This is a genomic window from Streptomyces sp. NPDC059816, from assembly GCF_042732055.1.
Classification (GTDB): domain Bacteria; phylum Actinomycetota; class Actinomycetes; order Streptomycetales; family Streptomycetaceae; genus Streptomyces.
In genome coordinates, this window is the sequence record NZ_JBHWIQ010000001.1 from 1 (window position 1) to 56,446 (window position 56,446).

At 72.9% G+C, this 56,446-nt stretch carries 48 protein-coding genes and 2 pseudogenes (1 of these 50 cut by a window edge); 18 read left to right on the top strand and 32 right to left on the bottom strand.

The features are described 5' to 3' along the window. A partial coding sequence (locus tag ACFV88_RS00005) for a hypothetical protein (RefSeq protein WP_385484009.1) occupies nt 1-329 on the top strand: 329 nt, incomplete at its 5' end. A 207-nt stretch (nt 330-536) separates the two neighbouring features. Here ACFV88_RS00005 and ACFV88_RS00010 read toward each other — a convergent pair. Beyond that, a complete protein-coding gene (locus ACFV88_RS00010) occupies nt 537-1,562 on the bottom strand; it encodes a transcriptional regulator (RefSeq protein ID WP_385484011.1) in 1,026 nt (341 codons plus the stop codon). A gap of 102 nt (nt 1,563-1,664) precedes the next feature. On the opposite strand from ACFV88_RS00010, the gene ACFV88_RS00015 reads away from it, so the two are divergent. Beyond that, nucleotides 1,665-2,909, top strand: coding sequence for an MFS transporter (locus ACFV88_RS00015; RefSeq protein ID WP_385484013.1), 1,245 nt, complete (start codon nt 1,665-1,667; stop codon nt 2,907-2,909). A 144-nt stretch (nt 2,910-3,053) separates the two neighbouring features. Here ACFV88_RS00015 and proC read toward each other — a convergent pair whose 3' ends face one another. The 4 genes from proC to ACFV88_RS00035 all read right to left on the bottom strand — a co-directional run bounded on the left by proC (nt 3,054) and on the right by ACFV88_RS00035 (nt 6,042). Further along, nucleotides 3,054-3,866, bottom strand: coding sequence for a pyrroline-5-carboxylate reductase (gene proC / locus ACFV88_RS00020; RefSeq protein WP_385484016.1), 813 nt, complete (start codon nt 3,864-3,866; stop codon nt 3,054-3,056). Between the two features lie 89 nt (nt 3,867-3,955). Next, the gene (locus tag ACFV88_RS00025) at nt 3,956-4,693 is read right to left on the bottom strand and encodes an ABC transporter permease (RefSeq protein ID WP_385484019.1); all 738 of its coding nucleotides are present in this window, start codon (nt 4,691-4,693) and stop codon (nt 3,956-3,958) included. A 32-nt stretch (nt 4,694-4,725) separates the two neighbouring features. After that, on the bottom strand, nt 4,726-5,496 hold the full coding sequence (locus tag ACFV88_RS00030; RefSeq protein WP_385484022.1) for an ABC transporter ATP-binding protein: 771 nt from the start codon (nt 5,494-5,496) through the stop codon (nt 4,726-4,728). Nucleotides 5,497-5,556: 60 nt separating this feature from the next. Then, nucleotides 5,557-6,042, bottom strand: coding sequence for an EamA/RhaT family transporter (locus ACFV88_RS00035; protein ID WP_385484025.1), 486 nt, complete (start codon nt 6,040-6,042; stop codon nt 5,557-5,559). A 514-nt stretch (nt 6,043-6,556) separates the two neighbouring features. Here ACFV88_RS00035 and ACFV88_RS00040 point away from each other — a divergent pair. Further along, the gene (locus ACFV88_RS00040; RefSeq protein WP_385484028.1) at nt 6,557-8,878 is read left to right on the top strand and encodes a PQQ-binding-like beta-propeller repeat protein; all 2,322 of its coding nucleotides are present in this window, start codon (nt 6,557-6,559) and stop codon (nt 8,876-8,878) included. 76 nt (nt 8,879-8,954) lie between these two features. Here the strand turns inward: ACFV88_RS00040 and ACFV88_RS00045 are convergent, their stop codons facing one another. The 5 genes from ACFV88_RS00045 to ACFV88_RS00065 all read right to left on the bottom strand — a co-directional run bounded on the left by ACFV88_RS00045 (nt 8,955) and on the right by ACFV88_RS00065 (nt 14,341). After that, on the bottom strand, nt 8,955-9,275 hold the full coding sequence (locus tag ACFV88_RS00045) for an SH3 domain-containing protein (RefSeq protein WP_385484030.1): 321 nt from the start codon (nt 9,273-9,275) through the stop codon (nt 8,955-8,957). Between the two features lie 229 nt (nt 9,276-9,504). Then, entirely contained in the window at nt 9,505-11,355 is a 1,851-nt protein-coding gene (ilvD, locus tag ACFV88_RS00050) for a dihydroxy-acid dehydratase (RefSeq protein ID WP_385484032.1), read from the bottom strand. A 363-nt stretch (nt 11,356-11,718) separates the two neighbouring features. Continuing rightward, entirely contained in the window at nt 11,719-12,435 is a 717-nt protein-coding gene (locus ACFV88_RS00055; protein WP_385484034.1) for a TetR family transcriptional regulator, read from the bottom strand. Further along, a complete protein-coding gene (locus tag ACFV88_RS00060; RefSeq protein WP_385484036.1) occupies nt 12,432-13,298 on the bottom strand; it encodes a sugar phosphate isomerase/epimerase family protein in 867 nt (288 codons plus the stop codon). The genes ACFV88_RS00055 and ACFV88_RS00060 overlap by 4 nt, the downstream gene beginning before the upstream one ends. 77 nt (nt 13,299-13,375) lie before the next feature. Beyond that, nucleotides 13,376-14,341: a Ppx/GppA family phosphatase gene (locus ACFV88_RS00065; RefSeq protein ID WP_385484038.1), complete on the bottom strand. Its 966-nt coding sequence runs from the start codon at nt 14,339-14,341 to the stop codon at nt 13,376-13,378. A gap of 72 nt (nt 14,342-14,413) precedes the next feature. Between ACFV88_RS00065 and ACFV88_RS00070 the strand changes: the two genes are divergently transcribed. Beyond that, entirely contained in the window at nt 14,414-15,382 is a 969-nt protein-coding gene (locus tag ACFV88_RS00070; protein WP_385484040.1) for a hypothetical protein, read from the top strand. 11 nt (nt 15,383-15,393) lie between these two features. On the opposite strand, the gene ACFV88_RS00075 is transcribed toward ACFV88_RS00070, so the two are convergent. Beyond that, nucleotides 15,394-17,334: a hypothetical protein gene (locus tag ACFV88_RS00075; RefSeq protein WP_385484043.1), complete on the bottom strand. Its 1,941-nt coding sequence runs from the start codon at nt 17,332-17,334 to the stop codon at nt 15,394-15,396. 119 nt (nt 17,335-17,453) lie between these two features. Here ACFV88_RS00075 and radA point away from each other — a divergent pair, with 119 nt between their 5' ends. Further along, nucleotides 17,454-18,863, top strand: coding sequence for a DNA repair protein RadA (gene radA, locus ACFV88_RS00080; RefSeq protein ID WP_385484046.1), 1,410 nt, complete (start codon nt 17,454-17,456; stop codon nt 18,861-18,863). A gap of 127 nt (nt 18,864-18,990) precedes the next feature. Continuing rightward, nucleotides 18,991-20,049 (top strand): DNA integrity scanning diadenylate cyclase DisA, encoded by a 1,059-nt coding sequence (gene disA / locus ACFV88_RS00085; RefSeq protein ID WP_385485142.1) that lies wholly within the window; start codon nt 18,991-18,993, stop codon nt 20,047-20,049. Nucleotides 20,050-20,311: 262 nt separating this feature from the next. Here the strand turns inward: disA and ACFV88_RS00090 are convergent, their stop codons facing one another. After that, nucleotides 20,312-21,172 (bottom strand): hypothetical protein, encoded by an 861-nt coding sequence (locus ACFV88_RS00090; RefSeq protein ID WP_385484049.1) that lies wholly within the window; start codon nt 21,170-21,172, stop codon nt 20,312-20,314. 185 nt (nt 21,173-21,357) lie between these two features. Between ACFV88_RS00090 and ACFV88_RS00095 the strand changes: the two genes are divergently transcribed. Continuing rightward, nucleotides 21,358-21,507: a hypothetical protein gene (locus ACFV88_RS00095; protein WP_385484052.1), complete on the top strand. Its 150-nt coding sequence runs from the start codon at nt 21,358-21,360 to the stop codon at nt 21,505-21,507. 62 nt (nt 21,508-21,569) lie between these two features. On the opposite strand, the pseudogene ACFV88_RS00100 reads toward ACFV88_RS00095, so the two are convergent. Further along, a pseudogene (locus tag ACFV88_RS00100) lies at nt 21,570-22,044 on the bottom strand (hypothetical protein). A 267-nt stretch (nt 22,045-22,311) separates the two neighbouring features. Here ACFV88_RS00100 and ACFV88_RS00105 point away from each other — a divergent pair. The 5 genes from ACFV88_RS00105 (at nt 22,312) to cseC (ending at nt 26,994) form a co-directional block, all read left to right on the top strand. Beyond that, entirely contained in the window at nt 22,312-23,259 is a 948-nt protein-coding gene (locus ACFV88_RS00105) for an A/G-specific adenine glycosylase (protein WP_385484055.1), read from the top strand. Nucleotides 23,260-23,652: 393 nt separating this feature from the next. Further along, nucleotides 23,653-24,192 carry a SigE family RNA polymerase sigma factor gene (locus tag ACFV88_RS00110; RefSeq protein WP_385484057.1) on the top strand — a complete coding sequence of 180 codons (540 nt, stop codon included), beginning with the start codon at nt 23,653-23,655 and terminating at the stop codon, nt 24,190-24,192. A 104-nt stretch (nt 24,193-24,296) separates the two neighbouring features. Then, nucleotides 24,297-24,908, top strand: a complete 612-nt coding sequence (locus ACFV88_RS00115; RefSeq protein WP_385484060.1) for a hypothetical protein — start codon at nt 24,297-24,299, stop codon at nt 24,906-24,908. A gap of 21 nt (nt 24,909-24,929) precedes the next feature. Next, the gene (gene cseB, locus ACFV88_RS00120; RefSeq protein ID WP_385484063.1) at nt 24,930-25,655 is read left to right on the top strand and encodes a two-component system response regulator CseB; all 726 of its coding nucleotides are present in this window, start codon (nt 24,930-24,932) and stop codon (nt 25,653-25,655) included. A 1-nt stretch (nt 25,656) separates the two neighbouring features. Further along, the gene (gene cseC / locus ACFV88_RS00125) at nt 25,657-26,994 is read left to right on the top strand and encodes a two-component system sensor histidine kinase CseC (protein ID WP_385485144.1); all 1,338 of its coding nucleotides are present in this window, start codon (nt 25,657-25,659) and stop codon (nt 26,992-26,994) included. A 105-nt stretch (nt 26,995-27,099) separates the two neighbouring features. Here the strand turns inward: cseC and ACFV88_RS00130 are convergent, their stop codons facing one another. Beyond that, a complete protein-coding gene (locus tag ACFV88_RS00130; protein ID WP_385484066.1) occupies nt 27,100-27,813 on the bottom strand; it encodes a M23 family metallopeptidase in 714 nt (237 codons plus the stop codon). Between the two features lie 650 nt (nt 27,814-28,463). On the opposite strand from ACFV88_RS00130, the gene ACFV88_RS00135 reads away from it, so the two are divergent. Continuing rightward, nucleotides 28,464-31,415, top strand: a complete 2,952-nt coding sequence (locus tag ACFV88_RS00135; protein WP_385484069.1) for an NACHT domain-containing protein — start codon at nt 28,464-28,466, stop codon at nt 31,413-31,415. Nucleotides 31,416-31,460: 45 nt separating this feature from the next. Here the strand turns inward: ACFV88_RS00135 and ACFV88_RS00140 are convergent, their stop codons facing one another. Further along, the gene (locus tag ACFV88_RS00140) at nt 31,461-33,989 is read right to left on the bottom strand and encodes an ATP-dependent Clp protease ATP-binding subunit (protein ID WP_385484071.1); all 2,529 of its coding nucleotides are present in this window, start codon (nt 33,987-33,989) and stop codon (nt 31,461-31,463) included. Nucleotides 33,990-34,421: 432 nt separating this feature from the next. Here ACFV88_RS00140 and ACFV88_RS00145 point away from each other — a divergent pair, with 432 nt between their 5' ends. Next, entirely contained in the window at nt 34,422-35,063 is a 642-nt protein-coding gene (locus tag ACFV88_RS00145; RefSeq protein ID WP_385484074.1) for an SCO3374 family protein, read from the top strand. On the opposite strand, the gene ACFV88_RS00150 is transcribed toward ACFV88_RS00145, so the two are convergent. The 10 genes and pseudogenes from ACFV88_RS00150 to ACFV88_RS00195 all read right to left on the bottom strand — a co-directional run bounded on the left by ACFV88_RS00150 (nt 35,036) and on the right by ACFV88_RS00195 (nt 43,974). Beyond that, entirely contained in the window at nt 35,036-35,377 is a 342-nt protein-coding gene (locus tag ACFV88_RS00150) for an Lsr2 family protein (protein WP_385484077.1), read from the bottom strand. The genes ACFV88_RS00145 and ACFV88_RS00150 overlap by 28 nt on opposite strands. 239 nt (nt 35,378-35,616) lie before the next feature. Further along, nucleotides 35,617-36,204: an amino-acid N-acetyltransferase gene (locus tag ACFV88_RS00155; RefSeq protein WP_385484080.1), complete on the bottom strand. Its 588-nt coding sequence runs from the start codon at nt 36,202-36,204 to the stop codon at nt 35,617-35,619. 9 nt (nt 36,205-36,213) lie between these two features. Then, nucleotides 36,214-36,705, bottom strand: coding sequence for a BlaI/MecI/CopY family transcriptional regulator (locus ACFV88_RS00160; protein ID WP_385484083.1), 492 nt, complete (start codon nt 36,703-36,705; stop codon nt 36,214-36,216). Between the two features lie 162 nt (nt 36,706-36,867). Further along, nucleotides 36,868-37,053 (bottom strand): hypothetical protein, encoded by a 186-nt coding sequence (locus ACFV88_RS00165; protein ID WP_385484086.1) that lies wholly within the window; start codon nt 37,051-37,053, stop codon nt 36,868-36,870. A gap of 19 nt (nt 37,054-37,072) precedes the next feature. Then, nucleotides 37,073-37,801: a hypothetical protein gene (locus tag ACFV88_RS00170; protein WP_385484089.1), complete on the bottom strand. Its 729-nt coding sequence runs from the start codon at nt 37,799-37,801 to the stop codon at nt 37,073-37,075. Between the two features lie 496 nt (nt 37,802-38,297). Beyond that, a complete protein-coding gene (locus ACFV88_RS00175; RefSeq protein WP_385484092.1) occupies nt 38,298-39,095 on the bottom strand; it encodes a type III pantothenate kinase in 798 nt (265 codons plus the stop codon). 4 nt (nt 39,096-39,099) lie between these two features. Continuing rightward, entirely contained in the window at nt 39,100-40,119 is a 1,020-nt protein-coding gene (gene nadC / locus ACFV88_RS00180) for a carboxylating nicotinate-nucleotide diphosphorylase (RefSeq protein WP_385484095.1), read from the bottom strand. 167 nt (nt 40,120-40,286) lie between these two features. Beyond that, nucleotides 40,287-42,005, bottom strand: a pseudogene (locus ACFV88_RS00185) (L-aspartate oxidase); the annotation flags it as partial. Further along, entirely contained in the window at nt 42,002-43,048 is a 1,047-nt protein-coding gene (panC, locus tag ACFV88_RS00190) for a pantoate--beta-alanine ligase (protein ID WP_385484098.1), read from the bottom strand. The pseudogene ACFV88_RS00185 and the gene panC, both read right to left, overlap by 4 nt. After that, nucleotides 43,045-43,974, bottom strand: coding sequence for a Rossmann-like and DUF2520 domain-containing protein (locus ACFV88_RS00195; protein WP_385484101.1), 930 nt, complete (start codon nt 43,972-43,974; stop codon nt 43,045-43,047). Before ACFV88_RS00195 ends, panC begins: the two co-directional genes overlap by 4 nt. 818 nt (nt 43,975-44,792) lie before the next feature. On the opposite strand from ACFV88_RS00195, the gene ACFV88_RS00200 reads away from it, so the two are divergent. Next, on the top strand, nt 44,793-45,911 hold the full coding sequence (locus tag ACFV88_RS00200; protein ID WP_385484104.1) for a DUF5937 family protein: 1,119 nt from the start codon (nt 44,793-44,795) through the stop codon (nt 45,909-45,911). A 35-nt stretch (nt 45,912-45,946) separates the two neighbouring features. On the opposite strand, the gene ACFV88_RS00205 is transcribed toward ACFV88_RS00200, so the two are convergent. After that, on the bottom strand, nt 45,947-46,624 hold the full coding sequence (locus tag ACFV88_RS00205) for a response regulator (protein WP_385484107.1): 678 nt from the start codon (nt 46,622-46,624) through the stop codon (nt 45,947-45,949). Between the two features lie 107 nt (nt 46,625-46,731). Beyond that, nucleotides 46,732-47,955, bottom strand: a complete 1,224-nt coding sequence (locus tag ACFV88_RS00210) for a sensor histidine kinase (RefSeq protein WP_385484110.1) — start codon at nt 47,953-47,955, stop codon at nt 46,732-46,734. Between the two features lie 292 nt (nt 47,956-48,247). Here ACFV88_RS00210 and ACFV88_RS00215 point away from each other — a divergent pair, with 292 nt between their 5' ends. Further along, complete coding sequence (locus ACFV88_RS00215; protein WP_385484113.1) at nt 48,248-49,327, top strand: SAM-dependent methyltransferase; 1,080 nt, start codon at nt 48,248-48,250, stop codon at nt 49,325-49,327. A gap of 10 nt (nt 49,328-49,337) precedes the next feature. Here the strand turns inward: ACFV88_RS00215 and ACFV88_RS00220 are convergent, their stop codons facing one another. Next, on the bottom strand, nt 49,338-50,519 hold the full coding sequence (locus tag ACFV88_RS00220) for an NADH-quinone oxidoreductase subunit D (RefSeq protein WP_385485146.1): 1,182 nt from the start codon (nt 50,517-50,519) through the stop codon (nt 49,338-49,340). A gap of 40 nt (nt 50,520-50,559) precedes the next feature. Between ACFV88_RS00220 and ACFV88_RS00225 the strand changes: the two genes are divergently transcribed. Together ACFV88_RS00225 and ACFV88_RS00230 are read left to right on the top strand one after the other, a co-directional pair. After that, nucleotides 50,560-51,081 (top strand): PH domain-containing protein, encoded by a 522-nt coding sequence (locus ACFV88_RS00225; RefSeq protein ID WP_385484116.1) that lies wholly within the window; start codon nt 50,560-50,562, stop codon nt 51,079-51,081. Between the two features lie 104 nt (nt 51,082-51,185). Then, the gene (locus ACFV88_RS00230; protein ID WP_385485148.1) at nt 51,186-52,481 is read left to right on the top strand and encodes a PH domain-containing protein; all 1,296 of its coding nucleotides are present in this window, start codon (nt 51,186-51,188) and stop codon (nt 52,479-52,481) included. A 453-nt stretch (nt 52,482-52,934) separates the two neighbouring features. Here ACFV88_RS00230 and ACFV88_RS00235 read toward each other — a convergent pair whose 3' ends face one another. The 4 genes from ACFV88_RS00235 to ACFV88_RS00250 all read right to left on the bottom strand — a co-directional run. Then, nucleotides 52,935-54,020 carry a hypothetical protein gene (locus ACFV88_RS00235; RefSeq protein WP_385484119.1) on the bottom strand — a complete coding sequence of 362 codons (1,086 nt, stop codon included), beginning with the start codon at nt 54,018-54,020 and terminating at the stop codon, nt 52,935-52,937. A gap of 71 nt (nt 54,021-54,091) precedes the next feature. Beyond that, on the bottom strand, nt 54,092-55,156 hold the full coding sequence (locus ACFV88_RS00240; protein ID WP_385484121.1) for an ABC transporter substrate-binding protein: 1,065 nt from the start codon (nt 55,154-55,156) through the stop codon (nt 54,092-54,094). Nucleotides 55,157-55,240: 84 nt separating this feature from the next. Continuing rightward, the gene (locus ACFV88_RS00245; protein ID WP_385484124.1) at nt 55,241-55,921 is read right to left on the bottom strand and encodes an ABC transporter permease; all 681 of its coding nucleotides are present in this window, start codon (nt 55,919-55,921) and stop codon (nt 55,241-55,243) included. Next, nucleotides 55,918-56,446: the 3' portion of an ABC transporter permease gene (locus tag ACFV88_RS00250; RefSeq protein ID WP_385484127.1), read on the bottom strand. It continues 206 nt past the right edge of the window; 529 of the gene's 735 nt are visible here — the last part of the coding sequence; its start codon lies beyond the right edge, outside the window; the stop codon is at nt 55,918-55,920. Before ACFV88_RS00250 ends, ACFV88_RS00245 begins: the two co-directional genes overlap by 4 nt.

Consider the following 56,446-nt stretch of genomic DNA (forward strand, 5'->3'; position numbering starts at 1 on the left):
CAAAGGAACCTCATCACCAAACCGTACGGTCCAGTGACGGGGTATCAACATATCTGGCGTTGACTTTTGGCACGCTGTTGAGTTCTCAAGGAACGGACGCTTCCTTTGTACTCACTCCAGCCATTCGGCTGAGGCTTTCCTCCGGGCGCTTCCCTTCGGTGTTTCCGACTCTATCAGATCTTTCCGATCCGATTTCCTCGGTGCTTTCCGGGAGAACGCTTTTCGGCGTTTTCCTTTCCGGCGATTCTGACTCTATCAGACTCTTTCAGGGCCTGACCCCCAGTCAGCGGGGTTTGTCTTTGCGGCTGTTGGGCCGTTCCGACGAGTGAGACTTTAGCGGACTCCTTGCCGTCCCGCTAATCGGGACTGCGCTCTTATCGAACGCGGATTCCTCATTCCGAAAAACACATGCGAAGAGACCGATGACGGATCATCGCTACTTGATGGGTTGAGACGGAATGGCTGTCCGGGGACCGACCGGAGTCGACGCTCACGTCGGACAGCTCGGAGAACATTACGTACGGGGTCGAGGAGTGTCAAATCCGGGGAGGGGAGCTGCTGCCGTCGGTCTGGACGTCGACCAGGGCGTCGGCGAGGGGGGTCCGGTAGTAGAGGACCGAGCGGCCCGCCCGGCGGCGTTCCAGGAGGCGGGCGTCGAGGAGCACCTTGAGGTGGCGACCCACGGTGCCGAGGGCCTGGCCGGTCAGGGCGACCAGGTGCGTGGTGCTCTTGGGGGTGTCGAGCAGGGTGAGGACGTGGGCACGTACCGGGCCCAGGAGGCGGACCAGGGCGGCGGGTACGGGAGCGGTTCCGTCGCCGCCGGGGTGGGACGGCGTGAGGAGCGAGCCGGTGCAGGGATAGGTGACGGCGTGGGTGCGGTCGCTCCAGGAGACCCAGCCGTGGTCGGTGGTGACGGGGACGAAGAGGAGCTGGGTCCCGGTGAGGTCGCGGGGCGGGTACTCGTACACGTTGATCTGGAGGCGGCCGGCGCCGAGCCAGCGCATTCCGGGACGCAGACCGTTCAGCGCGGTGGCCCAGCCGCCCCGGGTGAGCTGTTGGAGGCGGGCGATGACGTCGGCTTCGAGGACGCCGCGGCGATGCGGCCAGGTGGGGAGGACGGTTCGGGTCCAGACCCAGTGCAGCAGGTCGGCGGTGCGTTCGGGCAGGTCGGGGCGGTCGAGGGTGGGGGGCAGGGGGCCGGGGATGGAGCGGGTGAGGTGGGCGCGGGCCGCTACGGGGTTTGCGCTGCGGACGTCGTCCAGTTCGGTCTCGAAGGTGCTCGTCGCCTCGTCGGTCGGGGTGTGTTCGCCGGTCGGGGCGGGGGTGAGGAAGTCGGCGAGCCAGTAGCGGCCGAGGGCGGCCCGGACCAGATGGGCGGTGACGGGGTCGGCGGCGAGGCGGGACCGGTAGGCGGGGCGGTGGGCGGCGAGCCAGGCGCGGTCGCCGGGGTGCGTGGCGGTGCCGCGTTCCAGGCTCATCAGCGCGGCGGTGGTCTCGCTGAGCGGGGAGACCACGAAACGGCTCGCGGCCAGGGTGTCCGTGGTGACGTGCCACCAGCCCATGGGTGCTTGCTCCTCGGTCGCGCGGTGCTCGGTTCGAGGGTGTCGTTTCGCCCGGGTGCGAAAGAGTAAGGGTTGCGGGGAGGGGCTGCCCAGACTCCGGGGATGCGGACCTATCGGGAGTTGTTCGGGGCGCCGGAGTTCGCGCCCTTGTTCTGGAGCACCACCTTGAACACGGCGGCGGCGACGGTGAGCGGGCTGGCGTTGGGGGTGCTGGTCTACGGGGCGACGGGCTCCCCGTTGCTGGCGGCGCTGAGCATGTTCGGGGCGTCGTTGGCGCAGGTGGTGGGGGCCGTGTTCCTGATGTCGGCGGCGGACCGGGTGCCGCCGCGGGGCGCGTTGGTGGGGGTGGCCGCGCTGTTCGGGGTGGGGACGGCGGTGCAGGCCGTGCCGGGGATGCCGGTGTGGGCGGTGTTCGTGGTGCTGTCGGGGTTGGGGACGGCTGCGGCGCTGGGCGGCGGGGTGCGGTACGGGTTGTTGAACGAGATCCTCGCGCGGGACGGGTTCCTGCTGGGGCGGTCGGTGCTGAACATGGTCACCGGGCTGGCGCAGGTCGTCGGTTTCGCGGCGGGCGGGGTGTTGGTGACGGTGCTGTCGCCGCGCGGGACGTTGCTGTTGGGGGCGGTGCTGTACCTGGGGTCGGCGGTGGTGGCGCGGTGCGGGTTGCGGGCGCGGGCGCCGCGGGTGGCGGGGCGGGCTTCGGTGGCCGAGACGTGGCGGACGAACCGGTTCCTGTGGTCGTCGCGGGCCCGCCGGTGCACGTACCTCGCGCTGTGGCTGCCGAACGGGTTGGTCGTGGGGTGCGAGGCGTTGTTCGTCCCGTACGACCCGGGCCGTGCGGGGTGGCTGTTCGCGTGCGCGGCGCTGGGGATGTTCGTGGGGGACGCGGTGACCGGGCGGTGGGTGCCGCCCCGGTGGCGGACGCGGATCGACCTGCCGTTGCGGTTGTTGCTGGCGGTGCCGTACGCGGTGTTCCTGTTCGGGCCGCCGTTCGCGGTGGCCTTGGTGGCGGTGCTGGTGGCGTCCGTGGGCTTCGCGGCGACGCTGTTGTTGCAGGAGCGGCTGATGGCGCTGACCCCGGAGACGATGAGCGGGCAGGCTCTGGGACTGCACGGGGCGGGGATGATGACGGCGCAGGGTGTGTGCGCGGGGCTCGCGGGGGCCCTGGCCGAGTGGACTTCGCCGGCCGTCGCGATGGGGGTGTTGGCCTCGGCGTCGGTGGTGGTGACGGTGGCCCTGGTGCCGGGTCTGCGCGGGAGCCCGGGCGGGGCCGGGGCTCCGGGTGACACGCAGGGTGCGGGTGGTGCCGCGGGGGCCGGGGCGCGGGTGGCCGGTGACGGGGTCGGCTGACGGGGTGGTGGTCGGCCGCCGTCGCGGCGCCGACTCGTGGGGGCGCCGGGGTGGTGGGCCGTCTCGTGGGGGCCCGGGGGCGACGGTCGGCCGGTCGGGGGGGGTGACCCGGGGCGGGACCTGCTGTTCAGGGGTGCTCGGTGATCAGGTGCTGGTGCCGGAGGCGAGTTCGCGGCTGCGGTCGCGGGCCGCTTCGAGGGCGGCGATCAGGGCGGCGCGCACTCCGTGGTTCTCCAGCTCGCGGATGGCGTTGATCGTCGTACCGGCGGGTGAGGTGACGTTCTCGCGGAGCTTGACGGGGTGTTCGCCGCTGTCGCGGAGCATCACGGCGGCGCCGATCGCGGCCTGCACGATCAGGTCGTGGGCCTTGTCGCGGGGCAGCCCGAGGAGGATGCCCGCATCGGTCATCGCCTCGACCAGGTAGTAGAAGTACGCGGGTCCGGAGCCGGAGAGGGCCGTGGCCGCGTCCTGCTGGCTCTCGGGGACGCGGAGCGTCTTGCCCACCGCGCCGAAGATCTCCTCGGTGTGCGCGAGGTGCTGCGCGGTGGCGTGGGTGCCGGCAGAGATCACGGACATCGCCTCGTCCACCAGGGCGGGGGTGTTCGTCATGACGCGGACCACGGGGGTGCCCTCGGGGAGGCGCTCCTCGAAGAAGGTGGTCGGGATGCCCGCGGCGCCGCTGATCACCAGCCGGTCCGCGGGCAGGTGGGGGGCGAGTTCTTCGAGGAGGGCGCCCATGTCCTGGGGCTTCACCGTCAGGATCAGGGTGTCGGCGCTCTTGGCGGCCTCCTGGTTGCTGACGGGGGTGACTCCGTAACGGGTCCGGAGTTCTTCGGCGCGTTCCGGGCGGCGGGCCGTGACGAGGAGGTCGGCGGGCGGCCAGCCGGACCGGATGACGCCGCTGAGCAGGGCCTCGCCGATCTTTCCGGTGCCGAGGACTGCGACTTTCTGGGGCATGACGGGGCCTTCCGCAGGGTCGTTCGTTGCCGGTCATCCTCGCAGAGGGGGTGCGGCGGGCCGTGTCGAGGAGGTCGGCGGGTGGTCCGTCAGTCGGTGCGGCGGCGGAGGGTCGCCGCGCCGAGGGCGAGGACGAGGAGGGCGCATCCGGCGACGACGCCGACGTCCCGGACGAAGGCGTCGGTGACCTCAGGGTGCCTCAGGACCTCGTTCATGCCGTCGACCGCGTAGGACATGGGGAGCACCTGGGAGACGGCCTCCAGGACGGGTTGCATCTCCGTGCGGGGGGCGAACAGTCCGCACAGCAGGAGCTGGGGGAAGATCACGGCCGGCATGAACTGGACGGCCTGGAACTCGGACGCCGCGAACGCCGAGACGAACAGGCCGAGCGCGGTGCCGAGCAGGGCGTCGAGGAGCGCGACGAGCAGCAACAGCCAGGCGGAGCCGACCACGTCGAGCCCCAGGACCCACAGGGCGAGACCGGTGGCGAGGGCGGACTGCACGACGGCGACGGCGCCGAAGGCGAGGGCGTAACCCGCGATGAGGTCGGCCTTGGCCATGGGCATCGCGAGGAGCCGTTCGAGGGTGCCGGAGGTGCGCTCGCGCAGGGTCGCGATGGAGGTCACCAGGAACATGGTGATCAGCGGGAAGATGCCCAGGAGTGCGGCTCCGATGGAGTCGAAGGTGCGGGGGCTGGCGTCGAAGACGTAGCGGAGCAGGAACAGCATCAGGCAGGGCACCAGCAGCATCAGGGCGATCGACCGGCGGTCGTGGCGGAGTTGGCGCAGGACGCGGGCTGCGGTGGCGCGCGTGCGGTGGATGTTCACGGGGCTCACTCTCCGTGGGTGGCGGGGCCGGGTCAGGGGGCGGGGGCCGGGACGGCGGGGTCGACCAGGGCGAGGAAGGCGGCTTCGGCGGAGTCAGTGCCGGTCTGCTGGCGCAGGGCCGCGGGGGTGTCGTCGGCGAGGAGGTGGCCGTCGCGCATGAGGAGGAGGCGGTGGCAGCGTTCGGCCTCGTCCATCACGTGGGAGGAGACCAGGATCGTGACGCGGCGTTCGGTGGCGAGTCGGTGGAAGAGGTCCCACAGGTCGCGGCGGAGCACGGGGTCGAGGCCGACGGTCGGTTCGTCGAGGACGAGCAGCTCCGGGGTGCCGAGGAGGGCCACGGCGAGCGAGACCCGGCTGCGTTGGCCGCCGGAGAGCCGGCCTGCGAGGTCGTCGGCGTGCGAGGTGAGGGCGACGTCGGCGAGGGCGCGGGCGACGTGTTGGCGGCGGCGTTCGGCCGAGGAGGGGGCGGGGTCGAGGACGGCTGCGAAGTAGTCGAGGTTCTGGCGGACGCTCAGGTCGTCGTAGACGGACGGGGCCTGGGTGACGTAGCCGACGCGGGGGCGCAGTGGTGGGGCGCCGGCGGGGTGGCCCAGGACGTCGAGGGTGCCGGTGACCTTGGCCTGGGTGCCGACGACGGCCCGCATCAGGGTGGACTTGCCGCAGCCCGAGGGGCCGAGGAGGCCGGTGATCTGGCCGCGGGGGACGGTGAAGGTGAGGTCGTGCAGAACGGTGCGGGTGCCCCGGACGACCCGGAGGGATTCTGCGCGGACGGCGGGGAGCTCCTTCCCGCTTTTATTCATCATGTGATGAATAGTGCTCCTGGCGGTGGCGCCCGTCAAGCGCTACGGCCGGCTTGGAGGTGCTCAGGTGCGCCGGCGCTTGGCCGGATGGCCCGCCCGGCGTGCGGTGCGGCGTTCGTACTGGGCGCGCTGCGCCTCGTACTGCGCGCGCAGTCGCCTTTCGCCGGGGGCCTCGGTGAGGGAGCGCAGGAAGTACGCCAGCAGGCCGCCGAGGAATCCGATGGTCCGCACGCCGCGTCCCGCGGAGGGGTCGGCGGCCCGGGGCGGGGCCTGGGTGAAGCCGTCCCAGGTGCGGCGGAAGGCGAGCGCCGAGCAGACCGTGAACATCAGGATGACCGTCACGTTCACGAAGGGGCCCACTCGTGCGGCGGCCATTCCTTCGTAGGCGAAGCGCAGGACGAGGGCGCCGGCTGCTGTGGCGGCGAGGGCGGCGGTGGTCGCGGTGATGCGGCGGGCCGCGTAGTGCTGGTCGTGGTGCAGCCAGGCGGTGCCGAAGAAGGGGAGGGTGGCGGGCTGGGGGCCCGCGGGTGGTGTCGGGGGCTCGCTCACGGGGTGAGTATCCCGTGCGGTGCGCTGCGCGTGCGGTGTCCCGTGCGGTGCGTTGTGGTTTTGCGCAGTTCCCCGCGCCCCCTATCGGGTGCGACCCGCTGCGCGTGCGGTGTCCCGTGCCGTGCGCTGCGGCTTTGCGCAGTTCCCCGCGCCCCCTATCGGGTGCGACCCGCTGCGCGTGTGCTGTTTCGTGCCGTCGGCAGGGTGGGCCCCGATAGGGGCGCGGGGAACTGCGCGACACCGGGTCGGACGCCGACCGAACAGCGCACCCCGGGCTGGACGCACCAAGGGGCGCGGGGAACTGCGCACCCCCAGCGCACCGCGCAGAACCACGCAGGTCGAGGGGAACGTACCGAAGGGGCGCGGGGAACTGCGCGGAGGGGGAGGCTACTGGTGGGTATGGGTGGGGAAATGCTGCGTGGCCACCGTGCCGTCACCCGTACGGACCCGGCGACCCGCTACTTTGTTCACTGGTGGTGGGATCTGTTGGCCGTGGACGGATGAGGTGGGAGTCGTGCAGCTCCGGGGCGGGGACCCTGAGGAGATCGGCGGCTACCCGGTGGAGGCGCGCCTCGGTTCCGGAGGCATGGGCACCGTCTTCCTGGCCCGTACCGCATCGGGCCGTCCGGTCGCGATCAAACTCATTCACCAACACTTCGCAGGTGACGAGGAGTTCCGCATCCGCTTCCGCCAGGAGGTGTCCGCGGCCCGTCGGGTGAGCGGAGTGTTCACGGCGGCCGTCGTGGACGCCGACCCGGAGGCGCTGCGGCCCTGGATGGCGACCGCGTACATCTCCGGTCCCACGCTCGCCCAGCGGATCGCCGACGAGGGGACGCTGTTCGGCCCCGAACTGCGCACGCTCGCCATCGGGCTGGCCGAGGCGCTGCGCGAGATCCACCGGGCGGGAGTGATCCACCGGGACCTGAAGCCGTCGAACGTGGTCCTCTCCCCCGACGGGCCGCGGGTCATCGACTTCGGCATCTCCCGCGCGTCGGGCAACCAGACCCTCACGATGACCGGGCGGGTGATAGGGACCCCGCCCTTCATGTCGCCGGAACAGTTGCAGACGCCGCGGGCGGTCGGGCCCGAGTCCGACGTGTTCTCGCTGGCGACGCTCCTGGTGTTCGCCGCGACCGGGCAGGGCCCCTTCGACGCGGACAGCCCGTACATGACCGCGTACCAGGTGGTGCACGAGCCGCCCGATCTGAGTGCGGTGCCCGCGGTGCTGCGGGAGGTGGTGGAGCCGTGCCTGACCAAGGTGGCGAAGGGGCGGCCGTCCGCCCACGAGTTGTTGGTGGCGTTGCGCGGGCTCCCCGAGGACCTGGGGTCGTCGTCCGCGCCGATGGCGGAGTTGAAGACCTTGCCGGGGACCCGGCGGGCGGACGTTCCCGGTCCGCCGGACGGATGGGACCTCGGGTCCGTCGCCGACGGCGCCCCGGGTGCGGCACCGGGTTCGGGCCCGGGCGATGACGTTTCCGGTCCCGGTGCCGCCTCCGGTTCCGGTCGGCGGCGGGCGCCCCGCAAGCGCCGCCGGTTCCTGGGCGCGGGCGTCGTCACCGCACTGGCCGCCGCGGTGGTCGTCGCCGGGGTGGCGGTGCTCGGATCGGGCGGCGGGGACCGACCGGAGGCGGGCGGGGGGCGCGAGGCGCCGGCCCGGGGTCAGGGGTTCAGCGGGAGTGCGGCGCCGCTGCCCGCCGGGTTCGCACCGTGGCGCAAGACCGTGCGCGGAGGACAGCAGCTCGGTGACGAACTGCGCTGTGCGACGGCCGACGGGGACGACCTGTTCTGCGGGGGCGGCGGCGTGGTGGCCGCCCGGCTGCGCGCCTCCGACGGCAGGGTGCTGTGGCGCAAGACGTATCCGGGCGTCCCCATGCAGGGACTGCACCTGATCGGGGTGACCGGGGGCTCCGGCAAGGGCCTCGCGGGCCGTACCGTCCTCGGTTACCACCTGCCCAAGGCGGGCTCCGAACGCACCGAGGTGGTCGCGCTCGACGCGGCGAGCGGCGAGGAGCTGTGGCGGACCCGGGTCGGCACCAAGGCCACGTACCTGCTGCGGGAGCCGCAGCACGCGGTGCTGACCGGGTCCACCGTGCTGACGGTGGACCCGGGGTCCACCCGGTTCGAGGCGCGTTCGGCGCGCGACGGACGGCTGTCCTGGACGACTCCGCTGCCCAGCGGTTCGTGGTGCGCGCCCTTCCCGGCGGGCGGGAAGGCGTACGCGATGTGCGCCCCGTCGACGCAGGTCACGCTGGGCCGCCCGGCCGAGGTGGGGTTCCACACCCTGGACCCGAAGGGCGGCGCGCTGGGGCGGGCGGTCACCGCGGACGGCGCGTTGCGGCCGGTGGGCGCGCTCGGCGGCGGCAGGCTGCTGCTGGTGCGGGAGGCGGCGGGTGCTGCGGAGACGGGCTTCTCGCAGGTGGTCCGGCTGGACATGGCCACCGGTCGCCGGGAGGCCGATCGGCTCCGCGGGTACGGGGGTGCGGTGCCGGGCTTCGCGGACGGCACGCTCTACTTCACCTCGCCCACCGGGGAGGTGAGCGCGGTCGACCCGGGAACGGGACGGCGCAAGTGGCACACGCGGACCGCCGCGGAGTGGGCCTCGACCCCGCTCGCCGCGGACGGGGTGCTGTACGTGGGGTCGGCGACCGGCCGGGTCACCGCGCTGGACGCGCGGAAGGGTGCCGAGCTGTGGTCGACGGCCCCGCACGCCCAGAGCCCGGGCGGGTTCACCGGTTCGAGCCCCCGGCTCACCCTGGTGGGTCGGGTGCTGGTGGCGGCTGCCGCAGACAACACCCTGTCGGCCTTCGATCTGGCGCAGCCGCCCCGGATTCCGTGAGGCGGTGCGCAACGGGCGGTGCCCCTGCCGCGGAGCCACGCTCCGCGGCAGGGGCACCGTCAGTGGTCGGACCGGGTCAGGGGCATTCCGGACGGACGAAGCCGTCGTTGCCCGTCTGGACGTAGGCGTCGGACACGTAGCGTCCGTTGCCGATCTTGTCCCAGATGTTGGTGGTGCCGAGGGGCCCGGTGATCGTGGTGCCGCGCTTCTGGCAGGTGATCGAGACCCGGGTGCCGCCCGCGATCTGGACCACCACCGGGTACGAGAGGCCGGGGCCGCTGCGCGCGTTCACCGTGGCCACCACGAGATAGGTGGTGGCCCTCGCGGCCTGGGCGGCGACGGTGTCGCCGTCCACCTGATCGGGACCGGCGCCGAGTGTCGTGATCTTTTCGCTCATGTGTTCCTCCCCCGAGGAGCGTGACGGGTGGTTCCGGCCACGCACGGCAGGGCCGCACGTACCGGTGATCCCTCCCCCTGACTGGTGCCCACCCATGTGGGACACATAAGAAGACGCCCCTCACGGGTGCGTAGTTGCACCGTGAGGGGCGTAAGTCTCCCGGGATTTTCGGGGGATTCCCGTGACGCCCGGGAGACGCAGCGTGCGCCCCGCCGGACGGCCCGGCGGTTCAGCCCAGCTTGCTCACATCGCGCACGGCGCCCTTGTCGGCGCTGGTCGCCATCGCCGCGTAGGCGCGCAGCGCGGCCGAGACCTTGCGCTCGCGCTGCTTCGGCTCGTACACGCCACCGAGTGCTTCGCGCCGTTCGGCGAGCGTGTCCTCGTCCACCAGGAGGTCGATCCCGCGGTTCGGGATGTCGATGCGGATGCGGTCGCCGTCTTGGACCAGGGCGATCGTGCCGCCGGAGGCCGCCTCGGGGGAGGCGTGGCCGATGGACAGGCCTGAGGTGCCGCCGGAGAAGCGGCCGTCGGTGACCAGGGCGCACACCTTGCCCAGGCCGCGGCCCTTCAGGAACGAGGTCGGGTAGAGCATCTCCTGCATGCCGGGGCCGCCACGGGGGCCCTCGTAGCGGATGACGACGACGTCGCCGGCCTTGATCTCCTTGCGGAGGATCTTGTCGACGGCCTCGTCCTGGGACTCGCAGACCACGGCCGGGCCCTCGAACGTCCAGATGGACTCGTCCACGCCCGCGGTCTTCACGACGCAGCCGTCGACGGCGAGGTTGCCCTTCAGGACGGCGAGGCCGCCGTCCTGGGAGTAGGCGTGCTCGACGTCGCGGATGCAGCCGTGGGCGGCGTCGGTGTCCAGGGTGTCCCAGCGTTCGGACTGGGAGAACGCCTCGGCGGAGCGCCGGCAGCCGGGGGCCGCGTGCCAGAGTTCGACGGCCTCATCGGAGGCGCTGCCGCTGCGGACGTCCCAGTCGTCGAGCCACTGCTTGATGGACGGGGAGTGCACGGTGTGGACGTCCTCGTTGAGGAGTCCGCCCCGGTACAGCTCGCCGAGGATCGCGGGGATGCCGCCGGCGCGGTGCACGTCCTCCATGTAGTACGTGGTGGTGGGCGCGACGTTCGGGGCGATCTTGGCCAGGCAGGGGACCCGGCGGGAGACGGCGTCCATGTCGGCGAGGCCGTATTCCAGCTCGGCCTCCTGGGCGGCGGCCAGCAGGTGGAGGATCGTGTTGGTGGAGCCGCCCATCGCGATGTCGAGCGCCATGGCGTTCTCGAACGCGGCGTGGGTGGCGATGTTGCGGGGCAGGACCGAGTCGTCGTCCTGCTCGTAGTAGCGGCGGGCCAGCTCGACCACCGTGGCGCCGGCGCGCTCGTAGAGGGCGCGGCGGGCGGTGTGGGTGGCGAGGACGGAGCCGTTGCCGGGCAGGGAGAGCCCGATCGCCTCGGTGAGGCAGTTCATCGAGTTGGCGGTGAACATGCCGGAACACGAGCCGCAGGTGGGGCAGGCGTTCTCCTCGATGCGGAGGATGTCCTCGTCGGAGATGCTCTCGTCGACGGCGTCGGCGATGGCGTTGACCAGGTCGAGCTTGCGGACCGTGCCGTCGACCAGGGTGGCCTGGCCGGCCTCCATGGGGCCGCCGGAGACGAAGATCGTGGGGATGTTGAGGCGGAGCGCCGCCATCAGCATGCCGGGGGTGATCTTGTCGCAGTTGGAGATGCAGATGAGGGCGTCGGCGCAGTGGGCCTCCACCATGTACTCGACGCTGTCGGCGATCAGGTCGCGGGAGGGCAGCGAGTAGAGCATGCCGCCGTGGCCCATGGCGATGCCGTCGTCCACGGCGATGGTGTTGAACTCGCGCGGGACGGCCCCGGCGGCCTTGATCGCCTCGCTGACGATCCGACCCACGGGCTGGAGGTGGGTGTGGCCGGGGACGAACTCGGTGAAGGAGTTGGCGACCGCGATGATCGGCTTGCCGATGTCCTCGCTGGCTACCCCGGAGGCGCGCATCAGGGCGCGGGCACCTGCCATGTTGCGGCCGTGGGTGACAGTGCGGGACCTCAGCTCGGGCATCGTCGCTCGCTCCTTCTGGGTGGCTCCGCGCGCGGCTGCGCGGGGCCGGTCAAGGCAGGTATGGCTGTGCCGAGCCTACGCCGGCCCTCCAAGATCCGGACAGGAGTTTCCGGAATGTGAGACGGATATCTCGGAGGTCGAACGAGCCGGCCAGCACCGAACCGATCGTCGGTACGGCCTCTCACCTGCGTGTACGGGGCTACGGGCGCCGCAACGGGTGGGCGGCTGCGCGGTCCGCGCCGGATCGTGCGCCGGGGTGCGTACGGGGCGGGGTGTGCTCCCGGGCGCACGGTCCGTGCCGCCGGGCGGGCGTCCGGTGCGGAAGGGTGGTTCCGTACGGAAGGGTCCGGTACGGAAAGTGTGTCACGTGCGGGACGTGGGTCCCGTACCGGTCGGGTCCGCCCCGGGGTCCAGGCCGGGGTCCAGGCCGCCCGGGTCCGTCCCGGCGGTCGCGGGCGGCACCGGTGGTGCGGGCTCGGTCAGGTAGCGCTGGAGGGTGGGCGCGACCATCGTCACGATCTCCTCCGGGTCGGCGCTCGCCATCGGCTCCACCTGGATCACGTACCGCAGGATCGCGATGCCGATCATGTGCGAGGCGGCCAGCTCTGCGCGGAACCGTGGATCGGGCACGTCGAGTTCCCGGGCGATGCGCTCCAGCAGCTGCCGCAGCACGAAACTCCGCAGGACCTTGGCGGCGGCCTCGTGGGTGAGGGCGGAGCGGACCACCGCGAGCATCGGGGCCCGGGTCGTCGGGTTCTCCCAGATGCCGAGGAAGTGCCGGGCCAGCCGCTCGCCGATGCCCTCGCTGCCCGCGCCGAGCACCGAGGCGACCGTCACCGCCGGCTCCAGGGAGACCTCGATGGCCGCGGCGAAGACCTCGTCCTTCGTACCGAAGTAGTGGTGCACCAGCGCCGGGTCGACCCCGGCGGCCTTGGCGATCTGGCGTACGGACGTCTTGTCGTAGCCGCGGGCCGAGAACTCTTCGCGGGCCGTGCGCAGGATCAGTTCCCGGGTGTCCGGGCCGTGCGCGGCCTCACCGCGGGAGGGGCGGCCCCGACGGCGCGGGGTGGCGGAGGTCACGGGCGGTGCACCCCCCGGTGCGGGGCCGGGGCACCGGGGTCCACGGCGCCGGGGTCCGGGACGCGGGCGAGGTGGCGGCGGGCGAAGGCCAGCGCCTCGGCGAGGTCGGCCTCGCGTTCGGCGCTGGACATCGCACGCCGCGTGTTGACCTCGACGACCACATGGCCGTCGAAGCCGCTGCTCGTCAGGCGCTCCAGGAACGCGGCGCACGGCTGGTCACCGCGGCCGGGCACCAGGTGTTCGTCCTTGGCGGAGCCGAAGCTGTCGGCGAGGTGCACGTGCCCCAGCCGCCCGCCCATCCGGTCGGCCATCACCAGGGCGTCGGAACGGGAGGTCGCCGCGTGGCTGAGGTCCAGCGTGAAGTGCGGGTAGTCCTCCTTGGTGACGTCCCAGTCGGGGGCGTAGGCGAGCGCCTCGCGGTCGCGGTAGCGCCAGGGGTACATGTTCTCCACGGCGAACCGGACGTCCGTCTCGTCGGCCATCCGCTGCACGCCCCGGACGAAGTCACGGGCGTACTGGCGCTGCCAGCGGAAGGGCGGGTGCACCACGACGGTCGCGGCGCCGAGGCGCTCGGCGGCGGCCCTGGCCCGCTGGAGCTTGGTCCACGGGTCGGTGGACCACACCCGCTGGGTGATCAGCAGACAGGGCGCGTGCACCGCGAGGACGGGCACCCCGTAGTGGTCCGACAGCCGGCGCAGCGCCTCCACGTCCTGGCTGACCGGGTCGTTCCACACCATGACCTCGACGCCGTCGTAGCCGAGGCGCGCGGCGACCTCGAAGGCCGTCGCCGTCGACTCCGGATAGACCGAGGCCGTCGACAGGGCGACCTTCGCGTCCAAAACGCGCGCCTTCTGTTCTGCCACGAGCACAGCGTACGGGGGTCCGGAACCGTCCGGGGCGCCCTCGGGGTTCCGGGCCCGCCGCCGGGTGCGCGGCACCGTCAGGGCAGCTCCGCGGTCGGGTGGCTCGGCGTCCGGGAGCTCGTCAGGTGGTCGAGGTGACGCAGGATGACGCCCTCGCGCAGGGCCCAGGGGCAGATCTCGACCGTCTCCAGACCGAACAGGTCCAGTGCCGCCTCGGCGACCAGCGCGCCCGCGAGCAGCTGCCCCGCCCGGTTCTCGGAGACGCCCGGCAGCCCGGCCCGCTCCGCGGAGGTCATCGCGGCCAGCTTCGGCACCCAGCCCTCCAGCGAGCTGCGCCGCAGCTCCCGCTGCACGTACTCCCCCTCGGCGCCGCGCGCGGCGCCCGCGATCCGGGCGAGCTGCTTGAACGTCTTCGAGGTGGCGACCGCGTGGTCGGCGCCCCCGAGGCGGGTGAACTCCCCGACCGTCCGGGCGATCTGCGCCCGCACGTGCCGGCGCAGGGACCGCACGTCCGCCGGGTCGACGGGGTCGTCGGGCAGCCACCCGGCGGTGAGCCGCCCGGCGCCCAGCGGCAGCGAGGCGGCAGCGTCGGGTTCCTCGTCTATGCCGTACCCGATCTCCAGGGAGCCGCCCCCGATGTCGAGGACCAGCAGCTTCCCGGCCGACCAGCCGAACCAGCGGCGGGCGGCCAGGAACGTCAGCCGGGCCTCCTCCTCGCCGGTGAGGACCTTGAGCTCGACCCCGGTCTCCTCGCGCACCCGGCGCAGCACCTCGTCGGCGTTGCTCGCCTCCCGGACCGCGGAGGTGGCGAACGGCAGCAGCTCCTCGACGCCCTTGTCCTCGGCCGCCTGGAGCGACTCGTGGATCGTGGAGACCAGCCGGGCGACGCCGTCCGCGCCGATCGCGCCCTGGGCGTCCAGGAGCTGGGCGAGCCGCAGCTCCGCCTTGTGGGAGTGCGCGGGCAGCGGGCGCGCACCGGGGTGCGCGTCCATCACCAGCAGATGAACCGTGTTCGAGCCCACATCCAGGACACCAAGTCTCATGAGCGCCAACGCTACTGCTCGCGGAGGCACCGGCCCGCCACACGTGACGCTCGGCACGCATACCCTTGATGTGTGCCAAAGACGAAAAAGGCGAAGCGCGAGGAATCGACCGGTCCGTCCGCCCAGGACCCGACCGCCGCCCAGGACCCGACCGCCGGCAAGGACCGGACTGCCGGCAAGGCGGCGAAGGCCGGGCGCGGCGGCAAGGGCGGGCGCGGCAAGGGCGCGCCGCCGGTGGCCGGCCGGTCCGGTGGCGCCGCGGTGCCCGACGAGAAGGGCATCGACTTCGCGCGGGCCTGGGTCGAGTTCCCCGACCCGGCCGACGACGAACAGGTGTTCCGCTGTGACCTGACCTGGTTGACCTCCCGCTGGACCTGCATCTTCGGCAGCGGCTGCCAGGGCATCGAGGCCGGGCGCGCGGACGACGGCTGCTGCACCCTGGGCGCGCACTTCTCCGACGAGGAGGACGAGGTCCGGGTCGCCGGTCACGTGGCGCGGCTCACCCCCGAGATGTGGCAGCACCACGAGGTCGGCAACCGGGCGGTCGAGGACGGGGGCGGCTGGGTCCAGGAGGACGAGGACGGGGACCGGCAGACGCGGCGCTGGAAGGGGTCCTGCATCTTCCAGAACCGTCCCGGTTTCGCGGGGGGCGCGGGCTGCTCGCTGCACATCCTCGCCCTCAAGGAGGGGCGCGAGCCGCTGGAGACCAAGCCGGACGTGTGCTGGCAGCTGCCGGTCCGGCGGACGTACGAGTGGATCGACCGGCCCGACGACACCCGCATCCTCCAGGTGTCGATCGGCGAGTACGACCGCCGGGGCTGGGGTTCGGGCGGCCACGACCTGCACTGGTGGTGCACCTCGGCGACCTCCGCGCACGGTGCGGGCGACCCGGTGTACGTGACGTACCGGGCGGAGCTCACGGAGCTGATGGGCAAGGACGGCTACGACCGGCTGGTCGAGCTGTGCGAGCAGCGGCTCGCCTCGCGGCTGCCGCTGCTCGCGCCGCACCCCGCCGACCCGGTCCGGCCCGCCGGGCGCTGAGGTCGCTCCGCTCAGCCTTCGGGCCCGTTGTCGTCCGGTGGGGGTTGCCCGGTGCCGCCGGACGGATCGCCGCCGGTCCCCTCCGTCCCGCCGGGCGTGCCCGGCGCGCCCGTCCCGGTCCCGGGTTCCGAGGGTGCGGGCGTTGCCGGGTCGGTGGGCGGCGAGGAGTGCGTGGCGGTGGGCGAGGGGCTCGGCCGCGCGGTCGGGCCACTGCCGGAGGTGCCGGAGCCGCCGGTCGGACCGGCTGGGCCCGGTGCCTGGGACGCGGGTGGACGCGGGAGTGCGCCGTGCCCCCGGACGACCACGAACGCACCGGTGGGGTCCAGGGAGATCCGGGCCGTCCAGGAGCCGGGCGGCTCGGCCCGCGGGTCGAGGTGGACCCGGAGGACGACGGTGCCACCGGGAGCGAGGGTTCCCGTGGTGCGGGAGAGCCGGAGCCAGTGGGCGTGCGCGGTGGCGGACCAGTGCACCGGGGCGTCCCCGAGGGCGGTGAGGACGAGGGTGGTGGCGCCGCCCCGGGAGCGGACGGCGACCCCGAGCCGGTCGGCGCCCGCAGCGGCCCCCTCCGGGGTGACGACCTCGGCGGAGACCCGGGCCGGGCTGCCGGGCGGGTCCGCGGTGGTGGGGGTGTTGCCGGCGCCCGCCGTCTTCCCGGCCGGGCCCGGGTCGCCCCGGTCGGACGGGGTGTCGGGCGCCTGTTCGGCGCCGGTCCCGCCGATCCGCTCCACCTCGCTGGCGGTGGTGGGGGCGCCGTCGCTGCCCCGCGGCTGGTCGCGGGTGGTCCACAGGGCCAGCACCGGTGCGGCCACCACCGTCGCGACGACGGTGGTGGTGACGGCGCGGGCCCGCAGCCGGTCCCGACGGTCGGTGTGCTCCTGCGGGGCGAGCGGGAACCCCCGGCGGTCGAAGCGGGGCGCACCGCGCCGGGCGCGCGGGGCGTGCGCCATGGCCGCCCGGACCTCACGGCGGGGCGCCGTCAGTATCGGCAGCGCCGCGGGGGTCACGCTGGTCCCGGGCCAGGCGTCCGGCCGGGCGCGTTCGGCGGCGCGGCGACAGCGCGGACAGTCGTCCACGTGGCGGACCAGCTGTCCGCGCCGCACGGGATCGAGGAGGACCCGATCGTCCTCGGCGAGCCTGGACGCGCCGGGGCACGAGCCGGATCGCGCGACGGTGAGGGCGGTCCGGGTGCGCTCCACCTCGCAGGCGGCGGAGGCGAGCAGGTCCCGGGTGCGTCCGGTGTCGAGGCCGAGGACGGCGGCGACCTCGTGGGCCGTGAGTTGGTGGCGCACGGCGAGTTCGAGCGCTTCGCGCTGCTCGGGGGTGGTTCCGGCCGCCTCCGGCCAGGCGAGCAGGGCGAGTTCGCGGTGCCGCGCGCGGACCGCGCCCCCGGCGGACGCGGTGGACCCCGGCCCGGCGCCCGGCACGGGACCCGATCCGGGACGCGGTCCGGGACCCGGTCCGGTCGGATCGGACGGGGGCGGATCGGGCACGGTCGTGGTCGCGGCGGCTGCGGTCGTGGTGTCCGTGGTCGAGGCGTCCGCGGTGAGGGCGTCCGCGGTGGGGGGCGCGGCCCGGTGTCGGCCCGGTATCCGGCTGCCTTGACGTTTCTTCTTCTCGGCCGGCGGGCCGTTGCGCACCTCCGCGAGGCGCCGCAGGCACGTCCAGCGCGCGAGGGCGTAGAGCCAGGCCCTGCGTTCCGCCTCGGCGGCGGGTCCACGGGCCCGCCGCCGTTCGGCCAGTACGAGGACCTGAGCGAGGGCGACCGCCGCGGCGTCGTGGTCGCACAGCACGGAGAGGCAGTACGTGAACAGCCCGTCGAGGTGCGGCTCGTGGCGCGGGGACGGGCGGGGGGCCGGGCCTCCCCTCCGGGAGCCGGCCCGCTGGTGCGCGGACCTCGGTGCCCGGTGTGCTCCGGTGGTGCGGGCGGGGTGGCCCGCCCTGCTGCTCGTCACGCGTGCGACCGTAGGCGGCCGTCCACGGCCTCTCCCGCACCTTGAGCGCATTTAACCCGTACGGGTGATGGGGTCCCTCGAAAGGGGACCTGTCAGTGGGTGCGACTACGGTTCGGTCCATGGCTGCCCGTACGAAGACCGCGAAGGACCGTCCGTCCTACCGTTGCACCGAGTGCGGCTGGCAGACGGCCAAGTGGCTCGGCCGCTGTGGCGAGTGCCAGGCGTGGGGCACCGTCGAGGAGTACGGCGCGCCCGCCGTCCGCACCACGGCGCCCGGCCGGGTCACCACCTCCGCCGTGCCGATCGGGCAGGTCGACGGCCGGCAGGCCACCGCGCGCTCCTCGGGCGTACCGGAGTTGGACCGGGTGCTGGGCGGCGGTCTGGTGCCCGGCGCGGTGGTGCTGCTGGCGGGTGAGCCGGGCGTCGGCAAGTCCACGTTGCTGTTGGACGTCGCGGCGAAGTCGGCCAGCGAGGAGCACCGCACGCTGTACGTGACCGGCGAGGAGTCCGCGAGTCAGGTGCGGCTGCGGGCGGACCGCATCCACGCGATCGACGACCACCTGTACCTCGCGGCCGAGACGGACCTGGCGGCGGTCCTCGGCCATCTGGACGCGGTGAAGCCGTCCCTGCTGATCCTCGACTCGGTGCAGACGGTGGCCTCCCCGGAGATCGACGGCGCACCCGGGGGGATGGCGCAGGTCAGGGAGGTCGCCGGGGCGCTGATCCGGGCGTCCAAGGAGCGCGGGATGTCGACGCTGCTGGTGGGGCACGTCACCAAGGACGGCGCCATCGCGGGCCCGCGGCTGCTGGAGCACCTGGTCGACGTGGTCCTCCAGTTCGAGGGCGACCGGCACGCCCGGCTGAGGCTGGTGCGCGGGGTGAAGAACCGGTACGGCACCACCGACGAGGTGGGCTGCTTCGAACTGCACGACGAGGGCATCACCGGCCTGGCGGACCCGTCGGGCCTGTTCCTGACCCGGCGCGACGAGCCAGTTCCGGGCACCTGTCTGACGGTCACCCTGGAGGGCCGCCGCCCGCTGGTCGCGGAGGTGCAGGCGCTCACCGTGGACTCGCAGATCCCCTCCCCGCGCCGGACCACCTCGGGGCTGGAGACCTCGCGGGTGTCCATGATGCTGGCGGTGCTGGAGCAGCGGGGCCGGATCAGTGCGCTGGGCAAGCGGGACATCTACTCGGCGACGGTCGGCGGGGTGCGGCTGTCGGAGCCGGCCGCCGACCTCGCGATCGCGCTCGCGCTCGCCAGCGCGGCCAGCGACACCCCCCTGCCGAAGAACCTGGTGGCGATCGGGGAGGTGGGGCTCGCCGGGGAGGTCCGGCGGGTGACGGGGGTGCAGCGCAGGCTCTCGGAGGCCCACCGGCTCGGCTTCACCCACGCCCTCGTACCAGCCGATCCGGGGAAGGTCCCGGCGGGCATGAAAGTGACCGAGGTGGCGAACATGGGGGAGGCCCTGCGGGTGCTGCCGAGGAGTCGTAGGGGAGAGGCCCCGCAGGAGTCCGAGCACCGCCGGTAGACTTTGCCCCGGTCTCGCCCGTCCGTACGAACCCGGGCGCCCCCAGAACCGCGACCGGAGGAGAGCAGTGGCAGCCAACGACCGGGCAGCGGCTCCCGGAAAGTCCGGCGCGAGCGGCGACGGCCTGATGCGGGCCGCCCTGAGCGCGGTGGCGCCGGGCACGGCCCTGCGGGACGGACTGGAGCGCATCCTCCGCGGCAACACGGGCGGACTGATCGTCCTCGGGTCCGACCGGAACGTCGAGGCGATGTGCAGCGGCGGTTTCGTGCTGGACGTCGAGTTCACGGCGACGCGCTTGCGCGAGCTGTGCAAGCTGGACGGCGGCATCGTCATCGACAAGGACATCACCAAGATCCTCCGGGCGGGCGTGCAGCTCGTCCCGGACCCGACGATCCCGACCGAGGAGACCGGTACCCGGCACCGCACGGCGGACCGGGTCAGCAAGCAGGTCGGCTACCCGGTGGTGTCGGTGTCGCAGTCGATGCGGCTGATCGCCCTGTACGTGGGCGGACAGCGGCGGGTGCTGGAGGACTCGGCGGCGATCCTGTCCCGGGCGAACCAGGCGCTGGCGACGCTGGAGCGCTACAAGCTGCGGCTGGACGAGGTCGCGGGCACCCTGTCGGCGCTGGAGATCGAGGACCTGGTGACGGTCCGCGACGTGAGCGCGGTCGCCCAGCGGCTGGAGATGGTGCGCCGGATCGCCACCGAGATCGCCGAGTACGTGGTGGAGCTGGGCACGGACGGTCGACTGCTCGCCCTCCAGCTGGACGAGTTGATCGCGGGCGTCGAGCCGGAACGGGAGCTGGTGGTGCGGGACTACGTGCCCGAGCCCACGGCGAAGCGGTCCCGCACGGTGGACGAGGCGCTGTTCGAGCTGGACGCGTTGACCCATGCGGAGCTGCTGGAACTGCCCACGGTGGCCCGCGCGTTGGGCTACACCGGTTCGCCGGAGGCGCTGGACACGGTGGTGTCGCCGCGCGGGTTCCGGCTGTTGGCGAAGGTGCCGCGGCTGCCCGGCGCGATCATCGACCGGCTGGTGGAGCACTTCGGTGGGCTCCAGAAGCTGTTGGCCGCGAGCGTGGACGACCTCCAGGCCGTCGACGGGGTCGGTGAGGCACGGGCCCGCAGTGTCCGCGAGGGGCTGTCACGGCTCGCGGAGTCGTCGATCCTGGAACGCTACGTCTGACCGTCCGCCCGCCGATGACGCATCCGGTGTCCCGCCCTCGGGGGTGGATGCCGGACGGGGGGGTGCTCGGAGCCGCCGTGGTCCGCGGCTTCGCGGGCGATGTGGGCGTTTCACCCCAGTGTTCGACCGGCGTCCGACCGGCGTCCGGATGGCGGGAAGGCGCCAATCCGCGGTGACCTCCACGACCCGCTCCGCACCCGCCGAACGGTGGGTGCGGTGGCCGGCCCGGGCCCTGCGGCCCGTGCTCCTCCCGTCGGCCGACTCAGTCCTTGCGCAGGACGAACGAGGTGCGCGCGGTCGCGAGGCCGGGGGCCTCGGCCTCGACCAGATACGTTCCGGGGGCCGCCGAGCCGGCGGGGGCCGTGGCGCACTCGGGGGCGCTCTGCTTGCGGTTCCACTCCAGGGTGCGGGTGGCGGAGTCGTTGGCGGGGACCCGCAGCAGCAGGCTCTTCGAGCCCTTCGCGCAGTGGTCGGAGGCCCAGACGTCCTTGTCGCCGTCGGACTGGGTGATCGTCACCACGGCCCGCTCGGCGCCGAGGTCGACCTTGCAGTCGACGTCGGAGGAGTTCTCCGCGATCAGCCGGAACTTCGGGGTCTGCCCGGGGGTGTAAGTGTTCTCGTCGCTGCGCAGCGTCAACTTCACCGCGGTGGACGTGCAGTTGGGCAGGTTGGACCCGGCCGGCAGTCGCTGGCCGGAGCCCGCGCCCCCCGTACCGCCGGTGCCCTCGCCGTCTCCGGAGCCCTCCGTGCCGTCGGCGCCGCCCGTACTGCCGGAGGAGTCGCCTCCGGAGCCGGAAGAGCCGCCGGAACCCTCACCGCCGTCCGTGGCGCCCGGGGACTGCGTGCCGCCGGTGCCGCCGGACGCGGTGGAGCCGGACTCGTCCCGTCCGCCCGGCTTCTCGCTGATCGCGGGGCCGGAGCCGGAGGGCCCGGGGGTGATGGACGCCACGGGGTTCTTGTCGCCGGAGCCGTTGGTCTTGTCCCCGTTGCCGCCCCCACCGCTGGTACTGACCATCCAGATGATCAGCAACGCCAGCACGGCGGCCAGGCTCAGCAGAATCGCCCTCCGCCGCCAGTAGATGTTGGAGGGAAGCGGCCCGACCGGATTGCGCAGAGATCCCACGGCGGCAACTCTACGAGAGATCGGCGGCTTCTCCCGCCCCACCCGCCGCCCTCGGGGCAACTTTTCCGGATCATCATCCCGGAGACGGACCGTCACCTTGCCCCGACACCCTGTCTTTCGTCAGGTGGGAGCCCTGACGATCGCTGGGTGTGACGGGCGGGGCCGGTTCCGTACGGTCCGTGACCATGACGGATTTCGGTGAAGAGCCGTACCTGGACATCACCTCGCCGGCCCGGGATTCCCCCTCCTGGCTCCAACACACCGCGGAAATAGGCACGGAGGCGGGGATCGTCGTCTTCGTCGCACTGTTCGTGGCGGCGTGGTGGTCGGCCTGATGCTGGGGCGGTGGTGGTGCCGCTCGTACTGCGGCTGGCGACCGCGCCCGCCGCCCGCGGGGTCACCCGTGGTCGGTGAGCCCCGCCTCGTACGCCACGATCACCGCCTGGACGCGGTTCCTGACGGACAGTCGGTCCAGGACGGCGCTCGCGTACGCCTTGACGGGCGACCTTCGGCGAGAGGAACGCCGCCCCGGCCGCCACCGCCCTTACCCCTGCGAGGAGTTCGTACGGGTCCCCGGACTTCAGCAGGAAGGGCACCGTCCCGGTCGAAGCAGAGCCTGAAGTGTTCGACCCTCGTGAGGAACTCCCCGCCCGTCCGGTAGCAGCGCCGCGGGGGCGCGGAAGCCGGTGCCGTGGCGGCCCGCGGTGAAGGTCCCGGCGAGCGCGGTGACCCGGACGCCCAGCCCGGGCAGCCCGAAGCCCGGCGCTGGCGCCAGTGCCGTCCGCACCGCCAGGGGAACACCACAGGGGTTCGCTGAGGCCGAGGGGGCCGGCCGCCAGGACGGGCGCGCAGCGGGCCGCCCACAGCGCCACGCCACCCGCCGTCGGCCGTTCGTCGGCCGTTCGTCGGCCGGACGTCACCCTGTGCGTCCACGCTCACTCCCCTTTCGTCCTGGTCCGCTCCGAGCGTCCTCCGACGCCCCTGACGGGGAGGCGGCGGGACGCATCGCACCTGACCGGCCCCGGTTCCGGCCGGTCGGGGCAGCCCGGCGGCCGGTGCGGGACCGGGGCTCGACCCGCCCCCGCTCGGCCGCATATCCCGGACCGTGCCCGGGTGCCCGTGGCAGGATCGGCGGTGCCATGACTGTGCCGACGAAGCCCACGCCCCGTACCGCTCCCGACCCCCGTACCTCCCCGGAGGGCCCGCTCCGTGCGCTGCCCGCCCTGCACGACCCGGCGATCGCCTGGTTCGACGACCACGCGCGCGACCTGCCGTGGCGCCGTCCCGAGGCGGGCCCCTGGGGCGTGATGGTCAGCGAGTTCATGCTCCAGCAGACACCGGTCAGCCGGGTGCTGCCGGTGTACGAACAGTGGCTGGCCCGCTGGCCGCGCCCCGCCGACCTCGCGAAGGAGCCCTCCGGTGAGGCGGTCCGGGCGTGGGGGCGGCTCGGCTACCCGCGCCGGGCGCTCCGGTTGCACGGTGCGGCCGTCGCCATAGCGGAGCGGCACGGCGGTGACGTCCCCGCGGAGCACGCCCAGTTGTTGGCGCTGCCGGGGATCGGTGAGTACACGGCCGCCGCGGTGGCGTCGTTCGCCTACGGGCAGCGGCACGCCGTGCTGGACACCAATGTGCGTCGGGTGCTGGCGCGTGCGGTGGCCGGCACCCAGTACCCGCCGAACGCGACGACCGCCGCCGAGCGCAAGCTCGCCCGTGCCCTGCTGCCGCAGGACGAGGCGGTCGCCGCGCGGTGGGCCGCCGCGTCGATGGAGCTGGGTGCGCTGGTGTGCACGGCCCGCAACGAGCGCTGCGAACGCTGCCCGATCGCGTCGCTGTGTGCCTGGCGGCTGGCGGGCAAGCCGGCGCACGAGGGTCCGCCCCGGCGCGGCCAGACGTACGCGGGGACGGACCGCCAGGTGCGCGGCAAGCTGCTCGCGGTGTTGCGGGAGGCGACGGTCCCGGTGCCGCAGGCGGTGCTGAACCGGGTGTGGGACGAGCCGGTGCAGCGGGCCCGGGCCCTGGACGGGCTGGTGTCGGACGGGCTGGTGGAGCCGCTGCCCGGCGGCCTGTACCGGCTGCCGCACGTCTGACGGGTCCCGCCCGCCCGGCGGGGTCGCCCCGAGGGCGCCGGAACGGTTGCCGGTGCCCCGTCCCGATGCCGTACCGGTCGTGTCACGGGGGTCTCCCCTCGGAGGGCGGTGGACGGGCGCGACGGGGCCGCCGGGGGCGGTGATGTCACGGTCACGCCCCGGCCGGCCTCACCCCGTGTCACCGTGCCCTTCGGCAAACCGCCTCGAACACCCATCAAACGCCGGGCCCCTTACCGCTTGCCTACATCTGTTACACAACCGACGGACAGCCGTGCGTCCGCCGCGTGCTGGCCCGCACAGTGCCGTGACAACTCCTCCGTAACTTCTGTGCTGTGCCGTCGAGGCACACCAACGGGAGACATCGGCCAGGGGCCGGATCGGAGGCGACGGGGAATGGCGCACGGCGAGGTGCTCGAATTCGAGGAGTACGTCCGCACGCGGCAGGACGCACTGCTGCGCAGCGCCCGCCGACTGGTCCCCGATCCGGTGGAGGCGCAAGACCTCCTCCAGACCGCCCTGGTCCGTACCTACGGGCGCTGGGACGGGATCGCGGACAAGCGGCTGGCCGATGCGTACCTGCGCCGCGTGATGATCAATACGCGGACGGAGTGGTGGCGCGCCCGGAAGCTGGAGGAGGTGCCCACCGAGACGCTGCCCGAGCGCAGCGTCGAGGACAGCACCGAACAGCACGCGGACCGCGCGCTGTTGATGGACATCATGAAGGTCCTCGCACCCAAGCAACGCAGTGTCGTGGTGCTGCGACACTGGGAGCAGATGTCCACGGAGGAGACGGCCGCCGCCCTCGGCATGTCGGCCGGTACGGTCAAGAGCACGCTGCACCGAGCCCTCGCACGGCTCCGCCAGGAGTTGGAGAGCCGGCGTCTCGACGCGAGCGCGCTCGAACGTGAGGAGCAGGAGCGTTGCGCGGCCTAGGAATCCGGTCCGGGAAGGAGCGGGACACCGCTCCACCCGAGCCGACCGTCGTCCGGACGCGCCGCGTCCGAACGACGTGCACGCCGAAGGCGGGGGGTACGGCCGTGGCCGCGCTCACCGCCGTCGGCGTTTTCGGCGTGCTCGGTGTCTTCCTCGTGGCGTGCACCGACGGTGGCACGGGCACCCGCGACGAGGGACCGGCCCGCAAGGAACCGGGCGGGCAGTCGGTCGCCCCGCGCACGGCCTCGCCGTCGCCCGCCCCCAAGCGGGTCAACGCCGTACGGCTGCTGATGGACGACCCCAAGGTCAGCGAGGGCGTGAAGAAGGACCTGCGGCCCTGCACCGGGCCCGAGGACGGCCCCCCGGTGGACGTCAGCTACGGCAACCTCACCGGCGCCGCCCACCCCGACGTCGTCGTCAACGTCCTGTCCTGCGGGGACAACGTGGGGCTGGGCGCGTACGTGTACCGTCCACAGGGCGGTGACTACACGAACGTCTTCCGGTCCGAAGAACCCCCGGTGTACGCCGAGATCGACCGCGGTGACCTCGTGGTCACCCAGCAGGTCTACGCCGAGCAGGACCCGGTCGCGTTCCCCTCGGGCGAGGACGTGATCACGTACCGGTGGGCCGACGGTTCCTTCACGGAGCAGGCCCGCACCCACAACGACTACAGCAACGCGGTGGGCACCCCCAGCGCCGAGCCGCCCGGGAACTGAGAGCGACGGATACGGATTCCGATGGCAGAGCAGACCCACGTCCTCTTCGTCGAGGACGACGACGTCATCCGCGAGGCGACCCAGCTCGCACTGGAGCGGGACGGCTTCGTGGTCACCGCGATGCCCGACGGGCTTTCGGGCCTCGACTCGTTCCGGGCGGACCGCCCCGACATCGCGCTGCTCGACGTGATGGTGCCCGGGCTGGACGGGGTGAGCCTGTGTCGCCGCATCCGGGACGAGTCGACCGTCCCGGTGATCATGCTTTCGGCGCGCGCCGACTCCATCGACGTCGTCCTCGGGCTGGAGGCGGGCGCCGACGACTACGTCACCAAGCCCTTCGACGGCGCCGTCCTGGTGGCCCGCATCCGGGCGGTGCTGCGCCGCTTCGGGCACGCCAGCGGCACGGGCGCCACCGGTGCGGGCCACCAGGACGGCGCCGTCGGGGCGCAGGCCGGGGTCGGCGGGGTGCTGACCTTCGGCGACCTGGAGATCGACACCGTCGGCATGGAGGTGCTGCGCCTGGGTCGCCCCGTCGCGCTGACCCCGACCGAGATGCGGCTGCTGCTGGAGTTCTCGGCGGCGCCCGGCACCGTACTCTCCCGCGACAAGCTGCTGGAACGGGTGTGGGACTACGGCTGGGGCGGGGACACCCGGGTGGTCGACGTCCATGTGCAGCGGCTGCGCGCGAAGATCGGCCAGGACCGCATCGAGACCGTGCGCGGCTTCGGATACAAGCTGAGGGCCTGAGATAGACGTGTGGGGGAAGGTGCGCGGACTGAGCCTGCGAACGGGTCTGCGCTGGAAACTGAGTGCCGCCATCGCGCTCGTCGGCGCCCTGGTCGCCCTGGTGCTGAGCCTGGTCGTCCACAACGCCGCCCGCGGGTCCATGCTGGACAACGCGCGTGACCTCCAGGACGAGCGGGCGCAGGTCGCCCAGCGGATCTACGAGGCCACCGGGCGGCTCCAGTTCGGCGCCCGGGTGGACGACCCGGACACCCCGGGCGAGCTGCGCGCGAAGGCCATCGAGGGCCGGCGCGCCACCTATGTCGCGGCCGGTGACGCGAGCAGCAGTCCCGACATCTGGGCGGCGGTGCCGCTCAAGGACGGCCGGGTGCTGTCCCTGCACAGCCCGTTCCGGGACCGCAGTGCGACGATCATGCGGGATCTGGACCAGGCACTGATCATCGGCTCGACCGCGGTGGTGCTCGGCGGCTGCGCCCTGGGGGTGCTCATCGGGGGCCAGCTGTCCCGGCGGCTGCGCAAGGCGGCGGTGGCCGCGGGCCAGGTCGCCCAGGGGAACACCGAGGTCCGGGTCGTCGAGGCGATCGGCGGGATGGTCCGGGACGAGACGGACGACCTCGCCTGGTCGGTGGACGCGATGGCGGACGCGCTGCGCCAGCGGCTGGAGGCCGAGCGCCGGGTCACCGCGGACATCGCGCACGAACTGCGCACCCCGGTCACCGGGCTGCTCACCGCGGCCGAGCTGCTGCCCCCGGGCCGCCCCAGCGAGCTGGTCAAGGACCGGGCGCAGGCGATGCGGACCCTGGTGGAGGACGTGTTGGAGGTGGCGCGGCTGGACAGCGCCACCGAGCGCGCCGAGCTGCACGACATCATGCTCGGCGAGTTCGTGACGCGTCGGGTCGCGGTCCGGGACACGGGCGTCCGGGTGAACGTCCTCCACGAGTCGGAGGTCACCACGGACCCGCGCCGTCTGGAGCGGATACTCGGCAACCTCCTCGCGAACGCGGCCAAGCACGGTCGGACCCCCGTGGAGGTCACCGTCGAGGGCCGGGTGCTGCGGGTGCGCGACCACGGGCCCGGCTTCCCGGAGGAACTGCTCGACGAGGGACCGAGCCGGTTCCGCACCGGCAGCAGTGACCGGGCGGGGCACGGGCACGGGCTCGGACTGACCATCGCCGCAGGTCAGGCCCGGGTACTGGGGGCCCGGCTGACCTTCCGCAACGTCCGGACGCCCGGTGCGCCGGCGGATGCGCCCGCCGAGGGGGCGGTGGCGGTGCTGTGGCTGCCGGAGCACGCCCCCACGAACACGGGGAGCTTCCCGATGCTCAACCCGCCCGGCGAGTGACCCGGACCACGGGGAACCCCGTGCGGCGGGCACGGCGAGGCCCCCGGTCACCGCACGGAAGCGGTGGCCGGGGGCCTGGGTGCCCTGGGGCGTGGGACGGTCGGGTCAGAACGAGACGCCGACACCCTTGAGGAACGTGACCGGGTTGATCGCGGAACCGTAGTTCGCGGTGTTGCGGATCTCGAAGTGCAGATGCGGACCGCTGGAGTTGCCGGTGTTGCCGGACAGGGCGATCTGCTGACCGGCGCTGACCTTCTGGCCGATCTGCACGTTGACCTTCGACAGGTGCGCGTACTGCGAGTACTTGCCGTTGTTGTGCTTGATCACGACGGCGTTGCCGTACGCGGGACCGTCGCCACCGCCGTTGGGGCCCGCCTTGACGACGGTGCCGCCGCTGATGGAGTTCACGGGGGTGCCGGTCGGGACGGCGAAGTCCTGGCCGGAGTGCTTGCTGGCCCACATGCCGCCGGCCTGGGCGTAGCTCGCGGACAGCGCGTAGGAGCTGAGCGGCTTGACCCAGCCGGTGCTCTTCTGCGCGGCGACCGGCTTGGCGGTGACCGACTTCTTGGCCTTCGCGGCCTCGGCGGCCTTGGCCTGCGCCGCGGCGGTGGCCTTGGCGGCCTTCGCCTGGGCGGCGGCCTGGACCTTGACGGACTCGGCGACCGTGCTCGGGGCCGAGGTGACGGCGTGACCCGGGGTCGCAGCCGCCGCGACCCCGGCGCCCAGTGCGGCCGAGACTCCGACGCCGGCGACGACGGCGACCGTCCGGGTACGAATCAGGGACGAACCGGACTTGAGGGACGTGGCGAACTTAGACATACGGGAACCTCCGGATTGGGGGGACGTACGCGTCCTGAGGGAGCCGCGCGGGCCGCTGTGACGCTCTCGGGTGAGGCATCGGGACCGTGGGGTGCGCGATCTCGGACAGGTACGGGGTGACCCGGCGTACGTCGCTGTACCGACCGGGGTGCGATTCATTGGTAACCCGCCACCCCACATCGGTTCAAACCCCTCCACTACTAGGCGAACTCGTACATAAACGTCACACCGGAGGGGCCTTGACAGCGTTCACCCTGCGTCCCTTTTCAGGCGAAATGGGCCATAAAAAACCCTGAGGTGGGTGGTTTGGTGCAGTGGACCGCCTCAACGCCCGCCCTCCCGGGCCCCACCTCGCACACCCTCCGCCCACGCCCCGTGACCGCCCCGCCCCAGCCGTCCACCACCTCGGGCCACCCGCCGCGAACCATCCACTAATCCCCGTAGTACCGGGCAAAACGCCTGTGCCCCATGTCACCGGGAGGCAAGATCCAGCACCCCCCGAATGTGACCCGGGCTACTCTCGACCTGGCGTTCCGGGCACCGCTGCGGACGTCGAACCGGGCTCGGTCGGGGCCGATTCGGGGCGGCGGAGGTGACCCAGGGCACACGGGGACCACCAAGAGCACGGGAAAGACCACGGGGGAGACCGGATGGACCCATCGGTACTGGGCGCACGCCTCGCTTCCAGCGCGATCGCCCCCCTGGTCAAGAAGCTGTTCGTGACGGAGGGCCCCGGCGCGGGACTGGTCGACCAGCCGGTACGGCTCTCGGCCTACGTGTCCTTCCGGGGCGAACGGCGCACCCTCTCCGAAGCACAGCTGCACCGGCTCGCCGGCCGCCTGGTGCGCGAGGCCGTCACCTCACCCGGCGAACGCGCCTTCCCCGCCGACGAGGCGATTGTCATCGCCGACGCCCTCGCCACTACGCTGCTCGCCCTCGGTGACCTCGACATGGACGACGTCCAGGCCGTGCAACTCGGCCACCGCGAACTGGCGAAGACCCTGCGCACCCGGGCCGCCGAGGCCGCCGCCCCGCCCCCGGACCACCACCTGTCCGCCGACGCCGCGCTGTTCCTCTCCTCCGCCGTCGAGTGGGCTTGTCTGCACGTGCTGCACTTCTTCACCCAGCGCTCCACCTTCATCGCCCGCACCCTGGTGGCCCAGAGCCGCGTCCAGGCCGAGACCATCGCCAAACTGGACGAACTCATCACCCGCGCCCCCCGCCCCGACACGGTCCGGGCCGCCTTCGAACGCCGCTACCGCACCCACGTCGCCACCAAGCACAGCAAGCTCACCATCTACGGCATCGACCTCACCGCAACACCGGGCGCCTGGCCGCTGGACCTGGCGTACCTGAGCCTCACCTCCACCGAGGAGCCCGTCGAACCGCCGCGGTCCGGCGCCCTGGCCGACCACCTCACCGCCCCACGGCCCGCCACCACGCACCTCGCCGACCGGGTCCTCGCCACCCACTCCAAGGTCCTGTTGCGGGGCGTCGCGGGCTCCGGCAAGACCACGCTCGTCCAGTGGCTCGCCGTCTCCGCCACCCGCGCCGCCCCGGACGGCCCGCTGGCCCATCTGTACGACCTCGTGCCGTTCGTCCTTCCGCTGCGCACCCTCACCCGGCACGGCGAACGGCTCCCCGGCCCGGAACGCTTCCTCGACGCCATCGGCTCCCCGCTCGCCGGCGCCCAACCCCAGGGCTGGGCCGACCACGTCCTCACCAGCGGACGCGCACTCGTCCTCGTGGACGGCATCGACGAGGTCCCCGACGTCGAACGCGACCGCACCCGGACCTGGCTCGGCGACCTGGTCACTGCGTACCCCGGCAACCGCTGGCTGGTGACCTCCCGCCCCTCCGCCGTCCGGGAGGACTGGCTGGCCGACGAGGGCTTCACGGAGCTCACCCTCTCCCCCATGAGCCGCACCCACGTGGACTCCTTCATCCACCGCTGGCACTCCGCGGCCCGCCACGGCACCGACGCACCCACGACCGCCCTGCTCGACTCCTACGAACGGCAGTTGCTCACCGCCGTCACCACCAAACCCGACCTCGGCCGGCTGGCCACCAACCCGCTGATGTGCGGACTGATCTGCGCCCTGCACCGGGACCGCCGCGGCTACCTCCCGCACGGCCGCAAGGAGTTGTACGAGGCCGCCCTCGCGATGCTGCTCGCCCGACGGGACCGGGAGCGCGACGTCCTCACCACGGTCGGCCTGGAGCTGCGCCAGGAACCGCAGACCCAACTCCTGCAACGGCTCGCCTACTGGCTGATCCGCAACGGCCGCACCGAACTCGACCGGGACCGCGCCGAGGCCATCATCGGCGAGGCGCTGCCCGCCGTACCCGAAGCGGCGGCCCTCGGCGGCGCCCGCACCGTCTTCGCCCACCTCCTGCTGCGCAGCGGTCTGCTCCTCGAACCGTCCCCCGGCGCGGTGACCTTCGTGCACCGCACCTTCCAGGACTACTTGGGCGCCCGCCGGGCCGTCGAGGAGTGGGACATCGGGCTGCTGACCCGGCACGCCGCCGACGACCAGTGGGAGGACGTCATCCGCATGGCGGTGGGCCACGCCCGCCCCCGGGAACGCGCGGAGATCCTCGACGGCCTGGTGGCGGCGGGCGACCGGGCGGCCGAGAGCCGTGACCGCAGCCGCATCCACTTGCTGGCCGCCGCCTGCCTGGAACACGCGACGGAACTCGACCCCGCGGTGCGCGAACGGGTCGGGGAACGGTTGAACGCGCTCATTCCCCCGCCGAATCCGGAAGCCGCCCGAGAACTCGCCACGATCGGCCCGCTCGTCCTCGATCTGTTGCCCGGACCGGACGAACTGGGAGCGAAGGAATCCCGCATGGTGGTCATCACGGCGTCACGCATCGAGTCCGACGCCGCGATTCCCTTCCTCGCCCGCTACGCACACGACCCGTCCCTTTCCATACGGTCGCAACTCGCCTGGTCCTGGCACCGTTTCGACACGGCCCGCTACGCCAGGGACGTCATCGCCCGGCTCGACCCCGAAGAACTGTTCTTCACGGTGCAGAGCGCAGCCGAACTCCGCGCCCTGGGAGAACTCGGCGGACGTCCCCGGGTGCACCTGTGGGGAGGCATCGAACCGAATGCCGTCGCGGAGTACGTTTTCCGATATCGGCCGACGTCGGTGACCCTGGACGTCACCGAGTCCGTCGGCCGGGTCCCTTGGGCGTTGCTCCAGTCGATGGACGTCCGGGACGACCTCTGTTTGGGGCTCTTCCGCGACGCCGTGTCCCCGGGCGACTGGCGGGAAATGGCGAAGATCCGGCGGCTGACGGAACTCGTGGTGTGGATGCGGGAACTCGCCACGATCCCCGACGGGTTCGACCTGCCGGAACTCCAGGCGCTGACCCTGGTCGGCCGGCCCCCCGCGCACCCCCTCGACCTTTCGCTGTTTCCCGTCCGATTCCCCCGGCTCATGCTGCTGACGATTGACGCGGCCCACGGCGACGAAGTGCCGCTGCGCGGGCTGAGCGAACTACCGGACACGGTGAATGTGGTCCGCATTGAGGACCGGACCGGAGGCGAGGGAACGGACGTAGACCCGGAAAAGGGGTTGCCCCCGGACTCGTAGGTCCGGGGGCAACCCCTCAGCGTGTGCGGTCCGCGCGGGGCGGGGTCACGCTTCCTTGCTCAGGTTGGGGCCCGCGCCCCCACCGGCGGCCTGCTCGATCGGCGGGACGTCCGGCAGTGCGGTCTTCTCCTCGCCGCGGAAGGTGAAGGCGATCTCCTCGCCCTCGCCCTCGGTGTCGACGACCACGATGTGACCGGGGCGCAGCTCACCGAAGAGGATCTTCTCGGAGAGGATGTCCTCGATCTCCCGCTGGATGGTCCGGCGCAGCGGCCGGGCGCCCAGGACGGGGTCGTAGCCGCGCTTGGCGAGCAGGGACTTGGCGGTGGGGCTCAGTTCGAGGCCCATGTCGCGGTCCTTGAGGCGCTCGTCCACCTTGTCGATCATCAGATCCACGATCTGGATGATGTCTTCCTCGGTGAGCTGGTGGAAGACCACCGTGTCGTCGACACGGTTGAGGAACTCCGGGCGGAAGTGCTGCTTCAGCTCGTCGTTGACCTTGGCCTTCATGCGCTCGTACCCGGTCTTGACGTCGCCCTGGGCGGCGAAGCCCAGGTTGAAGCCCTTGGAGATGTCCCGGGTGCCGAGGTTGGTCGTCATGATGATGACGGTGTTCTTGAAGTCCACGACCCGGCCCTGGCTGTCGGTGAGACGGCCGTCCTCCAGGATCTGGAGCAGGGAGTTGAAGATGTCCGGGTGGGCCTTCTCGACCTCGTCGAACAGCACGACGGAGAACGGCTTGCGGCGCACCTTCTCGGTGAGCTGGCCGCCCTCTTCGTAGCCGACGTAGCCGGGGGGCGAGCCGAAGAGCCGCGAGACGGTGTGCTTCTCGCTGAACTCCGACATGTCGAGGGAGATCAGCGCGTCCTCGTCGCCGAACAGGAACTCCGCGAGGGTCTTCGACAGCTCGGTCTTGCCGACGCCGGAGGGGCCCGCGAAGATGAACGACCCACCGGGGCGCTTCGGGTCCTTCAGACCCGCCCGGGTGCGGCGGATCGCCTGCGAGAGCGCCTTGATGGCGTCCTTCTGGCCGATGACCCGCTTGTGGAGCTCGTCCTCCATGCGCAGCAGACGCGAGGACTCCTCCTCGGTCAGCTTGAAGACCGGGATGCCGGTGGCGGTCGCGAGGACCTCGGCGATCAGCTCGCCGTCGACCTCGGCCACGACGTCCATGTCGCCGGCCTTCCACTCCTTCTCGCGCTTGGCCTTCGCGGCGAGGAGCTGCTTCTCCTTGTCGCGCAGGGACGCGGCCTTCTCGAAGTCCTGCGAGTCGATCGCGGACTCCTTGTCGCGGCGGACGCCGGCGATCTTCTCGTCGAACTCGCGCAGGTCCGGCGGCGCGGTCATCCGACGGATGCGCATCCGGGAGCCGGCCTCGTCGATCAGGTCGATGGCCTTGTCCGGCAGGAAGCGGTCCGAGATGTACCGGTCGGCCAGCGTGGCGGCCTGGACCAGGGCGTCGTCCGTGATGGAGACGCGGTGGTGCGCCTCGTAGCGGTCGCGCAGACCCTTGAGGATCTCGATGGTGTGCGGGAGCGACGGCTCGGCGACCTGGATGGGCTGGAAGCGGCGCTCCAGGGCGGCGTCCTTCTCCAGGTGCTTGCGGTACTCGTCCAGCGTGGTGGCACCGATGGTCTGGAGTTCGCCGCGGGCCAGCATCGGCTTGAGGATGCTCGCCGCGTCGATGGCGCCCTCGGCGGCACCCGCACCGACGAGGGTGTGCAGCTCGTCGATGAAGAGGATGATGTCGCCGCGGGTGCGGATCTCCTTGAGGACCTTCTTCAGGCGCTCCTCGAAGTCACCGCGGTAGCGGGAGCCGGCGACCAGCGCGCCCAGGTCGAGGGTGTAGAGGTGCTTGTCCTTGAGGGTCTCGGGCACCTCGCCCTTGACGATGGCCTGCGCCAGTCCCTCGACGACGGCGGTCTTGCCGACGCCGGGCTCGCCGATGAGGACCGGGTTGTTCTTGGTGCGGCGGGACAGCACCTGCATGACCCGCTCGATCTCCTTCTCGCGCCCGATGACCGGGTCGAGCTTGGACTCCCGGGCGGCCTGCGTCAGGTTGCGACCGAACTGGTCCAGGACCAGGGACGTCGACGGGGTGCCCTCGGCGGGACCTCCGGCGGTGGCCGTCTCCTTGTTCTGGTAGCCGGACAGCAGCTGGATGACCTGCTGCCGCACCCGGTTCAGGTCGGCACCCAGCTTGACCAGGACCTGGGCGGCGACGCCCTCGCCCTCACGGATCAGGCCGAGCAGGATGTGCTCCGTGCCGATGTAGTTGTGGCCCAGCTGAAGGGCCTCGCGGAGCGACAGCTCCAGGACCTTCTTGGCACGGGGGGTGAAGGGGATGTGCCCGGACGGGGCCTGCTGGCCCTGGCCGATGATCTCCTCCACCTGCTGGCGGACCGCCTCAAGAGAAATCCCGAGGCTCTCCAGGGCCTTAGCGGCGACACCCTCACCCTCGTGGATCAGGCCCAGGAGGATGTGCTCAGTGCCGATGTAGTTGTGGTTGAGCATCCGGGCCTCTTCCTGAGCCAGGACGACAACCCGCCGCGCGCGGTCGGTGAACCTCTCGAACATCGTTAATCGCTCCTCAGAGCGGTCAGGCAGTGAAAGGGGTCGGTCCCCTCCCTGTCCTTCCGCAGCTTAGTCCCGCAAGCGGGGACCGCTCATTCCAACTGCCGACACCCGTGCGTGGCCTCCTGACCCCGAACGCCGACATCTGCTCCAACCCGATGGTGCGAGACGATGTTCCCGCAGGCCAGGCAGTTACCCCTACCATCAGTACGCCGATGGCGAACGGGGACCGCCCGGGCCTTGCGTGTCGCCCCTCCCCACTAGGGATGTCTTACCCGCACGTACGGACAGTCCATGCGGGGAGCCCCCCTCCCCTCCGCTACGGGCGAACAACCGCGCGGCGTGACCCCGGGTCGTGCGCACCGTTTCGGCCACCCTGGGCCGACCGGTGACCACGGTGCGTAACCACGGCCCTGCTGTGGCTGTTGTTCCGACATGGCTCCCACCGTTCCCCGCCCCCGACGTCCGCTCCCCGACGGCGGCGGGGTGCGCCAGTGGTACGAGAACGAGCTGGGCTGGCCGACGGTTCCCGGGGCCCCGCGGGGGGCCGGCGCCGGGCCGGGGGTGCTCCTGGTGACCGGAGTGCGCTTCGACGCCCTGGAGGTTCCGTCACGGGCGGCCCGCGCGGTGCTGGAGCGACTGGGCAGGGCGGCGGTGGGGCCGGTGGCCCGCTGCGGCCCGCGCACGCGGTTCCTGGTGGCCGCCGGCTCCGCCGAAGAGGTGCCGGGCCTGCTCGCCTGGCTGGAGTGGGGGGCGCTGGCCGGGGAACTGGGACTGGTGGCCGTCGGCGCGGGCCAATCGATCGAGGCGCCCCGGCCGCCGGGCTGGCCGGCGCCGGGCGGCGGCCCCGCAGGAGGGGCCACCTCATGGGTGCGGCCCCCCGAGCCGGGGCGGCCGGTGGAACCCTCGCTCCCGGCGCTACGCCCCCTCACGGCGCACCGTGTGCGAGGGAACGCGCGCGGGGGCGGTGGGGACGCCCCCGACCTCGTTCGGCTCGTGGACGCCGTGGCCAGCGAGTGCCTACGGCTCCGGTTGGGCCGAGCGCGTGATCAGCGGTGGGCGTCGTCGTACGCCTGACGGATGTTCGCCGGGACCCGGCCCCGGTCGTTGACCTCGTATCCGTTCTCCTTCGCCCAGGCACGGATCTGGGCCGTCTCCTGGCCGCTGCCCCCGGCCGCCGCGGCACGGGCCTTGCCCCGACCGCCCGCGGACCGGCCGCCGGTGCGGCGCCCACCCTTCACATACGCCTCCAGCAGGCCGCGCAGCTTGTCCGCGTTGGCCGTCGTGAGGTCGATCTCGTAGGTCTTGCCGTCCAGCGCGAACGTCACGGTCTCGTCGGCCTCGCCACCGTCGAGGTCGTCGACAAGAAGGACCTGAACCTTCTGTGCCACCGGATTTTCCTTTCATCGATAACGTGCGGGTCGGTCCCCGCGGCACCCGCCGCCGATTCGCCGTCCCTTGTTATATGCAGTACAGCAGTACGTCGGAAAGCAAACCGCTTTTGCTGGGAAAACACAAACCCCTAGGCGAGACCGCCCGGACCGATCGCTCCCGAGAAGCCTAGGAAACACACGCGTTTCGGACATAGGGCACCGCGGCGTGGACTGAGCGGAATACGATGTCCGGTCGCTCACAGATGCAGAAGCATCCGGCTGTTGCCCAAGGTGTTCGGTTTCACTCGTTCGAGTCCGAGGAACTCGGCGACGCCCTCATCATAGGAACGCAGCAGCTCGCCGTACACATCCGAGTCCACGGGCGCCTCACCGATCTCGACGAAGCCGTGCTTCGCGAAGAAGTCGACTTCGAAGGTGAGGCAGAAAACGCGCCGAACACCGAGCCAGCGGGCGGTCTGGAGCAGCTTCTCCAGCAGTTGATGGCCGACGCCCTCGCCCTTGAGCGCGGGGTTCACGGCAAGTGTGCGCACTTCCGCGAGGTCTTCCCACATCACGTGCAACGCCCCGCACGCGACGAGCTGGGCGTTGTCGTCGCGTTCCGCCACCCAGAACTCCTGGATGTCCTCGTAAAGCGTGACCGTGGCTTTGTCGAGGAGGATGCGCTTGTTGACGTAGACGTCAAGGAGTCGGCGCACCTCGGCGACATCACTGGTACGGGCCCGTCGGACGGTGACCGCTTTCCTGACGGGTGCGGGTGCCCCGGTGACCTCGGAATCTGGGACATTCGTCGGGACCGCCGGAACTCCGGGTTGCTCTGCTGGCATGAACGGACGCTATCGCCCGTCCTCCGCGTTCGACGCGGGGGGCTCGCCCTCGGGGCTCCGGGTCGGCTCGGCGGGCTTCCCCGCGTCGTTAGCCGTGTCGTGCGCGGGTTCGTTTCGCGGTGCGGGCGGGGGCGGGGTTTCGGGGCCCTGCACCATGCGTACGGCGTCGCTGAGGGCTTCGCGCTGTTCGGGCGACATCATGCCGAAGAACGCGACGAGGGCGGCGGCCGGATTGTCGCTCTGCGACCACGCCTCGTTCATCAGTGCGGCCGAGTAGGCGGCCCGGGTCGACACGGCCTCGTACCGATAGGCGCGCCCTTCGGCCTCGCGGCGCACCCAGCCCTTCTGGTGGAGGTTGTCGAGGACGGTCATCACGGTGGTGTACGCGATCGTGCGTTCCCGCTGGAGGTCTTCGAGGACTTCTCGCACGGTCACCGGACGGTTCCACTGCCAGACCCGCGTCATGACCGAGTCTTCGAGTTCTCCCAGGGGGCGAGGCACAGCTCGCACCATATCCGGATAATTCACCTGCGGCGCGACAAATCGCAGCTGTTCGGTGCGGTATCGCGAAAGGGGTGCGCCGCCGCGCGGGGTGCGCGCGGCGGCGGGTTCGGCGGGCCCGCGGTGCGGGGCTCCGCCGGGGCTCGGCTGCTCGGGTGGGCCTCAGGCGCTGTCGTCGCGGACCGCGGTCGACTGGCGGGCCCGCTCCGCCTGGCGGAGGGCGTAGTCGACGGCCGCGTCCTCCTTGGCCTTCTTGTCGCCCCCCTGGGTCTTCACGATCGTCACGATGAGCGCGGTGAAGAACACGGCCATCACCGTGGGGGGCAGCAGCGCGGAGACGTAGTCCATGGGGTCAGGGTAGCGAGCGCTATCCGGCCGCCCGTTGCTGGGGCGGTTCGGCGGGCGGCGCCGGATCGGGCGCGGGGGTCCCGCCGGGCTTTCCCGGGGCCGCGGGGCGCCGGCGCGGCGGGAACACCTCGGCCGGGGTGGGCACCGGGCGGTGCGGCGCCGCGGGGTCGGCCGGGCCGGCCGGTTTGGGCCGCTCGGCGGGGGTGTCCCCGCTCGCGGCGCGCGGGGCGACCAGCCCGCCGGGCAGGGCGGTCAGCCGGGCCCGGGAGGCCGGGAGGACGGCCACCGCGGTGCCGCCGGAGCGACCGGCGGGCGCGTACACCGGAGCGGCCGGCACCGGCACCGTCCGGGCGGCGAGGTGGACCCGCACCGCGCGCTCGGCGAGGACCCGACAGCGTTCCAGGAGCGCCGCGGCAACCGGGCTGCCCCGGAGCGCACGCAGGGCGGCGAGGTCGTCCGGGACGGGCTGGTACCCGACCGCGAGCACCTCCTCAAGGAGCGTGAGGTAGCCGCTGGTGGTGCCGGGCAGGGCGGCCCGGTAGCGGGTCAGGTCGGCGATCAGGAAGGCGCGCAGCCGGGCGCTCTCGTGCAGTGCCTCGTCCACCGATTCGGCGAGGCGGAGGGAGTCCTGGACGTCCTCGGCGGATACGGGCCGGGGGTGAACGGCGAGGGCGAGGGCACGGCGGAGCACACGTAGCTCCTTGGCGCTGAACGCCAGGCCGCCGCAAGATCCGTAGGGCGTGGGCATGGGGTGACGATACGCGCTAATCAGACAAAACTCGCCTTTTGTCAGCGTGTCTCGTTCCTCCGGTGCGATCCGCTGCGCGCGTGCGGTGTCCAGTTGGGTGCGATCCGCTGCGCGTGCGGTGTCCAGTTAGGTGCGCTGTTGTTTCGCGCAGTTCCCCGCGCCCCTGATCAGGTGCGATCCGCTCGCCGTGCGCTGTTCTGCGCGGTGCGCTGCGGGTTTGCGCAGTTCCCCGCGCCCCCTATCGGGTGCGACCTGCTCGGCGTGCGCAGTTCCCCGCGCCCCTGTCGGGGCGCTCCTGGTGGGGGCAGCTGCGGGCGGACGTGCTCGGCCCGATGGACAGGGGCGCGGGGAACTGCGCGAAGCACCAGCGCACCCCGCTGAACAAGGCACGTACAGCGGAACGCACCGGATCAGGGGCGCGGGGAACTGCGCGGGTGACCGCAGCGCACCGCACGGAACAGCGGACGCGCACCGGGACGTACAGGCCAGCGCGGCGTTACATGCGGGCTACGTTGCGTTCATAGACGAGACGGAGCCCGATCAGCGTCAACCAGGGCTCGTGCTCGTCGATGACGGACGCCTCCCCGAGCACCATCGGCGCAAGCCCCCCCGTGGCGATGACGGTGACGTCGGAGGGATCGGGCGCCAACTCCCGCGCCATCCGCGTGACGACCCCGTCGACCTGCCCGGCGAAGCCGTACAGGATGCCCGACTGCATGGCCTCCACCGTGTTCTTGCCGATCACGCTGCGCGGCCTGGCCAGCTCGATCTTGCGCAGCTGCGCACCGCGCACCCCGAGCGCCTCCACGGAGATCTCGATGCCCGGGGCGATCACCCCGCCGGTGTACTCCCCGCGCGCGGACACCGCGTCGAAGGTCGTTGCCGTACCGAAGTCCACGACGATCGCGGGCCCGCCGTACAGGTCGACCGCGGCGACCGCGTTGATGATGCGGTCGGCGCCGACCTCCTTGGGGTTGTCCATGAGGATCGGCACCCCGGTCTTGATGCCCGGCTCCACCAGGACGGCCGGGACGTCCCCGTAGTAGCGCCGGGTGACCTCGCGCAGCTCGTGCAGCACCGACGGCACCGTGGAACAGATGGCGATGCCGTCGATGCCCTCGCCCAACTCCATCCCGAGCAGCGGGTGCATGCCCATGAGTCCCTGGAGCAGGACGGCGAGTTCGTCGGCGGTGCGGCGGGCGTCGGTGGAGATGCGCCAGTGCTCGACGATCTCCTCACCGTCGAACAGCCCGAGCACGGTGTGGGTGTTGCCCACGTCGATCGTCAGCAGCATGGGGTCACTCCGCTCCACCGTCGTGCGTCCGGGGCGCGGGCGCCGCCTCGCGCAGGTCCAGGCCGATGTCCAGGATCGGCGAGGAGTGGGTGAGCGCGCCCACCGCGAGGAAGTCGACTCCGGTGTCCGCGTACGCGCGGGCGTTGGCGAGGGTGAGGCGGCCGGAGGACTCCAACAGCGCGCGGCCCTTCACCAGGGCGACGGCCTCCGCGGTCTCGGTGGGCGTGAAGTTGTCCAGCAGGATCAGGTCGGCGCCCGCGTCGACGACCTCCCGCAGCTGGTGCAGGGTGTCCACCTCGACCTCGACGGGCACCTCGGGGAACGCCTCGCGGACCCGGGCGAACGCCTGGGCGACCCCGCCGGCGGCGACCACGTGGTTGTCCTTGACCAGGGCCGCGTCCGACAGCGACATCCGGTGGTTGACGCCGCCGCCGCAGCGGACCGCGAACTTCTCCAGGGACCGCAGCCCGGGCGTGGTCTTGCGGGTGTCGCGGACCTGCGCGCCGCTGCCCTCCAGGACGTCGGCCCACGCGCGCGTCGCGGTCGCGATGCCGGACAGCCGGCACAGCAGGTTCAGCGCGCTGCGCTCGGCGGTGAGCAGGTCGCGGGTGCGGGAGGTGACGCTGAGCAGCGGCTGCCCGGCGGTCACCCGGTCGCCGTCCTCGACGTGCCGTTCGACCTCGAACTCGTCGGTGCAGACGATGGACAGCACCGCCTCGGCGATCCGCAGCCCGGCCACCGTGCCCGCCTCGCGGGCGGTGAAGTCGGCGGTCGCGACGGCGTCCTCCGGGATGGTCGCCACGGTCGTGACGTCGACCCCGCCGTCCAGGTCCTCCTCGACGGCCAGGTGGGCGATGTCCTCGACCTCGACCGGATCGAGTCCGGCGGCGGCCAGCAGGGCGGCGAGCGCCGGGTCGAGACCGCACTCGGCGGCCTCCTCGTACGCACCGTCGGCGGGCGCACCGCAGCCGCAGCCGTCGCCGCAGCCGGCTTCGGGGACGAGGGGAAGGTGGGTGTCGCTCACGGCTCAGTGCTCCTGGGGACGGCGGTCGGGCGGTCGGCGGTACGGGTGCCGCGGGGCGCCCCTGGGGAGCCGTCAGCCGGTGCGGGCGCGGCGCCAGCGTACGCGCCCGGGCGGGTCCGGTCGTCGGCGGGCCCGGGGGCGGCGGCGGTCGATGCGGTGACCTCGACGGTCGGGGGGAAGTCCGCCGCGGGCGTCGTACCGAGCACCAGCGCACGGTCGGGGGCGAGCGTGACGACGATGTGGCGGCGCCACTGCGCGTCGTCGGGCCCGGCGTGGTCCTCGCGCCAGTGGCAGCCGCGGGTCTCCTCGCGGCGCAGGGCGGCGGCGACGAGGACCCGCGCCACGCACAGCAGGTTGGTGGTCTCCCAGGTGTCCACGCCGGGTTCGGCGGTCTTGCCGTGCTCCGCCAACGCGTCCCGCGCGGCGGTGTGCAGGTCCTGGAGCCCGCGGGCCGCCCGGGCGAGGGAGTCCCCGGAGCGCAGCACCCCGGCGCCGTCGGTCATGATCCGCTGGATGCGGAACCGGTCCTCCGCGGCCAGCAGGGGGTGCGCGGGCGCCGGCGGGTGCTCGACCGGCTCCGGTGCGTGCTCCGGTCCCCGGGGACGGCGATCGGCGCTGACGATGGCGGCGGCGATGCGTTCCGCGTAGACGAGTCCTTCGAGCAGCGAGTTGGAGGCCAGCCGGTTGGCGCCGTGCACGCCGGTGCAGGCGACCTCCCCGCAGGCGTAGAGGCCGGGGACGGTGGTGCGGCCGTCGGCGTCGGTGCGCACGCCCCCGGAGGCGTAGTGCGCGGCGGGTGCGACCGGGACCGGTTCGGTGACCGGGTCGAGGCCGTGCGCCCGGCAGGCGGCGAGGATGGTCGGGAAGCGGTGCTCCCACATCTCGGCGCCGAAGTGCCGGGCGTCCAGGTACATGTGTGCGGCGCCCTGTTCGCGCATGCGGCGCATGATGCCCTTGGCGACGACGTCCCGGGGCGCCAGTTCGGCGAGTTCGTGCTGCCCCACCATGAAGCGCACCCCGTCGGCGTCGACCAGGTGGGCGCCCTCGCCGCGGACCGCCTCGGAGACCAGCGGCTGCTGGCCCTCCGCGTCCGCGCCGAGGAAGAGGACCGTGGGGTGGAACTGGACGAACTCCAGGTCGCTGACCTCGGCGCCGGCCCGCAGCGCCAGGGCGACGCCGTCGCCGGTGGACACGGCCGGGTTGGTGGTCGCGGCGAACACCTGGCCCATGCCGCCGGTGGCGAGCACCACGTGCGGGGCGTGGACGGCGCCCACCCCGTCGTGCTGACCCTCGCCCATCACGTGCAGGGTGACGCCCGCTGCCCGGCCCGCGGCATCGGTCAGCAGATCCAGGACCAGGGCGTTCTCGACGGTGGGTATCCCCCGGGCGCGGACCGCGTCCACCAGGGCGCGGGAGATCTCCACGCCGGTGGCGTCACCGCCGGCGTGGGCGATCCGGCGGCGGTGGTGGCCGCCCTCCCGGGTGAGCGCCAGGCCGCCGTCCTCGGACTCGTCGAAGCGGGCGCCGGTGTCGATGAGCCGGTGCACGGCGTCCGGGCCCTCGGTGACCAGCAGCCGTACGGCGTCCTCGTCGCAGAGTCCGGCGCCGGCGACGAGGGTGTCGTCGAGGTGCTGGCGCGGGGTGTCGCCCTCGCCGAGGGCCGCCGCTATGCCGCCCTGCGCCCAGCGGGTGGAACCGTCGTCCAGCCGGGCCTTGGTGACGACGACGGTCTCCAGGCCGGCGGCGGCGCAGCGCAGTGCGGCGGTCAGCCCGGCCACTCCGGAGCCCACGACGACGACGTCGGCGGTGAGCGACCAGCCGGGGGCGGGCGCGTGCAGGCGGATGCCGGTGCTCCGGTCGGGGCGGGACGGTGCTGCGCGGGTCACGAGACGGCTCCCGGGAGGTCGGACGCGCCGGCGGACGCGGGCGTGCCGAAGGCGAGGGGCAGATTGTCGATGAGACGGGTCGAGCCGACCCGGGCGGCGACCGCGAGCACGGCATCGCCGGTGTGGTCGTCGGGGACCTCCATGAAGTCGGAGGGGTCCACCAGCGCCAGGTAGTCGAGGACGAGCGGCGGGTCCAGACGGCTCGCGGCGTCCAGGCACTGGCGGGCGGCGGCCCGCACGGCGGCGGGCCCGCCCGGGGCGACCCCGGCGACGGCGTGCGCATCGGCCGCCGCACGGGCCTCGCCCAGGGCGTCCAGTGCTTCGGCCCGGGCGCGGCTGCTCGGCGCGAGCGCGGCCCGGGCCCGCAGTGCCTCCTGGGCCGCGTGCCGGTCCCGGCCCGCGAACAGGGCCTTCGACAGGGACAGCGCGGTACGCCGTTCGGCGGCGGAGAGGTAACGGTTGCGGCTGGAGCGCGCGAGACCGTCCTCCTCGCGGACGGTGGGCACGGCCACGACGTCCACCCCGAAGTTCAGGTCCCCCACCATGCGCCGGATCACGGCGAGCTGCTGGGCGTCCTTCTGCCCGAACAGGGCCAGGTCGGGGCGGGTGAGGTGGAGGAGCTTGGCGACGACGGTGAGCACGCCGTCGAAGTGGCCGGGGCGACAGGCGCCCTCCAGCCGCTCGCCCATCGGGCCGGCGGTGATCCGCACCTGGGGCTCGCCGCCCGGGTAGACCTCGTCGGTGCCGGGGGCGAAGACCAGGTCGGCACCCGCCCGCCCGGCGAGCTCCACATCGGCGTCCAGGGTGCGCGGATAGCGGTCGAGGTCCTCGCCGGCACCGAACTGGAGGGGGTTCACGAAGACGGTGACGACGACCTCGCCGTCCGTGCCGACCTGTCGGCGGGCGGTGCGGATCAGCTCCGCGTGGCCCGGGTGGAGGGCGCCCATCGTCATGACGACGGCACGGCGGGCGGCGGGCGCCGCACCGGGCCCGGTGACCGGCCCGTGCAGCTCGGCGGCGGTGTGCAGCAGCCTGACGGTCATGGGGCGGTGCCTTCCGTGGGGCCCGGCTCACCCGCGAGGACGTCGAGGAGGTCCTCGGCGAGTTCGGGCTTCAACAGTCCGTGGGCGAGCGCCCGGTCGGCCGTGGCGCGCGCCATCGCCAGGTACCCGGCGACGGCGCCGGGCGCGTGCGCGCGCAACTGGGCGACGTGCGCGGCGACCGTACCGGCGTCCCCGCGGGCGACGGGCCCGGTCAGCGCAGCGTCGCCGGAGCGCAGGGCGTTGTCCAGGGCGGCGCCCAGGAGGGGGCCGAGCATCCGGTCGGGGGCCGCGACGCCCGCCGTCCGCAGCAGGTCCATGGCCTGGGCGACCAGGGTGACCAGGTGGTTCGCGCCGAGGGCGAGGGCCGCGTGGTACAGCGGCCGGGACTCCTCGGCGATCCACTCCGGTTCGCCGCCCATCTCGATCACCAGCGCCTCGGCGGCGAGCCTCAGCGCCTCGGGCGCGGTGACCCCGAACGAACAGCCGGCCAGGCGCTGCACGTCCACGGGGGTGCCCGTGAAGGTCATCACCGGGTGCAGGGCCAGCGGCAGCGCACCGGCGCGCAGCGCGGGGTCGAGAACCTTCACGCCGTACCGGCCGGAGGTGTGCGCGATCAGCTGGCCGGGGCGGACCGCGCCGGTGTCCGCGAGTCCTTCGACGAGGCCGGGCAGGGCGTCGTCGGGGACCGTCAGCAGGACGAGTTCCGCGCGGGCCAGCACTTCCTCGGGGGTGACCAGCGGTACGTCGGGGAGCATGTGTGCGGCGCGGCGCACCGAGGTCTCGGAGACGCCGGACACGGCCACCGGGCGGTGGCCGGCGAGTTGCAGCGAGGCGGCCAGGGCGGGGCCCACGCGGCCCGCTCCCACGACGCCGACGGTGAGGCGGGCGGGGCGGTCCCTGGGGTCGGGGGGGTGGAGCGCGTTCACTCGGTGACGACCTTCCGTTCCAGTCCGCTCGGGGTACCGGACGACTTGTCGTCATGCTAACTGTGGTTCTTGGGCGGCTGCTGTGCGATGTTTCGCGGGGGCGCTGTGGTTGCCCGTGCGGTTTCGCGGGGGCGCTGGATCGGTGCGATCCGCTCGGCGTGCGCTGCTCTGCGCGGTGCGCTGATGATTTCGCGCAGTTCCCCGCGCCCCTGATCCGGTGCGATCCGCTGCGCGTGCGTTGTTCTGTGGGGTGCGATGTTGCTTTGCGCAGTTCCCCGCGCCCCTATCCGTCGTGGCTCATGTCCGTCTGGCAGGGCCGCACCCGCGGGAGACCGCACCCGAGATCAGGGGCGCGGGGAACTGCGCAACACCACAGCGCAGCCCGGCTGAACAGAACACGCCCAGCGGAACGCACCTGATCAGGGGCGCGGGGAACTGCGCGAAAGCGGGGCGCACTGTGCAGGGCAGCGGGCGGGAGCGGGACGTAGCGGGTCAGCGCGCCGTGCGGAACAGGGTGCGCCACCAGCGACCCCGAGCCGGCCGCCCCCGACGCAAACGGGAGAATTCGCGGAACTCCCCAAGAGTCCGCCAGTCGTGGCGCCCCGGCGCCGGAGGCAACGGCTCCCCCCGCCGCCGAGCCCGGTACAGGTCCAACGCGTACTGCTGAGTGAGGCTCATGCGTACCCCTCGGTTCGTAGGTGGATCGGCCGGGCCGAACTCCCACGAGCGTGCGGCGGGCACCGTCACCCGGTCACGCCGATTGACGCCGGCCGTCAATCGGCGCGGGCCCCGGCCGCAACCGGGTGCACCATGGCTCCATGAGCGTGCGCATCCACATCGCGGGCCTACCGCCCGAACGGATCGTCTTCGAGCCGTCCCCCCTCGCGGAGCTGGGCCTCGCGCTGCACGCCCTCGCGGAGCCGGGTCACCACCCGGGCCTGCACGGCTGGGCCACCGCGACCTCCGCGTCCCTGAAGCCGGACCTGGCAGACCGCCTGTGCGAGGCGGACTTCCTGTGGCGGACGACGTTCTCGGACGTCTTCATGGCCTTCGCGGGGCTGCGCGGTCACCACGGCCGGCCGGCGGCGACCCTCGCCGAGGAGCTGGACGTGCTCGACCGGTTGGACGACGAGCGGTTCGTGAACGCCGCACTGGAGTTCACCTGCAACCAGACCTACGACCAGGGCCGGCCGTCCCCGCTGACCGACCCCGCGGTCGCCGCCGAGTCCCTGGAGCTGGCCGCCACCCGGGGCCCGCGCCAGACCGACTTCACCCGACGCCTCCTGGCGGACCCGGGAGCCGTGCGCGCCTGGTTGCGCCGCCTCATCGAGGACTGCGAGGAGGCGTTCTTCGCCGACACCTGGCGCCGCGTCCAGGGGCAACTGGCCGCCGACGCCCGACACAAGACGGAACTGCTGCGCCGCAAGGGACTCGTGGAGGCGCTCACCGCGGTCTCCCCCGCCCTGTCGGTCGACGAGGACCGCCGGTACGTCTTCCTCGACAAGCTGGCGCAGGGCTCCACCACCGCCGTGGACCCCGCGGTCGGCACCGGACTGGTGCTCGTCCCCTCGTACTTCGGCTGGCCGCACCTGCTGGCGCTGCACGCCCCGGGCTGGCGGCCGGTCATCCAGTACCCGGTGGCGACCGCGGAGCTGCCCGCGCCCGCCTCCGTGGAGCTGCTGGAACGCCGGCTGGAGGCACTGGCGCATCCGGTGCGGCTCCGGCTGTGCCGCAACATCGCCCGTTCCCCGTACACCACGGGTGAGCTGGCGCACGCCCTGGGCATCAGTGCCCCCGAGGTGTCGCGGCATCTCTCGGTGTTGAAGAAGGCCGGGCTGGTCAGCCCCCGTCGGCGCGGTCGCTACGTGCTGCACCAGCTCGACGTGACGGTGGTGGCCCGGCTGGGGGCGGACCTCCTGGAGGGCATCCTGCGCTGACCGGCCGCCACCGGCGCGCGCCCCCGCTCACGGGTTCAGCGGGCCCCGCCGCCCGCGCGCACCAGTCCCGTCTCGTAGGCGAGCACCACGACCTGGACCCGGTCCCGCAGCCCCAGCTTGGTGAGGATGCGCCCCACATGGGTCTTCACGGTCGCCTCGGACAGCACCAGACGGGCCGCGATCTCCCCGTTGGACAGGCCCTGGGCGACCAGCACCATCACCTCGCGCTCCCGGTCGGTGAGCCGTTCCAGCTGCTTGTTCCGCGGCTGGGTGCCGGTCTCCGGGAGCATCGGCGCGAACCGGTCGAGCAGCCGCCGGGTGGTGGAGGGCGCGACCACGGCGTCACCGCTGTGCACGGACCTGATGGCGGTCAGCAGCTCGGCCGGGGGCACGTCCTTGAGCATGAACCCGGAGGCGCCGGCCTTCAGCCCGGAGAAGGCGTACTCGTCGAGGTCGAAGGTGGTGAGGATCAGGACCTTCGGGGGGTTGGGGCCCGAGCAGATCCGGCGGGTGGTCTCGACCCCGTCCAGCTTCGGCATGCGCACGTCCATGAGGACGACGTCGACGGAGGACGCGCGCAGCACCTCCAGGGCCTCGACCCCGTCGCCCGCCTCCGCAACGACGTCCATGTCCGGCTGGGCGGCGAGCACCATCCGGAAGCCGGTGCGCAGCAGCACCTGGTCATCGACGAGCATCACCCGGATCGGGGTCATGAGGGACTTCCCTTCCTGTACGGACATCGGCCGGGTCGCCCGTGACGACCCGGCGGCCCCGGGCAGCCGCGGGCGCGGCACGGCCCCGGAGCGGACCTTCGGTGTGTTCAGTGTGCGGGCTTGAGGGGCAGCAGGACGCTGATGCGAAATCCTCCGCCCGGGCGGGGACCCGCGTCCAGGGTGCCGCCGACCATGCCGACCCGCTCCCGCATGCCGATCATGCCGTGGCCGCGGCCGTCGGCGCCGCCGTCCTCGTACAACTCGTGCGGGGCGCCCTTGCCGTCGTCCTCCACGAGCAGGCCGAGGCCGTCGTCGAAGTAGACCAGCCGGACGCTGGCGCCCGCGTTGGGGCCACCGTGCTTGCGGGTGTTGGTGAGGGCCTCCTGCACGATGCGGTACGCCGTCAGCTCCACCCCGCTGGGCAGCGGGCGGGGCGTGCCCTCGACCTTGAAGTCGACGGGGAGACCGGCCGTGCGGCACTGCTCCACCAGCTCGCCCAGCTGCTCCACGTCGGGCTGCGGAACGTACTCGCCGGACTCCTCCGGCTCCCCGGTGCGCAGCACGCCGAGCAGCCGGCGCATCTCCGCGAGCGCCTGGCGGCCGGTGCCGGAGATGGTCTCCAACGCCTTGCGCGCCTGGTCGGGGGCGGCGTCCAGGACGTAGGCGGCGCCGTCGGCCTGGACGACCATGACGGAGACGTTGTGCGCGACCACGTCGTGCAGCTCGCGGGCGATGCGGGCGCGTTCGGCGGCGACCGCGACCTTGGCCTGGGCCTCCCGCTCCCGCTCCAGCCGGGCCGCGCGCTCCTCCAGCTGGGCCAGATAGGCGCGGCGGGTGCGGATGGAGTCGCCGAGCACCCAGGCGAGGGCGAACGGCACCATGAGGAAGACGATGAACAGCGCTTGACGGACCACCGTCTGGTCGGGTTCCGGCCAGCGGAGCGTCGACACGGGTGCCGCGGCGAGGCCCACGACCAGCGCGAACCGGGAGGCCCAGCCGGCCCCGTCCGCGGCAACGGTGTAGACGATCACCAGCATGGCGAAGTTGACCAACATCACCGGCACGTCCAGCGCGACCTGGGCCAGGCCGACGACGGTGGCCAGGATCAGCATCCGCTCGGGCACCCGGCGGCGCAGCGCGACCACCAGCCCCAGCAACAGCGACAGCGCCACGGAGGTGACGCCCAGCACCGCACCGGGCGCGGTGTCCGGCGGGGGCGGGTTGTCCACCGAGCTGATCAGTCCCGCCAGGTTGATCCCGAACAGGACGACGGCCCAGAAGACGTCGACCCCGGTCGGGTGTCTGCGGAGGAAGTCATAAACGCGCTGCACGTAACCCAGGGTAGGTACGCGTGCCCTGTGCAGGGGTCAACCGGAGGTCTCATCCCCATCGGCCACGCGTACTCCCCTAGGTGGAGGCGGCACCGTCCGCACCGCCCGGCGGAGACGGCTCCGGGCCGGTGTCCGGGCCGGTGTCCGGGCCCGTGCTGCGGACCGGCGGGGTCCGGTTCCGCGCCCCGCCGGACCGGGGTCGCCGGCTGCTCGGCCGGATCCACGGCCAGGAGGCGACGCACACCACGAAAGGGGCGACGGGCCCGCGCCGCACAGCGCCTAGCCTGGCTCCGTGACGGACGAGACGACCCCCGGCCCGGGGCAGCCCACCGACCCGACCGAGCCCCCGGCGACGGGTGGGGGCCGGACGCCGCGCGGCTGGCGGGCGGCGACCGAGGAGGCCCTGTACGGGCCGCACGGCTTCTATCTGCGCCCCGAGGGCCCCGCCGGCCACTTCCGGACCTCCGTGCACGCCTCACCCCTGTTCGCCGGGGCCGTGGCGCGCCTGCTGTGCCGGGTCGACGCGGCGCTCGGGCACCCCGGGGAGCTGGCCTTCGTGGACCTGGGCGCCGGGCGCGGGGAACTGGTCACCGGGGTGCTGGCCGCGCTGCCGCCCGAGGTGGCCCCACGCACCCGGGCGGTGGCCGTGGAGCGCGCACGGCGGCCGGTGCACCTCGACCACCGGATCGAGTGGTGCGCCGAGCCGCCCACCGGGGTACGGGGCCTGCTGTTCGCCAACGAGTGGCTGGACAACGTCCCCCTGGACGTCGCCGAGACCGACGCCGACGGGGTGCTGCGGCGGGTGCTGGTCGCCCCGGACGGCACGGAGTCCGCCGGCGCACCGCTCGACGGCGCGGACGCGGCGTGGGCGGCCCGCTGGTGGCCGCTCGACGACGGGACGGGACCCCGCCCGACACCCGGGCTACGGGTCGAGATCGGCCGCCCCCGGGACGCCGCCTGGGCCGGTGCCGTGGCGACCCTGACCGCCGGACTCGCGGTCGCGGTCGACTACGCGCACCACCGCGCCGCCCGCCCCCCGTACGGCACGCTCACCGGTTTCCGCGCCGGCCGCGAGGTGCCCCCCGTACCGGACGGGTCCTGCGACCTCACGGCGCACGTGGCGCTCGACGCGTGTGCGCTGCCGGGCGCCGAGCTGACCGGACAGCGGGCCGCGCTGCACGCCCTCGGGGTGAGCGGCGGACGTCCGGCGCTGGCGCTGGCGTCGAGCGACCCGACCGGCTACGTGCGGGCCCTCGCCCGGGCCGGCGAAGCGGCCGAACTGACCGCGCCGGGCGGCCTCGGGGACTTCGGCTGGCTGCTCCAACCGGTGGGCGTCCCGGCCGGACTGCTGGACCGGGCCGCCGCCCGGTAACCGCCCGTCGCTACTTGTCGATGTCGCCGACGACGAAGAACAGCGAACCCAGGATGGCGACCATGTCGGCCACCAGCGTCCCGGGCAGCAACTCGGTCAGGGCCTGGATGTTGTTGAACGAGGCCGAGCGCAGCTTGAGCCGGTACGGGGTCTTCTCGCCCTTGGACACCAGGTAGTAGCCGTTGACGCCGAGCGGGTTCTCCGTCCAGGCGTAGGTGTGGCCCTCGGGCGCCTTGAGCACCTTCGGCAGGCGCTGGTTGACCGGGCCGGGCGGCAGGTCGACGATCCGGTCGAGACAGGCGTCGGCGAGGTCCAGCGCGTTGTGCGTCTGCTCCAGCAGGCACTCGAAGCGGGCCAGGCAGTCGCCCTCCTCGCGGGTGACGACCTTGAGCACGTCACCGAGCTCCCCGTACGCGAGGTACGGCTCGTCGCGCCGGAGGTCGAAGTCGAGACCCGACGCCCGCCCGATGGGGCCGCTCACCCCGTACGCGTGTACCGCTTCGAGCGACAGGACGCCCACGCCCCGGGTGCGCCCCCGGAAGATCTCGTTGCCGAGCACCAGCCGGTCGTACACGTCCATGCGCGAGCGCACCGAGGCGACGGCCTCCCGGGCGCGGGTGGTCCAGCCGACGGGCAGGTCCTCCTTCAGACCGCCGACCCGGTTGAACATGTAGTGCATGCGCCCGCCGGAGATCTCCTCCATGACGGTCTGGAGTTCCTCGCGCTCGTGGAAGGCGTGGAACACCGGGGTGATGCCGCCGAGCTCCAGCGGGTAGGACCCGAGGAACATCAGGTGGTTCAGCACCCGGTTCAGCTCGGCCAGCAGGGTGCGCATCCACACCGCGCGCTGGGGCACCTCCATGCCGAGCATCCGCTCCACCGCGAGGACGACCCCGAGTTCGTTGGAGAAGGCGGACAGCCAGTCGTGCCGGTTGGCCAGCATGACGATCTGCCGGTAGTCCCGGGCTTCGAAGAGTTTCTCCGCGCCGCGGTGCATGTAGCCGATCACGGGTTCCGCGTGGCGCACGCGTTCACCGTCCAGGACCAGCCGCAGCCGCAGCACTCCGTGGGTGGACGGGTGCTGGGGGCCGATGTTGAGCACCATGTCGGTGTTCTCCGCGGCGCCGCCGATGCCGACCACGGTCTGGGTCGTCGGCCCCCCGAGAGCGGCCTGCGCGGCCCCGGACGTCATGGATGTCATGGCCCCAGTCTCCCTTACGTACGCTGGCGGTATGGAAACGGGGAACGCGGGCGGGTCCGCGGCGGGGAACGTGACGGAGGGTACGGGCGGCGGGCCGGACTGGATCGCGCTCCCGCCGGGGCTCCTGCGCATGCGCCGGCTGCTGTTGGTGGTGTGGATGGTGCCGTTGACGGTGGCCACCGGGGTCCTACTCGGGCTCTTCGTCGGACCCCCGTGGGCGGCCTTCGCGGTCCTGCCGTTGGCGCTGCTGCTCGGGGGCTGGCCGATGTTGGGCCGCAACTGGCGTTCCTGGCGGTACGCGGAACGCGCCGACGACCTGCTGATCAGCCGGGGAGTGCTGTGGTGGGAGCAGACCATCGTGCCGTACGGGCGGATGCAACTCGTCGAGGTCACCTCCGGTCCGGTGGAGCGGCACTTCGGGTTGGCCAGCGTGCAGCTCCACACCGCCGCCGCGGCGAGCGACGCGCGCATCCCGGGCCTGCTGCCCGAGGAGGCGGAACGGCTGCGTGACCGGCTCACCGAGCTGGGCGAGGCCCGATCGGCGGGCCTGTGAGCGGGTCCGGGGCCGGCAATCCGGCCGACGAAGCCCGTCCGAACGTACCGACCGCGCCGGACGGGACGGCCACACCGGGCGGGACGGTCGCACCGGGCGGGCAGGTGGACGCCGCCGTGGACGAACGGCGGCTGCACCCCGTCACCCCGCTGCGCCGCGCCTGGGCGCCCATAGCGATCCTCGCGGGCTGGGCGGTGCACGACCCGGGCGGCACCCAGGAGCGGGTCACCTCCCTCGACACCACCACGCTGGTCGCCGGGGGCGTCGCCATCCTGGTCCTCGCCGCCCTGTACGGCGTGCTGACCTGGTGGTTCACCCACTTCGCGGTCACCGGGACCGAGCTGCGCATCCGTACCGGGCTGCTGTTCCGACGCACCGCGCACATCCGGCTCGACCGCATCCAGGCGGTGGACGTCACCCAACCCCTGTTGGCCCGGGTGGTCGGCGTCTCCAAGCTGAAGCTGGACGTCGTCGGCACCGACACCAAGGACGAGCTGGCGTTCCTCGGCGCCGACGAGGCCCGGTCGCTGCGGGCCGAACTGCTGGCGCGGGCGGCCGGGTTCGCCCCCGAGGACGCGCAGGAGGTCGGTGAGGCCCCGGTCCGGGAACTGATCCGGGTGGGACCGCGGCAGCTGGCCGTCTCGCTGCTGTTGAGCGGCGGCCCCTGGTTCGCGCTGGCGGGCGCGCTGGCCGTGCCGACGTTCCTGTGGTTCCTCACCCACAACGTGTGGACGGTGCTCGCGACCGCACTGCCGCTCGCGGGCGTCGCGGTCACCAGCACCGCCGGACGGTTCGTGAAGGAGTACGACTGGACGGTCGGGGAGTCGCCCGACGGGCTGCGCATCGACCACGGGCTGCTCGACCGCATGCACGAGACGGTGCCGCCGGGGCGGGTGCAGACCGTCCGGATCGAGGAGCCGCTGCTGTGGCGGCGCCGCCAGTGGGTACGGGTCGAACTGGACGTGGCGGGCTCGTCGAACTCCGTCCTGGTGCCGGTGGCTCCGCGGGCGCTGGCCGCCGAGGTCATCTCGCGCGTGCTGCCCGGGGTGACGGTGCCCGAGGAGTTGTCCCGGCCGCCGCGGTCGGCACGTTGGTGCGTGCCGCTGTGGTGGCGGGGGTACGGGTTCGCCGTGAGCGACACGGTGTTCGCGTCCCGGCACGGGTTGCTGCGGCGCAGCTTGTCCTTGGTGCCGCACGCGAAGGTGCAGAGCGTGCGGTTGTTGCAGGGGCCTTGGCAGCGGTGGCACGGGGTCGCGGACGTCCGGGTGGAGACGGGGGCGAACCGTTCCGTTCCGGCTCGGTTGCGCCCTGCGGGCGAGGCGGCTCTGTTGTTGGCTGCGCAGGCGGAGCGGTCGCGGACGGGGCGGAGGGCTGCGCGCCCCGATCGCTGGATGTCCTGACGGCTCCTGTCCCGTGCGGCGCGACCCCTTCTGGTGCGTCCACCCCAAGGTCCGTTGTCCTGCGGACGTGCGCCGCGATTTCGCGCAGTTCCCCGCGCCCCTGATCGGGTGCCTCCCGGGGTATGTCGTCCCCAGCGGGTGCGTCCTGCTTGCTCGCGCAGTTCCCCGCGCCCCTGGGTGGGTGCCTCCCGGGGTACGTCGTCCCCAGCGGGTGCGTCCTGCCTGCTCGCGCAGTTCCCCGCGCCCCTATCGGGGCACCCTGTCGGGCGGACGTCCAGCAGGGCGCACCTGAAAGGGGCGCGGGGAACTGCGCGGACGACCACCGCGCACCGCACGGGACAGCGCACGCGCAGGCGTACGCACCCGATCAGGGGCGCGGGGAACTGCGCGAAACGTCAGCGCACCGTACGGGACAGCGCACGTGCAGCGGATCGCACCCGCGAGGGATGAGCGTCAAGCGCGCAGGGCCGAGCGGAGGCCCTGCATATCGATCGGCTCCGTCTCGTCATGCGCGGTCAGGTCCACGACCTGACCAACCCGCTCCGCGTCATCGGACACCTTGAAGTCCGCCTCGGACTCCGCCTTGTGCAGCGCCAGCGCCTCCTCCCCGACGACATCGGCGAGGTCCTCGTTCTGCACGGCTTCCAGCGCGGCCCGCGCGGGCTCGCTCTTGTTGCCGAAGAAGTCGAAGCCGCCCTGGACGGTACGGGGGCGGACGGGGGGCGTGGGGACGACCGCCACCGCCGCCCTCGGCACGTTGACGTGACCGGCCGCGGGGCCGGGACGGGCCGTCGCGGGTGCGGCGGCGCGCTCGTGCCCACCGGTGGCCGGCTCCTGCGCCCGGGCCCGGACGGCCGCCGCCGCACCGGCCGACGCATCCGCACCGCGGCGCTGCTTCGGGGGCGAGGAGGGCGACGGGGGAAGCTCCCGGCCCGGCCCGCCCACCGCACCGCGCTCCAACCGGTCGAGCACCGCATTGGCCCGCAGGTACAGCGCCACGGTCGCGACCGGCGACACCTCGTCCGTCGCGAGCAGCGCCTTCGGCGCCGTCGCCGCGGAGGACGCCGCGTCCGCGGGGGCGGCGGGCGTCTCCATCGCGAGCTGCCGGCGGCCCTCCAGCGCGCTGGCCCGCTCGGTCTCGGCCGTGGCGTACCGGCGCAGCAGCCCCGCGTGCTCGCCGCGCAGGGCGGCCAGTTCGGCGCGCTTGGCGCGCAGCCGCTTCTCCAGCTTGCCGCGCACCGCGCGCGCCGACTCCAGTTCGCCCTCGATCTCGGCGACGCGTTCCTCGAAGCGCCACTCGTCACTCGTGCGCGCCCGCAGCAACTCCGCGACCCGTCGGCCCGCCGACCGGTCCCAGTTCCGCATCACGACCGAGCCCGCGACGGCCACCACGGAGGCGCCCACCACGAGCCCGCGCAATATCGCGGCCTCCGAGACGAACCAGGCGCCGGTGGCGCAGAGGACGGAGGCTCCGGCGATCACCGTGGGAGGGAGCAGCCGGTGCAGGGGTGGTGAATGGCGGTGGCGTCCACGAGGCATAGCGAGAAACTTACCGCGCGTGGGGGATTGTTGCCGCCCCGCCCGCACAAAAACGCGGCGCCGCCCGGTCTTTACTTCTTGAGCAACCCCTTCGACTCCAGATACTCCTTCGCCACATCGGCCTCCTTCTGCCGCTCGGCGTCGACCTTGCGGTTGAGTTCTACAAGATCATCTGTTGAGAGCACATCGGTCAACTTGGCCAGGGCGTCGGCTATCTCCTTGTCGCCGGCGTCCTCGGCGTTCACCACCGGAAGGACGTTGTCGGCGTTCTGGAGCTTCTTGTCATCCGCGAGCAGGACGAGGCCGAAGGAGTCCAGGGTGGCGTCGGTCGTGGTGGTGAGGACCAGTTGGGCCGTGCCGTTCTTGACGGCCTGCTTGGACTGGACGGTTCCCACGCCCTTGGGGTCCACCCCGGCGACGTCGATGCCGTACGTCTTCTTGAGGCCCGGTGCGCAGAAGGGCCGCACCTCGCATTCGTCGCCGGCCGCGATCGTGACCTTCTCGTTCGTCTTGCCGAGATCCGAAAGAGACGTGAGGTCGTGCTTCTTCGCGAATTCCTCACTCACGGCGAACGCGTTCTGGTCGACGGCCTTGCCCGCGGGCAGCACCTTCAGCCCGCGCGGTTCGGCGAGCTTCTTCAACTCGGCCACGGTCGCGTCGACATCGGACGATGCCACCGGCTCGGCATCCGGACCGTTTTTGTCCGCGTTGAGGAATTCGGCGAGCGTCGCCGCGTATTCGGGGACGACGTCGATCGTGCCCTTCTCCAGCGCCGGTTCGTAGATCTCACGGTTCTCGACGGTCTTCACGGAGGTCGGGTAACCGGCGTCGGCGAGAACCTGCTTGTACAGCTGGGCGAGCACCTTCGCCTCGGTGAATCCCGCGGCGCCGACGACCAGCGACCCCTTCTTGGCGCCGCCCGAACCGCCGGAACCCTCGTCCTCCAGGCTGTCGCCGGAGCAGCCGGCGGCGGCCGTGAGTGCGGCCACGGCCAGCGCGGCGAGCGCCGTCCGTCCTGCTCTGCGCGGTGTTCGGGGTCGACCGCGGCCCGTGTGCGGTGAGGTCCCGTCACCGGATGCGCCCGGGGTGCCCGCGGGTGCCGGGTGGTCCGTGCCGTGCTGGTGGGTGCCGTTCATGTCGATCGTCCCTTTTCGTTTTCGTGGAAGGAGCCGTTCTCCTCCGTGACGGGGCGCGCCCCTTCAGCGGGGAGTCGGTGAGGGTCAGCGGGCGGCGCGGGCCCGTCCGCGCATGGGGTCGAGGAGACGGCCGGCGACCATCAGGACGCCTTCCACGAGCAGGGCCAGCGCCGCCACCAGGAAGGCGCCCGCGACGACCTGGGGGGTGTTCTGGAGGCTGAATCCGGCGGTGATGATCCGTCCGAGGCCGCCCTCCCCCGCCATCGCGGCGAGGGTCGCCGTCGCCACCACCTGCACCGCCGCGGACCGGACCCCGGCCATGACCATCGGGTACGCCAGCGGCAGTTCGACCCGGGCGAAGAGTTGCCGTCCGTTCATCCCCATGCCCCGGGCCGCCTCCACCACCGACCGGTCCACCTCGCGCATGCCCAGGTACGCGTTGGTGAGCAGCGGCGGCACCGCGAAGAGGACCAGGGCGACGAGGGTCGGCGCGTCCCCGTGGGCGCCGAGCGGGGTCAGGGTGAGGAGCACCAGCACGGCCAGGGTGGGCACCGCCCGGCCGATGTTGGAGAGGTTGACCGCGAGCGCCCCGCCCTTGCCCAGGTGGCCGAGCCAGAGGGCGAGCGGCAGCGCGATCAGGCAACTGATCAGCAGACAGACCCCGCTGAAGTAGAGGTGTTCGGCGAGCCGCTGCCACACGCCGCGCTCGCCCTGCCAGTTGGCGCCGGTGGTCAGCCAGTCGTACGCCCCCGATATCGCGTTCATATCGCTTCGGCCGCCTTCCCCGTGCCGGAGGTACTGGAGGTGCCGCGCCGCCGGCGGGGTGCGCGGGGGGTGCGGCTCCAGGGGGTGAGCAGTCGCCCGACGCCCAGCAGCAGCAGGTCCGCGACCAGCGCCAGCAGCACGCACAGCACCGAAGCGGTGAGCACCTGCGCCTTGAAGCTGGTGTCCAGGCCGTCCAGGATCAGGGTGCCGAGCCCGCCGTAGTCGACGATCGCCCCGACGGTGGTGAGCGCCACCGTGGCCACCGTGGTGATCCGCACCCCGGCGAGCAGCGCGGGCAGCGCCAGCGGGAGTTCGACCTCCCACAGCCGGCGCACCGGCCCGTACCCCAGGCCCCGGGCGGCCTCCCGGACCTCTTCGGGGACGGACTCCAGGCCCATCAGGACGTTGCGGACCAGGATCGTCAGCGAGTACAGCACCAGGCCGGTGACCACCAGGGCGGCCGACAGTCCGAAGACCGGCAGCAACAGGGAGAACATCGCCAGCGAGGGGATCGAGTACAGCAGG

What these genes read in the sequence shown, in the direction of transcription:
- ACFV88_RS00010 (WP_385484011.1), bottom strand. Translation starts at nt 1,562, where the DNA reads ATGGGCTGGTGGCACGTCACCACGGACACCCTGGCCGCGAGCCGTTTC.
- ACFV88_RS00240 (WP_385484121.1), bottom strand. Translation starts at nt 55,156, where the DNA reads ATGAACGGCACCCACCAGCACGGCACGGACCACCCGGCACCCGCGGGC.
- cseB (WP_385484063.1), top strand. Translation starts at nt 24,930, where the DNA reads ATGGCAGAGCAGACCCACGTCCTCTTCGTCGAGGACGACGACGTCATC.
- proC (WP_385484016.1), bottom strand. Translation starts at nt 3,866, where the DNA reads ATGCCCCAGAAAGTCGCAGTCCTCGGCACCGGAAAGATCGGCGAGGCC.
- ACFV88_RS00175 (WP_385484092.1), bottom strand. Translation starts at nt 39,095, where the DNA reads ATGCTGCTGACGATCGACGTGGGCAACACCCACACCGTGCTCGGGCTG.
- ACFV88_RS00225 (WP_385484116.1), top strand. Translation starts at nt 50,560, where the DNA reads ATGGAAACGGGGAACGCGGGCGGGTCCGCGGCGGGGAACGTGACGGAG.
- panC (WP_385484098.1), bottom strand. Translation starts at nt 43,048, where the DNA reads ATGACCGTCAGGCTGCTGCACACCGCCGCCGAGCTGCACGGGCCGGTC.
- ACFV88_RS00140 (WP_385484071.1), bottom strand. Translation starts at nt 33,989, where the DNA reads ATGTTCGAGAGGTTCACCGACCGCGCGCGGCGGGTTGTCGTCCTGGCT.
- ACFV88_RS00165 (WP_385484086.1), bottom strand. Translation starts at nt 37,053, where the DNA reads ATGGACTACGTCTCCGCGCTGCTGCCCCCCACGGTGATGGCCGTGTTC.
- ACFV88_RS00135 (WP_385484069.1), top strand. Translation starts at nt 28,464, where the DNA reads ATGGACCCATCGGTACTGGGCGCACGCCTCGCTTCCAGCGCGATCGCC.
- ACFV88_RS00170 (WP_385484089.1), bottom strand. Translation starts at nt 37,801, where the DNA reads ATGCCCACGCCCTACGGATCTTGCGGCGGCCTGGCGTTCAGCGCCAAG.
- radA (WP_385484046.1), top strand. Translation starts at nt 17,454, where the DNA reads ATGGCTGCCCGTACGAAGACCGCGAAGGACCGTCCGTCCTACCGTTGC.
- ACFV88_RS00095 (WP_385484052.1), top strand. Translation starts at nt 21,358, where the DNA reads ATGACGGATTTCGGTGAAGAGCCGTACCTGGACATCACCTCGCCGGCC.
- ACFV88_RS00065 (WP_385484038.1), bottom strand. Translation starts at nt 14,341, where the DNA reads ATGAGACTTGGTGTCCTGGATGTGGGCTCGAACACGGTTCATCTGCTG.
- ilvD (WP_385484032.1), bottom strand. Translation starts at nt 11,355, where the DNA reads ATGCCCGAGCTGAGGTCCCGCACTGTCACCCACGGCCGCAACATGGCA.
- ACFV88_RS00110 (WP_385484057.1), top strand. Translation starts at nt 23,653, where the DNA reads ATGGCGCACGGCGAGGTGCTCGAATTCGAGGAGTACGTCCGCACGCGG.
- ACFV88_RS00030 (WP_385484022.1), bottom strand. Translation starts at nt 5,496, where the DNA reads ATGATGAATAAAAGCGGGAAGGAGCTCCCCGCCGTCCGCGCAGAATCC.
- ACFV88_RS00205 (WP_385484107.1), bottom strand. Translation starts at nt 46,624, where the DNA reads ATGACCCCGATCCGGGTGATGCTCGTCGATGACCAGGTGCTGCTGCGC.
- ACFV88_RS00220 (WP_385485146.1), bottom strand. Translation starts at nt 50,519, where the DNA reads ATGACGTCCGGGGCCGCGCAGGCCGCTCTCGGGGGGCCGACGACCCAG.
- ACFV88_RS00045 (WP_385484030.1), bottom strand. Translation starts at nt 9,275, where the DNA reads ATGAGCGAAAAGATCACGACACTCGGCGCCGGTCCCGATCAGGTGGAC.
- ACFV88_RS00130 (WP_385484066.1), bottom strand. Translation starts at nt 27,813, where the DNA reads ATGTCTAAGTTCGCCACGTCCCTCAAGTCCGGTTCGTCCCTGATTCGT.
- ACFV88_RS00105 (WP_385484055.1), top strand. Translation starts at nt 22,312, where the DNA reads ATGACTGTGCCGACGAAGCCCACGCCCCGTACCGCTCCCGACCCCCGT.
- ACFV88_RS00015 (WP_385484013.1), top strand. Translation starts at nt 1,665, where the DNA reads ATGCGGACCTATCGGGAGTTGTTCGGGGCGCCGGAGTTCGCGCCCTTG.
- disA (WP_385485142.1), top strand. Translation starts at nt 18,991, where the DNA reads ATGCGGGCCGCCCTGAGCGCGGTGGCGCCGGGCACGGCCCTGCGGGAC.
- ACFV88_RS00235 (WP_385484119.1), bottom strand. Translation starts at nt 54,020, where the DNA reads ATGCCTCGTGGACGCCACCGCCATTCACCACCCCTGCACCGGCTGCTC.
- ACFV88_RS00200 (WP_385484104.1), top strand. Translation starts at nt 44,793, where the DNA reads ATGAGCGTGCGCATCCACATCGCGGGCCTACCGCCCGAACGGATCGTC.
- ACFV88_RS00145 (WP_385484074.1), top strand. Translation starts at nt 34,422, where the DNA reads ATGGCTCCCACCGTTCCCCGCCCCCGACGTCCGCTCCCCGACGGCGGC.
- ACFV88_RS00155 (WP_385484080.1), bottom strand. Translation starts at nt 36,204, where the DNA reads ATGCCAGCAGAGCAACCCGGAGTTCCGGCGGTCCCGACGAATGTCCCA.
- ACFV88_RS00245 (WP_385484124.1), bottom strand. Translation starts at nt 55,921, where the DNA reads ATGAACGCGATATCGGGGGCGTACGACTGGCTGACCACCGGCGCCAAC.